This window comes from Cesiribacter sp. SM1 (genome assembly GCF_020178975.1).
GTDB lineage: Bacteria > Bacteroidota > Bacteroidia > Cytophagales > Cyclobacteriaceae > Cesiribacter.
This window is the reverse complement of record NZ_JAHXBU010000015.1, coordinates 1-44,239: the sequence shown is the minus strand read 5'-3', so window position 1 is coordinate 44,239 and position 44,239 is coordinate 1. Positions and strand designations below refer to the sequence as shown.

The following is a 44,239-nucleotide window of genomic DNA, read 5'->3' as shown; positions in this document are numbered from 1 at the left end:
AACTATCCTTTCTACTGCCACCCAGCTGGATAGCCAGAAAAACTCTGTGCCTATGCTTATCCTTTGTGGCAATAGGACCTAATCCTAGCAGAAATCGACATTCTTTTTCAGAAAAAAAAGCACGCCACAGGCTATACTAACCTGTGGCGTGCTTTATGAGATTTTGAATATAGAGGGAATAGTAAAACCCTGTGCTATTCACTTATACGGCAACTGCCCCTTTGATGTGTGGATGCGGATTATAATCCAGCAGTGTAAAATCTTCGAAACGGAAACCAAAGATATCCTTTACCTCCGGGTTGATCTGCATTTTTGGCAATGGCCTTGGATCTCTGCTTAACTGCAGGCGGGCCTGCTCCAGGTGATTTTTGTAGAGGTGCGCATCGCCAAGGGTATGAATGAACTCTCCCGGCTGCAATCCGCAAACCTGGGCCACCATCATGGTGAGCAATGCATAGGAAGCTATGTTGAAAGGCACTCCTAAAAACACATCTGCACTGCGCTGGTAAAGCTGGCAGGAAAGCCTACCCTCAGCTACGTAAAACTGGAAAAGCGCATGGCAGGGCGGCAGGGCCATTTGTTCAATATCTGCAACATTCCAGGCACTCACCATCAGCCTACGCGAATCGGGATTACGCCTGATCTGGCTGATGAGGTTGCTGATCTGGTCGATGTGGCGGCCATCGGCAGCAGGCCAGCTACGCCACTGGTAACCGTATACGGGCCCAAGTTCTCCCTGTTCATCGGCCCACTCATCCCAAATGCTTACCTTGTTTTCTTTCAGGTAGTGTATGTTGGTACTGCCCTGTAAAAACCACAGAAGTTCATGTATGATACTGCGCAGGTGCAACTTTTTGGTAGTAACCAGGGGAAAACCTTCTGCCAGGTCAAATCGCATCTGGTAACCAAATACACTGATGGTACCGGTGCCGGTTCGGTCTTCTTTAGCCACCCCTTTATCGAGGATGTGCTGCATGAGGGTGAGATATTGCTGCATGGGTCGGTTCTGCTGAAAAAACTTTGGTAATTTTAGACCCGTAAAATACCCCCGAACAGACACAAAGACAAGTATTCCGGTGGCTATAATATTTTCTCTATTCAATACATGCAAAAGCTGGCTAAACAAACCCTGCTAGTCATTGGGCTGCTAACACTAGTGCTAGGTTATTTTATTACCCAGCTACGCTTCGATTATAACTTTGAAAACTTTTTTCCCACCGGAGACCAGGACCTGGAGTTTTTCCTGGATTACCGTGAGCAGTTTGAGAACGACAATGATTTTCTGCTGATCGGCATTGAAAACAGGGAAGGCATATTCCGGCAGGACTTTCTACGGCAGATAGATTCTGTAACCACAGCACTGGACAGCCTGCCCCTGACCAGGCAGGTGCTTTCTGTCACAAACCTTAAAAATCCCATCATTGGTCCCTTTGGAGTGTTTCAGCCTCCGGCACTACGCATTAACGAGCCGCAGTACTATGCACTGGATAGCGCTGCCTTATGGGCAAACCCTGCAGTCATGGGTACCCTGCTGGCCCCTGCCACACCTGCGGTAGCCATCGTTATCAACCATAAGCAGCAAATCAGTAAAAAACAGGCCGATTCTCTTATGCTGCAGGTAAACCAGATACTGGCACCCCACCACTTTGATGAGGTACATATGGCTGGTAAAGTAAGGGCACAATCTGTATACGTGGAAAAGATGCAGCTTGAGTTTGCTGTTTTTGCTGCAGCCTCTATGGTACTGGTGGTGATTTTTCTTAGTCTGGCCTACCGTTCTCTCTGGGGTGTGGCGGTACCCATACTGGTTGTAGTTTTAACCGTGGTATGGATATTGGGTATCATGGGTGCCACTGGCAAGGATCTGGATGTGATGATGGTGCTCATGCCAACCATCATGTTTGTGGTGGGTATGTCTGATGTGGTGCACATACTTACTAAATACATAGAGGAGCTCCGAAACGGACATAAAAAGAAGGAGGCCATCCGTATTACCATGAAAGAAATAGGCCTTGCTACCTTTCTTACTTCTCTTACCACCTCCATTGGCTTTTTAACCCTCCTGACAACCAACATCAGGCCCATCAGGGATTTTGGACTCTATGTTGCCATCGGGGTGTTTATTGCTTTCATACTTGCATTTACTGTTTTGCCCTCTGTGCTGGTGCTGATGAAAACACCTGCAGTGGTAAGCAGAAGCCAAAACCGGCTGCTTTGGGTAAAAACACTGCGCAATCTGTTCAGGTGGACGCTCCATTACCGGTTTCGTGTATTAACTTTTTACGGAATTATACTGCTGCTGTCCCTGCTGGGCATCAGCAGGCTGGAGAGCAATACTTTTTTACTTGAAGACATCAGGGAAAATGACCCGTTAAAGCAGGATGTCTATTTTTTCGATGAACACTTTGGCGGTAATAAACCTTTTGAGGCAGCCATCATCGTAAAAGACAGTAGCCGGTCTGTGTATGATCCGGCTGTTTTACAGGAAATCAGCAGGCTGGAAGATTACCTGCAACAGGAGTATGGCGTGAAGGGACTGGTATCTCCACTTTTACTGGTAAAAGGGGTAAACAGGGCATTGAATGGTGGTGCAGTATCTTATTTCAGACTGCCAGAGAATAAACGGGATTATGCCAGAATTGAAGGGTATTTACGCAGGCTGGAGCAAAGCCAGGCAGCAGTTCCGCTGGTAGCACAAAACGGCAGGCTTGGCAGAATAAGTGGCCGTATGCCCGATTGGGGGAGTAATTTAAGTGAAGAAAAGAATAAAGCGCTCCAGGTTTTTCTCGCCAGGGAGTTAAACAGCTCCCTGATTGAACTTCGAATCACCGGCACTTCTTTACTGGTTGATAAAAATGCGGAATATATTACACGCAACATGCTGGAGGGCTTGAGCATTGCCTTTGGCATAATAGCACTCATTGTAGGGGTGCTTTACAGATCGTTGCGCATGGTTATCATAGCACTTATTCCCAACCTTATCCCCCTGCTGATGATTGCCGGCATCATGGGCTTTTTAGGCATATATTTAAAAGCATCAACCTCCATCATTTTTACCATTGCCTTTGGTATTGCTGTAGACGATACCATTCATTTTTTAAGCAAACTTAAAATAGAACTCAATAAGGGACGCAGCCTGGTGTATGCAGTAAAACATACCTACCTTTTTACCGGCAAGGCAATCATCATTACGTCAGTAATACTGGCCGGTGGTTTTCTTACTTTGATTCTCTCTTCTTTTGGCAGCACCTTTTACACGGGGCTGCTCGTAAGCCTTACCCTTATCTTTGCCGTTATTGCCGATTTAACGCTCCTGCCAGTGCTGGTGCTGCTGTTTTTGAAAAAGAAGGAGCAATAGTTTAATGTATAGTGAGCTGAAACTTAAAATACTCAACAGAGTTAAATTTAATGGAAAGCAACAAATTATATTATGACTTTTACACTGGTAATCATACTTGTTATTGTACTGGCAATAGTATTTGCAGCAAGTTATAAAAGAAAGAAGAATGTGGGAGACGACAGAGGAACCACCCAGGCATCACAAAAAAGACCGCCTGAAAAAGATCCAACAAAACGTTGATTTTAATAGATTAGTGTTACCTTTTCATTATTTTCGTGCATCAAGCTTACATATTCTTTTTTTGATGCGCTTAATACTTTAATATTGTGCAGGGTTTAACACACTCTTAACTCAATACTCCATCTATGACTCCTTCGGCTATAGTGCTAAATGTTTGTGCTGCAATCTTCTTAACCCTGGCATCAATATTTTTCTCCTATCTGCTCAATCGCTATAGAATAGTTCGTAAACAGCAGCTTAGAGTAAGCCAGGAAGCTAAACAGATCCCGATGTATAAAAATGAACCTTCTACTGTTTTGCAAACCAGCGCAAAGTACAGCTTAGCCGAGGCAAAGTAGTTGAATGTATAACCAGATCTTACTGATTGAAGCATAAAAAAATCCCCGTTAGCAAACGGGGATTTTTCATTTTCAGGTGTTTTTATAACCACTTGTTAATCGGTAGTGGCGGTTAACATCATCAATAAACTTGCTGTCGATGTGCTCTGGCCAGGGAGTGGCCGTTCCCGGCGCATGCTCAAACCTTGCTTCATCTACATTAAGCCTTGCCTCATCTCCAGCAAACTGCAGGGCGCCCGCAGGCAGGGCCATTCGGTCACCGCCAATACCCAGAAAACTGCCACTGCTTAAGGTATACAGCACAATTTCTCCGCTCTGCAAATCTATCACGGCATCCTGCAGGGAGCCGGTTTTATCATGATCAGGCTTTACCACTGATAAGTTTTTCAACTTGTTAAAAAACAGCCATCTATTATCCATAATGATATTTATTAAATTAGCATCTTATTAAGATTAATCGTCTTAAAAGGCCTTTGTTTATATCTATAGATTATTTTTAGGCTATTTAAGCTAACTTTGTACCCGCTGAAGAAAACCACCCATGGCAGAATACAATTTTCAGGAAATAGAAAAAAGCTGGCAACAACGCTGGCAGGATACAAAAATATACCAAACGGAGATCGACCACGACAAGCCTAAATTCTACTCGCTTGATATGTTTCCCTATCCTTCGGGAGCTGGTTTACACGTTGGACACCCACTGGGTTATATTGCATCCGATATTGTTTCGCGCTATAAGCGCATGAAGGGCTACAATGTGCTGCACCCGATGGGCTTTGATGCCTTCGGTCTGCCGGCAGAGCAATATGCCATACAAACAGGCCAGCACCCTGCTGTTACCACCGAACAAAACATTAACCGTTACAAGGAGCAGCTGCGCAACATAGGCTTCTCTTATGACTGGAGCCGAGAGTTTGCTACCTCCGATCCTGATTATTATAAATGGACCCAGTGGATTTTCAAGCAGCTCTTTCTGCACTATTACGATTATGAGCAGGAAAAGGCACGCCCCATAAGTGAGCTTACCAGGAGATTTGAAAAAGATGGCAATGCAGGTATAAATGCCTGCTGCGATGAAGAAACACCACAGTTCTCTGCCAATGCCTGGAAAACCATGGATGAGGCAGAGCGGGAGCAAATCTTGCTGCATTACCGCCTTGCCTATTTGTCAGACACCACCGTAAACTGGTGCCCTGCCCTGGGTACCGTTCTGGCCAACGAAGAGGTAAAAGACGGTGTATCTGAAAGAGGTGGGTTTCCTGTTGTTCGTAAAAAGATGAGGCAGTGGAGCCTGCGGATCACGGCCTACGCCGAACGCCTGCTCAACGACCTGGAATTTATTCAGTGGCCGGAAGCGGTAAAGGAAATGCAGCGCAACTGGATTGGCCGCTCCGAGGGTGCCGAGCTATACTTTGAGACTGATGATGAATTCAGGGAGAAAATAAAGGTTTTCACTACCCGGATCGATACCATCTTTGGTGTTACCTTTCTGGTACTGGCACCCGAGCATGAGCTGGTTGAGATCATCACTACGCCTGAACAGGAAGCCGCAGTTAAGGAATATGTAGAAACAGCAAAGAACCGTTCGGAACGTGACCGCATGAGTGATGTAAAAACCGTATCGGGTGTGTTTACAGGTGCTTATGCAATCAATCCTTTCAATGGTGAGCGTATTCCTATCTGGATTGCCGATTATGTGCTTGCCGGATACGGAACAGGCGCTGTAATGGCCGTTCCTGCACACGACACCCGCGACTGGGCATTTGCGAAACACTACAATCTGCCCCTAAGGCAGGTGGTTTCCGGTGGCGCCATAGAAAAAGAAGCCCATCCGGCTAAGGAAGGCACCATTATCAACAGCGATTTTCTGAACGACCTGCCGGTGGCAGAAGCCATGCGCACTGCTGTGCGCTGGCTGGAGCGAAAAGAAATAGGCAAAGGCCGCACCAACTACCGCATGCGCGATGCCATCTTCAGCCGTCAGCGCTACTGGGGAGAGCCCTTCCCGGTATACTACAAAGATGGGATTCCGCAACTGCTGGAAAATGATGAACTACCCCTGCGCCTGCCAGAGGTAGACGCCTACCTGCCTACCGAAAGTGGTGAGCCTCCGCTTGCAAGAGCACGTAACTGGAAAACCCGCAGCGGTCATCCGCTGGAAACGAATACCATGCCTGGCTGGGCTGGTTCCAGCTGGTACTTTTTCCGCTATATGGACCCCAAGAATCAGCAGGAGTTTGTAAGCAAGGAAGCACAGGAGTACTGGCAGGCGGTAGATCTATACATAGGCGGGGCCGAACATGCCACCGGTCACCTGCTGTATGCACGTTTCTGGACAAAGTTCCTCTACGATATCAACAAGGTATCGGTGATGGAGCCCTTCCGCAAAATGATCAACCAGGGTATGATCCAGGGCCGTTCCAGCTTTGTGTACCGCCTCAACAACAAGCCTAATACATTTGTGTCGTTCAACATCAAAGATAATTACGATGTTACGCCGCTGCATGTGGAAATTAGCCTGGTGGAGAATGATGTACTCGACCTGGAAGCTTTCCGCAAATGGAGGCCGGACCTGGCAAACGCAGAGTTTATACTGGAGGAATCCGGTCCACAAAAAGGGAAGTACATCTGCGGATCGGAGGTTGAGAAAATGTCAAAGAGATGGCATAATGTAGTGAACCCCGACGATGTTGTGAAGGAATACGGAGCTGATACACTCCGCTTGTACGAGATGTTCCTGGGGCCACTCGAGCAGTTCAAGCCCTGGAGCACACAGGGTATTGATGGTGTATACAAGTTCCTGCGCAAACTATGGAGGCTGTTCCATGATGAGGCTGGTAATTTTGCCGTTTCTGATGAGGCAGCAACCAAAGAAGAGCTGAAGGTGCTGCACACTGCCATCAAAAAGGCTACGGAAGATATTGACCGCTACTCTTTTAACACCAGTGTACCGGCCTTTATGATTTGCGTGAATGAGCTATCTGCACTTAAGTGTAATAAACGAGTGGTGCTGGAGAAGCTGGTTTTGATTGTTGCACCGTATGCGCCGCATATAGCCGAAGAGCTCTGGCACCTGCTGGGTAATCAAACATCGGTAGTGGTGGCAAGTTATCCTGATTTCAATGAAGAGTTTCTGCAGGAGGATAGCTTTGAATACCCGATTTCCATCAATGGTAAAATGCGGGCTAAGATGGTATTTGCCGTAGATACCCCGCAACAGGATATTGAACGCGAGGTACTTGCCTCAGAGCAGGTTCAGAAATGGACTGAAGGAAAAGCACCAAAGAAGATCATCATTGTGCCAAAGCGGATTATCAATATTGTGGTTTGACACACACTGCATATCCTAAAACATGAATCATCCCGAATTTTTAAGGAGCTAGCATTCCTAATAGAAGTGGCCTCTGGAGATTTCCAGAGGCCACTTCTATTAGCAGTACAGTCTTTGCGAACGCAGCGAAGCGGAGTGCGGAGGCCGCCCCGCGGCAATCTGGCTTCTATGCGCGTAGATGCCAGATTGCCGCAGCGGCGGACCGTTTCGTCGTGCCTCCCGGGCCTCGGTGGCTCGCAAAAACTAGTGCCTTTAAGCAAAAACAGCCTTGGAAAAGTATCCAAGGCTGTTTTTGCTTATTTTTTCCCAAATCAAAATTCGGGATGATTCATGTTTGTTTCCCACCATGGGGCAAACTTGTCTTATATATATCTGAAACTTATTTCTATTCCCGCTCCAGTTCCCTTCTTAGAGGCGTGATATCGGTGGCGGAGGTGGTTAAACTGTCTTCGGTTTTAGCAGGCATTACAGTTCTCATTGCTACAATTGCCATTGACCTTTCGCGCTTTTTACGCCCCATAGGTTCAATCAGGCCATAGCTGCTTTTCTTAACGCCCGCATACTCTTTAGGGATACTATCTTTTTCGAAGCGGGTAAATAGCTGGTACCGCACTTCATCATCCAGGATAAAGGTAGACTGATAGGCAGGGCAGATCATTCTTTCCTGACAGGATTGCAGAATCAGCACGATTGTAAGTAATGCAAACAGGCCCTTTATTACCTTCATCTTCATATTCTTTCTACTGCTGGGCTACATCACAAAGTTTTAAGAATTTTAAGCAAAATACCGGTTTATCTTCTGCAATTTAATACATGCACACCGTTAAGAAAGTGGTGGGCCTGGCCTATCTATAAGCTGGTAAGAGCGCTCTTTTAACTCCTCTTCCTTATAAATTTTGGCTTTGCTGCAAATGCTAAACTAAGTATTTGTATCCCAGAACTATTATTCTCTATACCTTAAAGTTATACTTCAAGCTTAGACTTTTTGCAGCAATCTTATTTGTTTTACTACATAAGGATAAATTTGTTCTACCCACGCTGCATACATACTTCCTGATGGATGCAGGCCATCTTCTGCCAAAAGGTTATGATCTGATCCTGCCCCTTTGCTGATATCTGTAATGTTGTACCAGGCTACATCCAGGCGCTGACAAATATGCTGGGAGAGCTTATTGTATTCTTCTATTTCCTTTGCAATAAGTGGTGGATTTTTTTCTGCGGCAAACGGAGTAACACCATAATCAGGAATGGAAAGTACGAATACACCTTCGGTACGTTTCCTGGCATAGAAAATTGCCTTTTGCACCAGGCTTGTAAATTCTTCTCTGAAAAGGTCCAGGTCGTATCCCCTGTATTGGTTGTTCACCCCTATCAGCAGGCTTACTAAGTGATAAGATGAAGCAGGATTTTCTTTTTCAATAGCTGCCAGCAGCTCACCGCTTGTCCAGCCTGTGGTGGCAATAATTTTAGGATATTCTACATCCGTACCCTGTGAGCGCAGCTTTTCAACAAGCTGAACAGGCCAGCGCTGTTTCTCTGGAACAGCTTCGCCAATGGTATAGGAATCGCCAAACGCTAAATATTGCAGCATAGGGAGTAGTTACAATAGAAAAATTAATCAGGGATAATGATATTTAAAACCAACTCCGAAAGCAGCATAATTTAAATGTTCGGCTATCGATGTTGAAATTTAAATCTCAAAAAAGTAAATATTCAAGCTTTTATACAAGTAATTCACAATATATTAACTGTAGATTCTGTGAGTATATTGTTCTGCCTGCTAGGAAATAGTTGAGAAAGCCGAAAACAAAAAAGCGGGCTCCTTAGAGTACCCGCTTTAAGATCATGAAAATCACCCCTGCCAGAAACATGAGGATGCTTATTTTATTGATGCCATGCATCATGCGAATGTTAAAATTATTTGGACGGTTTGGGTCTTTCTTACGAAAGAAGTATCCCATCACCTCGCCCAACGCGAAATAATCGCGCCAGCTTTGTTCGTTTTGTTTCTTCATAAAGCTATGCGTAATCTATGATTGCGGGCTCCAGCCAGCGTCCGTCTTCGCGGATCAGCCCTATTAACTCATCAACAGCTTTCTCAGAGGGAACGTTCCGCTTCACTACCTCCTGTCCGCGGTAGAGCGTTATCTTTCCTTTTCCGCTCCCAACGTAGCCATAATCGGCATCTGCCATCTCTCCGGGGCCATTTACAATACAACCCATGATGCCGATTTTCACCCCTTTCAGGTGGTCAGTCCGTTTACGAATCATGGCTGTGGTTTCCTGCAGATCAAATAGCGTACGGCCGCAGCTGGGGCAGCTGATATACTCTGTTTTGGTCATGCGGGTACGGGCTGCCTGCAAAATGCCAAAGCTTAAGCTGTTGAGGGTTTTAATTTCCTGCTGCTTTTCGCCAGGCGCATATTCTGTTCCCTTTACAAGGCTTAATATAATGCCATCGCCAAGGCCATCAATCAGCAAACCACCAACATCGGTAGCCGCATAAAGCTGCAGTTCATCAGAACTAAGCCCTCTGTAAGTACGGTGTACGATCACTGGTGCATCTACCCCTGCCTCTATAAGTTTAAAGAAGAAACGACGCAGGGCAGCCATAGCGTGCTCATTGTCTGTTTCAAGTAAAATTACAGCTGTTTTATCTTCCCTCAGGCGGGCCAGCAGTTTTTCTGTTGTTTCGGCTGCATTCAGCCGCACAAAGTTAAGCTCCGGATGCCCTACATGCTCCCCTTGCAGAAATTGAGTGGCACTAAAGAGCGGATAGCAGGTTTTTTGATCACTTTGCTTCTGCCATACTTCAAAATTCAGGATCTCCCTCAGGCCATTGGGCAGCATAAATGGAATGGCCTGGTTACCACTGTATACATAGTCTGCACCAAGGTCGTTCATCTTCCACTTATCAAGCTCCGGCAGGTAAAAATGGCCTATCGATTTCAGGTCCTTCATCTCAATACTGCCTAGCGCGCTAAGATCTGCTATTACACGGGGCACCTGGCCGCCGCCAATATTCCCGGCCTGCCGTGTTTCGCGTCGGTGGTAGCTAAACGGATCAATTGGAATTTGCTGAACCGGCTCAATAGCCCGGTGCCCACTCCGATTATTATAGCGATTGATCAGGGCAGCCGCCACGGGTGCTTCGGCTTCAGGCTCTTCGGTAAGCGAGACCCTTACCGTATCTCCCAGGCCATCCTCCAGCAGGGTTCCGATGCCAACGGCAGATTTTATACGACCATCTTCTCCTTCGCCAGCTTCTGTTACACCCAGGTGCAGCGGGTAAGGCTGCAGTCCCTCCTCTTCCAGCTTCTGAACCAGCAAACGGTAGGCCTGTACCATTACTTGTGTATTGCTGGCTTTCATGGAAAGTACAATATCATAATAGTTGAATTCCTCGCAAATGCGCAGAAATTCCAGTGCCGACTCCACCATGCCCAGCGGCGTATCGCCATAGCGGCTCATGATCCTGTCGGAAAGGCTGCCGTGGTTGGTGCCGATACGCATGGCAGTGCCATGCTCCTTGCAGATCTTAATCAGCGGAATAAACTTTTCGCGGATACGCTCCAGTTCAAGCCCATATTCTGCATCGGTATATTCTACTATATCGAACTTCTTTTTATCAACGTAATTGCCCGGGTTGATACGCACCTTTTCTACCAGGCGTGCAGCAAGCTCTGCAGCATTCGGGGTAAAGTGTATATCGGCAATAAGCGGAACAGTGTAGCCCCGCCTGCGCAGTTCTTTCCTGATCTCCCCCAGGTTCTGGGCTTCCTTAAGACTTGGCGCTGTGATACGTACATATTCACAACCGGCCTCTACCATACGAATGGTTTGCTCTACGCTCCCCCTGGTATCCATGGTATCGATGGTGGTCATGGACTGCACCCTGATTGGGTTAAGACCGCCCATGGGCAAATCGCCAATGTATACCTCACGACTAAGCCGGCGGCTGTAAGCGGTAAGGCTGTTGCAGTATTGTTTCAGTTGCTGAAATTGATTTTCTGCTGTATTCATATTGCTGGCAGCAGCTTTATAAGGTTAACTTCTTTAGAACAAAAGAGGGTTGCAGGGGGTTCGGCTGTTAGCCAATATCTCCCAGCTGTGGCCTGATGAGTATTTCTTCTACTACACTGCGGCCGCTAAGCAGCCAGGTTGCCCATAGCAGGTCTGCTATGTCTTCCGGCTTCATGAAACGTTCTTCCGGCATATCTACACCCTCCCAGCTGGCCGTTAGCGTAGCACCAGGCAGCACAGCGGTAACTCGTATGCCCTGCTCCTTTAGCTCCTCGCGTAAAACTTTGGAAAAGCCCAGCAGCGCATATTTACTGATACAGTAAGAACCTCCATTAGTATAGGCTGTGATACTTGCAGTAGAACACATATTAAATATATGCCCCTGTTTCCTGCTTAGCATCAGGGGCAATAGCCTGCGGGTAAGGTGGTATGCACTGTATACATTGGTTTCCATGGTACGTTCCAGCACCCCTTCTTCCTCTGTCTGCACCTGCCCCGGCACAAATATACCGGTATTATTGATCAGGATATCAACAGGCAGCGCAAGTGCTTTAACTGCATCTGCAAAGGCTACCGTATCTTCTTTTTTACTAAGGTCTGCTGCATGCACGTATATGCTGTTTTCAGCATGTTCAGCCGTTAATTCCGCTTTAAGGTGCTGCAGATCTTCAGAGCTGCGGCTGCAGGTAATAACTGAATAACCTTCCCGGTAGAAGCGTTCTGTCAGGGCGCGGCCAATGCCTTTGGTACCGCCGGTAATCACTACCAAACCTTTATCTCTTGTATGGCTCATTTTTTCGAAATATACGGGCTTTTCAAGTATTTTTAGTGGATAATTGTATTTTCGTACCCAAACTACCCATAGGCTGCATGAAATCGCTCGGGCGTTATGTTATATTTTTAGGTTCTATGTTCAACAACATGGAATCGTTCCGCACCTATATACGTCTGTTCATCGATGAATCTATCAGCGTAGGAGTTAACTCGGTTTTTATTGTTGCTATTGTCTCTACCTTTATCGGGGCGGTAACGGCGGTGCAAACAGCTTATAATATAGTAAGCCCGCTTATCGAAGACTATATCATTGGTAATATTGTTCGGGACATGACCATTCTGGAACTGGCTCCTACCATTACTGCCATTGTTTTTGCAGGTAAGGTTGGTTCTAAAATAGCCAGCCAGCTGGGCACCATGCGCATTACCGACCAGATTGATGCGCTTGAAGTAATGGGTGTAAACTCGGTAAGCTACCTGGTACTGCCAAAGATATTTGCCAGTATGATCATGTACCCACTGCTGGTGATCCTGGCTGCGTTTCTTTCGCTGTATGGCGGTTTTATGGCAGCTACCCTAAGCGGACTTTCTTCGGCACAGGACTATATCTATGGTATTCGCTTTGGTTTCAATGAGTTTACGGTTACTTTCATGCTCATTAAATCGGTGGTATTTGCCTTTCTGGTTGCTTCTATCTCTGCCTATAAAGGTTTTTATACCGAAGGTGGTGCACTGGAGGTAGGCGAAAGCAGCACCCGTGCCGTTACCAGCTCCTGTATTGCCATTCTACTGGCCGATTACCTGCTGGCAGAGCTGCTCCTCAACTAATACTACTTGCTTTCGTTTAGCGTTTTATACGCATTGATTATGATTGAATTCAGGAATATTAAAAAGAGCTTTGATGGCAAAGAAATTTTACTGGGTGTAAGCGGTGAGTTTAAAACTGGTAAAACCAATCTGATCATTGGCTCCAGCGGTACTGGTAAAAGTGTACTGCTTAAAATAATTGTGGGCCTGATAGAGCCCGACCAGGGCGACATACTTTATCATGGCCGTAACTTCAGCAAGGGCGATAAAGATCTCAGAACAGAAATACGACAGGACATTGGCATGCTTTTTCAGGGAGGGGCACTTTTTGATTCCATGACGGTGGAGCAGAATGTGATGTTTCCCTTAAACCTGAAGAGTGGGTTGAGCCCTAAGGAAAAGATTGACCGGGTAAACTGGTGCCTGGAACGTGTGGGCCTTGAAAATGCCAATAAAAAAATGCCATCTGAAATAAGCGGTGGTATGAAAAAAAGGGTGGGCATTGCCCGGGCTATTGTTGATGATGTAAAATACCTTTTTGTGGATGAACCCAACAGTGGTCTTGATCCCCAAACCTCTATTGTGATTGATGACCTTATTGCAGAAATTACCAAGGAGCTAAACATTACCACCGTGGTAGTAACCCACGACATGAACTCTGTGATGGGTATTGGCGACCACATTATTTACCTCTACAAAGGCAGAAAGCTGTGGGAAGGCAGCAAAGACCAGATCCTAAGCACCGATGTTCCCGAGCTCAATGAGTTTGTGTTTGCCAACAAGCTGGCAAAATCCTATAAAAAGAGTGAAGATAGTGCAGCTTAGCTACACAATTTAAAGCATATCACCATTTCAAAGCATAAAGCCACTGGCCGTAATCGGTCTGTGGCTTTATGCTTTTTGACCCAGCACAGCTTAAAACATGGCCCTAAGCATCATGCGGCCGGTATGCACAACTACAGTATTTTCAGAGCTGCGGCCATCATACACTATGTTGAGCATAAGGCCTCTCATCACACGCTGCTGCAGCTGCAGATTCCAGGTCCAGTTATTACCAGGCCGAAGCGCCTCCAGCAGTGCATAGCTCACCGGGGTATTGGTACTTCCTGCATAATCGATCTGCACCAGGCGCACTTGCCCGCGGATGGAGGTGGTAAGCTGGCGGCTCACCAGAAAACCCAGGGCCAGCTCCTGAACCTTTGCCTGCTCCTGTTCTTCCTGCCACAGCCTGTTCTCTTTCTGAATCAGCCTTCCGCTAAGGTCAAGCTCCAGCTGCTGCAGGGGCCGCCAGGTTAGCTTTGGTGCCAGGCCCCAGAAGTGTACATCATATTGCTGGGTCTTAAGAAAGTCAGATAAATCTTCCTGCTCGCCCACATTTGTCTGCAGTTCAATGTTCCAGGTGCGGGTAAAGCTACGGCGGGCTGTAAGGTGGTATTGTACGTGGTCGCCAATTTCATAACCGTTGCTCAGCAACTGCTTTCGGGTGTTCTGATGAAAACCACCTTCAATTCCCCATACCGGATTGCTGCGGTTATAGAAAACATTTACCTGCCACTGTTGCCTGCGGTGTAATAAACCGGCTTCGGAGAGACCTGCGGAGGCTGGTAAAAAGCGTTCCCAGTTAGATCCTTCAGTTAACTTCTGGTTCAGGCGCAGGCTTAAGGTAGCAGAAAACGGATGCAGCAACCTAAGCATCCCTTTTTTTTCACGCCAGGCCACAGGCCCGTTAAGGGAGAGCCTGTACTGTAATTCGGAACTATAGGCCTGGGTTAGTTCATTGCTGGGTATCAACAGGCGAATGTAAATCTTTTCGTCGGGCAGCACGGCTTCAAAAAACTCTTCCAGCTGGGGTTCCCCATCGCCGTTATTATCGCGCCACACATGTGTGCCCTGTCCTGCAGGCACTTTCACATATACATAATCCCGTTTAATTTCCCTGCCACTGCCTGCACTATAAATAAGTTGCTGCCTGAAGGCACCATCCCACAACAGGCTGTTCCACTGCAGCTGGCCGGTGAGGATACGTTCTTCAACGTTATCCGCCAGGCTGTCTAACAGTGCTTTGCTTTGCCTGTAGCTCATCTGAAAGCCTAATTGCTGTGGCAAATCAGGGCTGGTGTACCACTGCGCCCTGAACAGCTGCGCATCGTTTGCTTCCTCCATTTCACCCATCACAGGGGCTTTATCCTGCCGTATGCTGTACTCCAGCAAGTAGCGGCTGTTAAAAGATGCAGGATTACGCACATAAAAACGATGCTCCCGGAAGTACTGGGCAGAGGTATGTACTGAATCTGTCTGGGGTTGCTGGTAAACATTCTGCTCATGGCTGTAGGCGTAGCCTGGCACAAAATGCCTGAAGTTAAGATTCTGATCCAGCACCAGCCGCTGCCACTTAACGAGCAGTTCCTCCTGCTGATTTTCCATCAGAAACAGATCTGCAGTACCTGACCAGATTCCAAGGGTTTTAGCGCCCTCTATCTCCTGCTGCCATCCCTGCACCAGGCCCGGCATTTTTCTGTGGCGGTAGCGATAATGAAGTTTATTGCCGGCATCTTTTTCCATGCCACCCCACAGGCTGATGAGGTGATCATCTTTTCCATAAGGCAGCGGCTGCACCCCCCAGCCCTGCTGGGGCAACAGGCCCCAGTAACGATCGTATTCTACCGTTCTGAAGCGATCAATCGGTGTAAAGCTCTGGTTGGCCAGCTCATACTCCACCCCTGCTTTCCAACGCCAGGCCGGATCAAAGAAAACCGGCAGGCCGTCCAGTGCATAGCCACCTTTTACTGCCATCCCCTTATCATCCTGCTCCTCCATTTCGCTGAACAGGTTCTGATCAAACTCAGAGATAGCCAATTCGGTATAAATTTTTCCAAACTTTCCAATACGGTAGCTCCCTCCGCCTGTAACAAGCTGGCGTTTTTTTGGAGCCTGCAGCAGCCTTACCGGCTCAAACTGGCCCTGGGGTATGCCTCCTACAGGAGATACCCAGCGATATACCCTCCCCAAAGGGGTAATTTCCTGTAGTTCATAATTGCCACTGCCCTGCCCTACCTGCGTAAAGCCCAGCCGGTAATGGGCAGTAGCCGGATCGGTGCTGTATACATAAACTTGCCTGGTCTGCCCATCTGCATCTACAGTGTCTATCTGCTGGTAGAGCAGCAAATCTTCTGCATAGCCAACACTATCCGAGGCTTCAGCCCAGAGATTTTCAAAAGTATCGCCAGCCTCACTTAGCCGCAGCATGTCCTGCTCATTAAGATCAAAAAAGAGGGGCTGAAAGCGGTTATCCTTTTCCTGGTAAAAGCCACTGAAGAACTCAAACCTACCCTTTGCATGGGTATGGCTGGCACTCATTATGCCACGCCTGTATTGCTGGTCGGCATACTCGTACTCTACCCTGATGCGGGAGTAGCGGGTGATGATAGTGCCGGGCGTAAAGGAAATTTCGCCCAGGTTGTAATCAATGATATAATCGTACTGGTAGCCACGCTGCAGCAGCCTTCCATCCAGGAACACCCGCTCCGAATTGGCCAGCACCATGGCATAGCCCTGGCCGTTGGCACCCTGCAGCCGGTATGGTCCCAGCATGCCTTCCACAGGCTCCAGCTCTATTGCATTAAACTGCCCGCGTGCAGCTGCGGCAGATACACTGGTTTCTCCGGAGCCTTTGCTAAGCCAGGAAGAACGGGTACGGAAAGACAGCCCCTGTACATTGCGCTGGTAACGTAAAAAGCTGCCATTGGCATTGCGCATCTGCAAATCGCCTGCTATGAGAGAACTGCTGTCGGTATAAAGTTCTACAAATACCTTATCGAATTCCTGCAGGTTTTGGGTATTGCCATCAGGCTGAAACGGTATATTCTGATCTGAAATGGAAGCACGTAAACCAATTTTTTCCGTGAGCTTCCCCTCTAGCTGCAGGTTGAGTGCAGACTGCACAAACACATCCTGGGTATTGCCAAACGAAATGCCACGGCTAATGCTGCCGCTTTTCTGTATATCATCAGAGCTGAAGAGCTCTTCCTGCTGCCATACCTCCCCTTTATCCCGTGGACGCAGTTTAAAAGGTGCCAGCGAATCATACTCGGCCAGTGTTCTGTGCTGTACAGGCTGGTGCAGGCTGTATGGCAGTGTGGTATAACAGATCAGTACCGAGTCGGGAAAATCTGCAGCGGTAAATTGTATTGTTCCATCAGAGGGATTATACTGCCACTCCAGATCTGAGCCTTTCAGGCTGATGCTTTTGGGGAGCACACTTAGGCTATCTAGGGGAACAGGCTCTGCAGAAGGCTTAAGCCAGCGGCACACAGCTGCCTGTTCTGTTGTTTGCGCATGCACCAACAGAGGAAGCGCCAACAAGCAACACAAAAGCCTGACTATAAGCATTTAGTTAACCAAAGGCAGTTCTATGAAGAAGGTAGTCCCTGCTTCGAGGCGGTTATCTGAGCCATCCACAGCAGGCTGGCCGGTATTACTCTCAAACCAGATTCGGCCACCGGCATGCTCTATTCCTCTTTTAGCAATGGCCAGGCCTAATCCGGAACCGCTGTTTTTTGTACTAAAGTTAGGAACAAATACTTTATTACGTATAGTTTCTGCAATGCCTGTACCATTGTCCTTTATTTTGATCAAAACTTTTTGCCCGTTTTCCGGAAAAAGGCCAATATGCAGATGCGGCTGCCGCTCGGAAGGCACTGCCTGTATACCATTCAGGATCAGGTTATTGAAAGTACGCTGCATAAGCTGTTCATCACCCTGCACCAGCCAGGCACCCTCCGGAATATCCACATCCAGCTGGTAGTGCTGATCGCTGGTATAGAGGCGCACCACCCTGCTTAGCACTGCAGCCACATCGAAGTGCTCCTGCCTTGGTGCCGGCATTTTGGCAAAAGCCGAAAAGCTGGTGGCAATGTCGCTTAAGGTATCGATCTGGTCCAGTATTGACTGAAACGAACGGTTTACTTTTTCCTTTTCACCATCCTCGAGGGTAGGCTGCAGGCGGCGGTTCAGGTGTTGCAGACTAAGCCGCATGGGCGTAAGCGGATTTTTGATCTCATGAGCCACCTGCTTGGCCATTTCGCGCCAGGCGCTTTCTTTTTCAGAACGCGAGAGCGCCTCCTTGCTTGCCTGCAGGTTAAGCAGCATATGGTTGTACTCCCGCACCAGCAGGCCAATCTCATCTTCTGTAGGCCAGCTTAAGGGTTCGTTTTTACCGGTGAGGCTAATAAGCCGCAGGCGGTCTGCTATATACCTAAGGGGTGCTGTAAGCTCTTTCGAGAAAAAATACAACAGGAGCAGGAACACCAGGAAAAGGGTAGCAAAAATAGAAACTATGTTAGAGAAAATAGCCGACAGCTGCCGCTGCAGCATATAACCAGAATCGAAGAAGGGCACACTTACAATACCCAGCAGTTGTCCGTTGCTGTTGCTCCTGACTGCTACATAAGCAGAGCGGTACTGGAGCCTACCCACCGTTTCCGTTAAAATGGTTTGCCGGTGGCGCTGTTCAACAATTTCGGCCTGTGCATGTGGATTGATAAAGGGGGCCAGGTAATTCTTCTGATAAATGGCCGGCTGGCTGGTTGCCTGTAATACTCCGCGGGTATCAAAAAGATGAATGTCTGTTTCGGTATAACGGGCAATTCTATCCAGGTTGTTGCTAAGCATTTCCCTGTCAATGTAGCCCTGCTGAAAATCATGAAGCAATTCTGATATACCCCTGCTGATACTTTCTGCTGTATCAAAAAACTGCTGTTCGGTTTCCTGGCGATAGCTCTGGCTGATGAGGCTTAAGGTAGAAGCCGTGATGATGAGCAGAGGCAGGAAGATAGCAAAGTTCAGGTAAAGCTGAATTTTAGTAGTGAAATTCAAGTACCTGACAGACAATCGCTTAAACAGCAGATAACCCACTACATATACAGTAATGAGAAACAGCATAAACAGCAGCAGAAAAGAGAAGTTTGAATAAATAACACTAAGAGGCTGGGCCGGGCTGGAAACTACCACTACTTTGCTGCCTTCTCCCCTAAGTGCGTAATGATGGTAATCTTCTGTGAACACTCCCTCACGGTAAAGCTGCTCATGCGCTAACAGATCTTGTGGAAACAAATGAAGGTAATCGAACTCACCGGCATCGAAACGTAATTCTCCATCTACAAAAACGGCATAATTGCTCCGTTCAAAGATAGGTTCTGTAAGCTGCTGGCTTGAAAACAGTTCAGGATAAACCGTTCGCGGCTGGTAACGTTTTAGCCTTGACTCAAGCAGCACATAGCCAATTTCTGTCTGCTGGTAGTAAACTGGTACAAACTTTTTATAGCTGAAGTCTCCTACCCCTTCACCGGAAAAGCGATATAAACCCTCCAGGTCTGTAGGTTCTCCCTGCGCCATGGCCTGTTGCTGGAGAGAGAAATAAGAAGCGGTATACTGGTTACTAAGGGGGTATCCACCAAGGCCAAAGAGCCTGATGCTTGTATCATATTTATCGAAGTACCGGCTAAGGTATTGTCTCCTGATTTTTTGTTCAATCCCCTCCTTACTGAAAAGGGGGCTAAGAAAACGGTTTACAATGTAAGGGTCATTCTGTATGTTGATTGCCGCTTCGTGAAGCAGGTATTCCCCTACCAGGTCACGCTCGGTGAGTACCTGGGAGGCCAGGCGTTCCTTTTCTGCCAGCAGGCTGGTTTTTCGCTGGTTTTGCAAGGCCAGGGCGGCTGATAGGGCACAAACTATTGCTGCCCCAAAAAGGTAAATAAATAAGGAATAGTTAAGTTTTGGAGCGGGCGTTCTGCGGGTAAGCTGCCTGTACAGCAGATAGTATAATATCAGGGCTGGTAGTAGTAACAGACTGATAGCAGAAATCCAGACGAGCAGCATGCTCCATAAAACCAGCAGTGAAACGATCAGCACCAGGTCTTTTCGCTCAAGCGTTCTGCTTCTTAACCAGTTTAAGAATGGGTGTGTCAGCAGGAAAAACACAATGGATACAATAGCCACCACGCTCCATGCAAGCACTTTCAGCACCGTCACTTCTATGTTCTGCGTTATATCCAGCGAAAACTGGGCATGGTAAAACAGCAGCCCCATCAGGTAATAGTGCAGCAATAACACAGACAGTACCCACACAAATGCCCCAATCTTCAGCAGACGGGGACCCGCCACTGCCTCAAGCCTGGAGATAAGAAAATTACGCCTGGGCCACAGCATCAAAAACAAACCCAGTAAAAAGAGCACATTCAGCAGGTAATCGCCCAGGGAGGGGTTAATGCTGGAGGAAGCATAGTACTGCGGATTGAAAACCGTAAGCGGATATATACGATGCGGCAGGTCCAGTGCAAGCATCAGCATTCTGGTTCCCATAAAGGCCGCAGCAAACACAAGAAATCTTTGAGCGCTTAAGCCAATGCTAAAATAGGCCCTCAACCAGAACACCAGGGCTACCCCCAGAAAACCTATCAGCACAAGCCATGCAGCTACTTCCAGTAAACCTTCGTATCCACGGGGGTAGCCTGCAGCCAGCGAAAGCCAGAAGAGTGGTTCGTTACCGGAGCTAAGATACACCGGCTTGTGCCCCTTTTGTCTGGTGGCACTAAGGCTGAAAGCAGCAGAAGAGAATACAGCTGGATTATAGCGCTGGCCGCCATTGGCTTCAAACAGGCTGCTTTGCAGCGGCAGCAGCATAAATATATGGAAGGGCTGCTTATCAAATATTACTTCCTGCTGAAATGCCAGGAACTGCCCATCGGGCATGTTCAGAAATTGTACAGCTTGCCTGGATTTAAGAAGAGAATAAGAGGGTAAGAGGTGGTAATCTGACCAAAACCAGGGCTGCTCGTTGGTATAAATATAATAGGGATAGGTATACTTCTTGGGTAAATAAGTAAAAGGCTGTTCTGCATGATCCTGCAGAACACTTACCACCTCCTGAAGCCGCTGTTCTATTTTCCTGCTTTCTTCCTGCAGCGTATTGCTAACCTTCTCATGCGGCTCCGGAGCCAGGGCAACGGCGCCCCACCATAGCAGCAGGCCTCCCAGAAGAATGAGAAAAGGAACAAGCTGCCTTGAAAGGTGCAAGGGTCTGGGCATAGGTTTATTTTGGATTCGGCCGGCCTTCTGCATAAGACCTGTTATAGCTTACACCGCCAAAGGCATACAGATATAGTACCCTGGAAAACCTGAAACTTAGCGGAACCAGCAATACGGTTATCAGTGGTACACTCAGTAGATACACCAGGAGCGGAGGATCATTGAATCCAAAATATAACACAAAAGCAGTGCCAAGCATAATGGCAACGGTGAACATATAGCTAATGTACATGGCACCAAAAAAGAAACCAGGCTCACGCTCAAACATCAAACCGCAGTGAGGGCAAAGTTTGTTTGTTTTGCTGAAGCCCGGATGATAGGCATTGTGTATAAAGATATCGCCCCTGTGACAGCGAGGGCACTTAGCTTTAAGAATAGCTTCTGCGGTGGATATTTCGGGCATTTTTCCGGGCATTGTAATACCAGAGAAGGCCTACAGCCAAAACCAGTAAATAAGGGCTTACAAACAGGTAGATAATGCCTGTGTTTAGATTATCACTGGTTAACAGAAATGAACCATCGCTTACGTTACTTTCCAGCGTAGACCTACACATGGCGCACTGTGCGACGGCTGTTTCTGCCAGCAACAGCAACAAACCCATCAGGAGTACCCCTTTTTGTATAAGCTTTATCATTATTTGTTAAAACTGGTAATAAGGTCTGATCATAAAATAAACCACCACCCCGCTGATGCTTACGAATAACCACATGGGATATGCCCACTTAACTACTTTCTGGTGCAGGCTTATCTTATCCTTTAACGCAAAATAAGCAGCCATCAGTACAAAAGGCAATACCACTGCGGCAAATACTATATGCGTAAGCAGCACAAAAGTATATACATACAGGCTGTAGCCTACTGCAGCCTGCTCAGCAGCATCGCGTATGTAATCGCCATTTACATCACCAAATTTTGTGGAAGGAACACTGGCATGATAAATCACATAAAACACAAGGAACAAGGCTCCTAATCCCATAGCGCCAAGCATTAGCTGGCGGTGGAGCTTTATGTTGCGCCTGCGTACTACTACAAGGGCCGCAACAAGCAATACTGCCGTTGTGCTGTTGATGGTTGCAATTAGCGTAGGAAAGTGCTGAACCAGTTCAACCGGCAGGTTAAGTTTGAATGGAGAAAATAAAAGAAAAGCAACTACCAGAGGTACTGCTACAGATACTGCTATAATGCCACGCAGCAGGTTCTTTTCATTTTTTGGATAAATCAGCTCTGCCATTGTTACTAAAACTCTGTTTTTAAAATTCTGATTTCCTGTATCAGCCTGTCAACCTCCTGGCGGTCATCTCCATCATAGTATCCCCTGATGCGGCGCTGACCATCTACGAGTACAAACTTATTACTATGGATAAAATCTTCACTTCCGCCATCGCCTTCCTGCACAGGCAGTAAAAATCCACAGCGGGCAACCTCATAAAGCGGGGCTTTATCTCCAGTCAGGAAACGCCAGTTCTTTTCATCAACGCCTACCCTGCTGGCATACTCCTTTAACACCTGAGGCTGGTCATGCTCCGGATCTACAGTGAAAGAAAGCAGCTGCAGTTGTGCATCATCCCTGAAGGCTTCCTGTACCCTTAGCATTTCTGCCGACATTTCTTTACACATGCTGGGACAGTTGGTAAAAATAAAATCTACAACAGTTATTTTATCTGTTAACCACTCTTCACTGGTGGGGCGGTTATCCTGATCAGAAAAAGTAAAAGGCGGAATCAGGTGCTGACCTTCAGGAAATACGCAGATGTCTGAAGACATTTCTGCAGCATTACTGTAGTATACAGGTATTTCGTAACGGTTTTCGCCGAAACGATGCAGGAACAGAACAATTGCTACCGGTATCAGCAGCAATATGAAGAGGAAAACAGTTTTACGCATTGAAATTTTTATTCAGCCCTTACTCCTCTAAACAAGAGGAGCATCAGAATAATTTATTCAAAAGAAAAAAAGCCGGCAAAGCCGGCTTTAATATTTACATTCTTCCTTGTAAGACCTGGCCGCCTTCTGTGAGCAGGGCGATGATAAGCCAGACAATAAAGATGGTAGGTAAAATTACGCTCCAGGCAAGAGATTTTGTTTCATACTTCATGTGCATGAACTCTGCCACTATGTAAAATGCTTTTACAACGGTAAGGCCAATAAAGATGGCAATCCTTAGCATGTTTGCCTCCATGGTGAAGGCAATGATGAATTCAACTGCTGTAACTGCACCCAGTATAAGGGCTGTTTTCCATATCTTTTTGATATGTTCTTTATTGGCAGGCTGAGGAGTTACCTCTGCATCGTGATGGTCGTTAATTTGAGCCATGGATTATTGATTTATGGATCAGATCAAATAGAAGAACGTGAAAACGAATACCCATACAAGGTCAACAAAGTGCCAGTAAAGGCCAATCTTCTCAACCATTTCGTAATGGCCGCGGCGATCGTAAGTACCTACTGCCGTATTGAAGAAAATCAGGATCAGGAGCACCACACCACTAAGTACGTGCGTACCATGAAAACCGGTGATGAAAAAGAACAAATCTGCGAAGAGCTGCGGACCATATTCATTAACGTGCAGGTTAGCTCCGTAGAACTTGGTACCATCGGCCAGCGAAATACCTGTATCAGAACCGGCAATAAAGTGACTCCACTCCCATGCCTGGCAACCTAAGAAAGTAATACCACCAATAATTGTCCAAAGCAGGTACTTTTGAACAGCACGACGATCCATTCTGTGTCCGGCCTCAACTGCCAAAACCATGGTTACACTACTCATGATCAGAATGAAAGTCATGATACCCACAAACACAAGTGGTAAATGAACACCATGCAGGAAAGGAACAGCATTGAATACCATATCGGGTACCGGCCATGCTTCCTGAGAAGGAACATAGGTTCCAAGACCTCCTACCGCTGTTTCATTTGCCAGATTGCTGTAGCGGATCATGCCATAAGCTACAAGCAGCGCTGAAAAAGTAAACGCATCGGAGAGCAGAAAGAACCACATCATCAGTTTGCCGTAGCTGGCATTCATGGGTGACTGGCCGCCATCCCAAAGGCCCCGCTTTGGTCTATTCATGCTAACGGTTTCGGTTGCCATAGAATCAGGTAAAGAAGTTATGATCAGTTAAGGTTTAAGCGTTCAGCGTTAAAAAGAGGAACAAATATAGCCAAAGTCCATCTAAAAAATGCCAGAAGGTTGCGCACATTTCAATGGAGGCCATATTTCTGCCATGCACCTGGTAGCGGTAAATCCGGAACAAAACGATGCCTACAAAAATTAGCCCCGCAATAATATGCAGACCGTGCATAAAAGGCAATACATACAGGAAGCTTTGAATAGCACTACCGCCAACAAAGTAGATATCCTGTGCTACAAGCTGGCCAAAGCTCATCCACTGCCCTACCAGAAAAGCAGTACCCAACACCAGGGTTAAGCCTAGCAGTAGGCGGCCAGCAGCCAGATTATCCTGCCGAACAGCTCTTTTAGCCAGGTGCATGGTAATGCTGCTAATCAGCAGGATAACAGTTGTGATGGTAAACAGCTGTGGTAACTCATTGTTCAGGATATCACCTTCTGAACGGGCTACCAGAAAAGCGCTTGTCCAGCCGGCAAACATCATGAAGATGGCTACAATGAACAACCAGACAACGAACTTCTTCGGATGCATGGTAAGGGTCTGTTGTGGCCCTTCTACATGCGCTAGATTGATATTTTGCATATTCTTTTCCACTATACTTTATCCAACAAAAACGCAATCTGCACAACCGGCAGGTATATGAACGAGCCAAACATCAGCCTAAGCGCAGATTTATGGCTGCAGTCTTTCATGAGTGTAAATGTTTGAAACAGGAAGAGCACTCCACAAATGGTTGCTACCAGCGCTGAATTAATGCCGGTGATGCCAAGTTTGGTGGGCAGCAGGCCTAGCGGTAACAGAAACAATGTATATGACATGATCTGTATAGCCGTGCGAAGATCTTTCTGACCACCTTGTGGCAGCAGTTTGAATCCAGCTTTTTTATAATCCTCATCGGCTACCCAGGCAATAGCCCAGAAGTGTGGAAACTGCCACACAAACTGTATACTGAACAGGATCAGTGCCTCTGCAGATATTGCACCCGTAGCGGCAGTCCATCCTAACATGGGTGGCAGTGCACCAGGAATAGCACCGATGAAAACAGCTATGGGCCCTACCCTTTTCATGGGTGTATACACAAAGCTGTAAAGCAGAAACGACAAAGCCGATAAGGCTGTGGTCAGTAAATTTGTATAGAGGGTTAGAAGAACAAGACCAAGCACTCCGGCAAAACCCGCAATCAACAAAGCCTCCTGTATAGACACACGGCCTGTTGGTAAGGGCCGGTTCATGGTTCTGTTCATGAGGCGGTCATAATCGCGCTCCAGCACCTGGTTGATGGTGGTGGCAGCTCCTGATACCAAAAAGCCGCCAATAGTAAGCATAATCAGCTGGTGCCACTGTACGGGCCCCTGCATTGCCAGTAAATAACCAAAGGCAGAAGAAAAAGCTACCAGAAAGGAAAGTCTGAACTTAAGCAGTTCAGCAAGCACTTTAAGATACTCTCCGACAACAGCCTGTGATTTACTAGTGTTAGCTGCTAACATGTTTGAAGTTTATGATTTACCTGTTCTGTAGTACTGCTACGAACAATTAATAACATATAAAATTGCAATCCGAATAAGAGCGTGCCCAGCAGCAAATGTACAGGCTGCAAATAGGCAGGAAACCCAAAATAAGCCAGCACAATGCCTACAACAGCTTCAGCCAGCACTACTACCAGCAAAACAGTTGCCCAGCGGCTAAGTTCCCTGTTTCTGGCCCTGGAGCAGATATATACTAAATAAATGTGCACCAGCAGCAGCACCCAGGAAAAAGATCGATGTATGTAAAACACCACATTCAGCTGATCTACCCAAAGCACCCTGTTTTGAAAACCCATACCCGCTGCTATGGTATCGATAGCCTCCCGTACCTGAGTTCCCAGTACAACCTGTAACACGGTAAGTACAATGGCACCCCATAAAGCTGCAGTGGCACCCTTCACCTGGCTAAAGCGCCTGTTATGTTGTTCCTTTGCCCTGAAAGCAGCCAGCTCCAGCAGTGCTACTAACAACAAAGCCGGCAGCATGTGGATGGTCACCATCCAGGGTAAGAGGTTTGTAGATACCACCAGAGAGCCAAGCCAGCCCTGAAATAATACCAGCACCAGTGCCACACCACTTAATATGGTGATGCTTCTTTTGTAATTCCAGAATTTTAAAGAACGGTAAAAGGTGGCAATGATCAGCAATCCAATCATTACTCCTACCAGCCTGTTTATATATTCGATCCAGGTATTAACAGCATTGAATTCCGACTCCTGAAGGATAGCCTCTTCTGTTCTTAGCTCGCTGGCAGTATTTGCCATACCAATCCGTTCCAGAAAAAGGGCTAAACGTTCATTTTTAGCCAAACGCTTCTCCATGTACACCTGCTGATAACCCGCAGGTAATTGAGATTCGTCTGTGGGCGGTACCCAGTTTCCAAAACACTTTGGCCAATCGGGACACCCCATGCCGGAACCGCTGCTCCGTACAATACCTCCTACTAAAATCAAAAGGTAAACGGCTATAATGGTGATTATAGCCAGTTTACCATATGATTTTGCGTGAGAATTATTTTGTTGTGTCAGTTTCAGACTCATCAATGATTATCGCATCATCATCCTTCTCCCTGTCAACCAGTTCATTTTCATGCGGAAGGTTAGAGCCCGGCGTCATGCTGTAAGGTATATTCTGCGGAATATAATCTTCGATTGCACCTGGTTTGCTATAGTCGTATGGCCAGCGGTATACCGTTGGGATCTCACCCGGCCAGTTGCCGTGGCCTGGCTCAACCGGAGTTGTCCACTCCAGGGTATTAGAGCGCCAGGGGTTAGCAGTAGCCCTGCGGCCAAACCACATGCTGTAAAAGAAGTTGAAGGCGAAGATCAGCTGTGAGCTGAAAGTGATAAGCGCAGCAACTGTTACAAATGCATGCAGGTCGGTAAAACCACTGAATGCTTCAAAGTTAGTCCAGGTATAGTAATGACGCGGGAAACCAGCGATTCCTATATAGTGAAGTGGGAAGAACACCATGTAAACACCCACGAATGTTAGCCAGAAGTGCAGATAACCCAGTTTGTTATCCATCATACGGCCGAACATTTTAGGGAACCAGTGGTACACACCCGCCATCATACCAAAGAATGAGGCAGCACCCATTACAAGGTGGAAGTGTGCTACTACAAAGTAGGTATCGTGCAGGTAAACGTCAATCGCAGAGTTACCCAGGAAGATACCCGTGATACCACCAGATATAAAGAGCGATACCAGACCGATAGAGAAGAGCATTGCCGGTGTAAAGACAATATTACCCCTCCAGAGTGTTGTCAGGTAGTTGAACACCTTAACACCCGATGGTACCGCAATGATCAGTGTCAGGAACATGAACACAGATCCCAGGAACGGGCTCATACCAGACACGAACATATGGTGGGCCCACACTACGAACGACAGTACTGAAATACCAAGCAGTGAACCAATCATTGCACGGTAACCAAAGATAGGCTTGCGTGAGTTGGTTGCTATAATTTCAGAAGTGATACCCAGTGCAGGTAAAAGAACGATGTACACCTCTGGGTGACCCAGGAACCAGAACAAGTGCTGATAAAGCAGTGGGCTACCGCCTACGTGAGGAAGTGCTTCGCCATTCAGATAAATTTCAGACAGGTAGAAACTGGTACCAAAGCTACGGTCAAAGATCAGCAAAAGGGCAGCGGCAAACAGTACCGGGAAAGCCAGAAGACCTAATACAGCTGTCAGGAAGAACGCCCAGATTGTTAACGGAAGCTTAGCAAAAGATAAGCCCCTTGTACGCATGTTGATTACTGTAGCTATATAGTTTACACCACCCAGTAGCTGTGATATAATGAACAGAGACATGGAGGTAAGCCACAGGGTCATTCCCAGAGCGGCACCTGGTATACTCTCTTCTAATGCACTAAGCGGGGGATACACTGTCCAGCCTACACCTGCAGGACCAGTTTCTACAAACAAGCTGCAGAACATGATAACACTTGACAGGAAAAAGAACCAGTAAGAGAGCATGTTCATGAAACCTGATGCCATATCGCGTGCACCAATCTGCAGCGGGATCAGGAAGTTTGAGAAAGTACCACTCAAGCCTGCAGTAAGCACGAAGAATACCATGATGGTACCGTGCATGGTTACAAGGGCCAGATAAAAGTTAGGATCAATTTTACCACTGCTGTTAATCCAGTCACCCAGCAGAGGGCGCAGCCACTCCTGGCTCATTTCAGGAAAGCCCAGCTGCAGACGGAAGAACATAGACAGCAAACCACCAACAAAAGCCCACAGCAGACCTGTTACCAGGAACTGCTTGGCGATCATTTTATGGTCTGTTGTAAAAATGTATTTTGTAATAAAGCTTTCATGATGCGCATGTTCTTCATGCAGGTCTGCATGAGCATCATGGGAACTATGGGATTGTATGGTTGCCATTCTTTAGCTTTAGTAAATTATTGTTGAGTAGTGGTGGTAGCCGCTTCTACCCGCTCTGTTTCTGTGCCTGCAGCATCTACTGCCTCCTGTGTGCGAATATTAGTATCGATTTCACCTTCTGATGGCTCCTGGTCGCCAGGTTCTAACCAGGGCTCCTGCTCTCTTTTCCACTTTTCATAATCAGCAGGTTCATCTACAACTACAATTTTTCTCATAGAGAAGTGACCACGGCCACAAATCTGCTGACAGGCTAACTCATAATTGAAGTCAGGATCGTTCAGCTCTTCACGCATCTCCGCTGTAGTTTTCGTTGGTATAAACCACATACGGGTAGGCATACCTGGCACTGCATCCATCTTCTGGCGGAAGTGTGGCAAGCTTACTGAGTGGATCACATCACGGGCACGGATCTTTATTTCCACAGGAACACCTTTAGGCAGGTGGATTTCCAGTGGTATAAAGTCATCCTTGGTGGCAGGGTCTTCAACAATCAGACCCATTGGGTTTTCAGGAGATATAAAGCGATAGTCATACTCACCAAGCTTTCTGTCAGCACCGGGATAACGTACCTCCCATGCAAACTGGTAACCCATGATTTCTATTACTTCTGCCTCTTCGGGAGCAGCCTCTGTCATCTGATTCCAAACCTTGAAACCACCGAATACCAGCGATACCAGTACAATGGCAGGAATGATGGTCCAGGCAATTTCAAGCTTTGTGTTATCAGGATAAAAGAGGGCTTTTCTGTCCTCCCTGTACTGATAACGGAAAGCAAAGTAGAACAGGGCAATATTGGTAAGCATGAAGGCTGCAACAGACACCCACATGGTTGCCCAGAAAAGTGATTCATAGTCATCAGCATGAGCGGCTGCAACTGGCTGCTGGTAATTATCGAATGCATCGAATGAATACCAGAAAAACAAACCACTACATCCGATCAGAAAGACCAGGAAGAGAACGGCATTTACTTTATTACTAGCCGATACACGAATCTTATCTGTACCACGTGCAACGCTTACAAGCGTGTACACACGATATAGAAGCATCAGGATCGCTAACAGGATGATTACGCCAATGGCTATCAGTACTCCAAACATTACTGTCCGAATTAATTTACGTTAAAAATTAAATATGATGGTGCATGCTCTCTTGCAGCATTGGGTGATGTTTAGGAATGAGATTCATCTTTGTAAGAGCACTCATCACCACAAAACCAAAAGCCGAAGCGTAAATAAGAATCAGACCGACTTCCATCAGGCCAAATCCGCCAAAATCTTTCATCACAGCCGGTGTTACCATCAGATAGAAGTCCAGCCAGTGGCCAAACAGTACAACAGTACAAACTATCTTCAGGAATATTGAATGTCTTTTTGCATCTCTTGTCATCAGAACAAGGAATGGAAATAAGAAATTCAGGAAAAGGTTAATAAAAAAGATAGGCGAATAATAGTCACTGGTAAGTCTTTCAATGTAGTAGATCGACTCTTCAGGAATGTTTGCATAGTAGATCAGCAGGAACTGTGAAAACCACAGGTAAGTCCAGAAAATGCTGAAGGCAAACAAAAACTTACCTAAATCGTGCAGGTGGTTAGCATTCACAATTTTTAGATAACCAGCCTCGCGCAGCAGTACTACAATAAGTGTTATAGCTGCAATGGCACTTACCCACCAGCTGGCAAATACATACCAGCCAAACAGTGTACTGAACCAGTGCGGGTCAAGAGACATCACCCAGTCCCAGGCAGCCATTGAAGATGAAACCGCGAAAAGCACCAGGAATATAGCCGAGTATTTACGAAGTGTATACCAGTAAGAGGTACCTCCATGAATATCCTCACGCATAGATTCGCGGCGAATCAGGTAAAAGAAGATGATCCAGATGGCAAAGAATACCACCATACGTGCCAGGTAGAAAAAAGTATTCAGATACCCTTTTTTACCTGCAATGATCGGATCATAATCAGGGCTTGTTTCATCATAGAGCGCCTCATGCGTCCAGTGAAACAAATCATGATTGGCGATAAGCCAGGTAACCAGCATCAGTACAGCAGCAACGGGCAACCAGCTGGCCATGGCCAGCGGTATACGCTTAAAGCCTGCAGACCATCCGGCCTGTGCAGCATACTGTATGGCTACCCAGAATAGGCCTGCGATAGCAAGACCAGTAAAGAACAGATTATTGATCCAGAAATTTGAATATAGCCTGGTAAGCCAGGTTGGACCAGCGTGGCTGGTGGCAGCATCAGCTGCAGCATTGCCGGATCCACGTGGATGAGCTTCATCACCATGAGCGGCATCATGCTCCACTACGCCAGATTCCGGCGACATTTCTGTAGGCCCCTGTGTTGTAAAAGGGGTCTCACTGGCTTCTTTTAAGTTATAAAGAGGGTTGGCTGCATCAGTACTGGTTTCATGGTGTTCACCAACACCCATTACGCCCATTATGATACCACCTGCCAGCAGCACTACGCCTATGATCAGCACAATACCCAATACTTTCTTCAGACCCGAAGAAAATTTGTAACGTTCGTCTATATGGATAGGATGTTCCATCAATAAGGTTGATTATCGTTATTGTCCTTGTTGTTGAAGGGTTTGAACGTAGCGAACTATTTTCCAACGATCCTCTACACTAATTTGCTTATCGTGTGGCCACATACGGCCTCTTCCATGGGTAATAACATAGAAGAGGTGGCCTTCAGATGCCTGTGCTACCTGACCGCCGGCTAAATTAGCCACACCCTTATAAACCAACCCTACAGGTCCATCGCCTCTACCTTCGGCCCCATGGCAGGGATAACAGAAGTTAGTATACAGTATTTTACCGTTATCAACTATCTGCTGCGTTTCAGGCAGTGGGTTCTTCAATGTAGTAGCTGCCTGCTGCAGGTAGTAATCACCGCCAATGGTATCTTTTGGCAAACGGAAAGGCAAAATCCCCTGTCCGTTTCTGGCAACTGTACCTTCGGCAGGTAAGCGCATATTCATACGGTTAGGGTTGTATGGGTTTGAGTTGAAGAACTCTCCCCTATCATCAGCTTTAGTGCTTAACCATTTACCCTGTGACTCGTCTGTTACCTGGCTTAGTGGCTCGTATGGTACCGAGTGATACATCTGCGGTGCGAACTCCAGACCAGGATTATCTTCCCCGGCACTGCAGGCTGATAACCCGGCCAGCAGGGCAGCACAGCCAAGAATATTTATGTGCAATCTATTCAGCATAGGTACTAAAGTTCAAAAGATTTGTCATTGATTTCCGCAGCCCTGCTTGCAGCAAGAACATCTCTGATTTCTGCAGGCGACAGCCTGTTACTTTTCAGGTTGATGGCCATTACATGCAGGTTATCTGTACTGCGAGTATCAAAAATACGTGGCTTGCCATAAGGCTTTAGGTTACTGACTACCATAAAGCAGGCTACCATGCCCAAAGCTCCAATTAATACTGTAAGCTCAAATGTAACTGGAATAAAGGCAGGCAGTGATACAAAGTCTTTACCACCGATAATCATAGGCCAGTCAAACCCCAGCATATAGATCTGCATGGTAAGTGCCAGGGTTGTGCCCAGCAAACCAAACAAAAAGGCAGCTATGGGAAGGCGGCTTCTTTTGTAGCCCAGTGCTTCATCTATTCCGTGAATAGGAAAAGGTGAATACACTTCTTCTATGATCACGCCACTTGAACGTACATGTTTTATGGCATCCATCAACAAATCTTCGTCGTCGTAGAGGCCCAGTATATAGTTATCTGTATGTGCTACAGCCATCTTATTTATCGGTTAATCTGTTCAGTTGAAGAAGAAGACTTCAGTACACTTTTCACCTCTGCCATGTTGATCACCGGGAAGAACTTAGCAAACAGGAAGAAGAGCGTAAAGAAAAGGCCGAAGGTAAAGACATATACCCCAACATCATAAATGGTTGGAGAAAACATAGCCCAGCTCGATGGTAGGTAGTCGCGGTGCAGCGAAGTAACAATAATCACAAATCGCTCAAACCACATACCTATGTTTACAATAATGCTAAGGATGAATGTAGCTACAATGCTGGTACGTATTTTTCTGAACCAGAAAAGTTGCGGAGAAATTACGTTACAGGTCATCATGGTCCAGTATGCCCAGGCATAAGGGCCTGTAGCTCTGTTAAGGAAAGCATACTGCTCGTACTCTACCCCACTATACCAGGCTACAAACAACTCTGTGATATAGGCTACACCCACAATCGAACCAGTGATGATGATAATGATGTTCATCAGCTCTATGTGCGACATGGTGATGTAATCTTCCAGCTTGTACACCTTGCGGGTAATGAGCATCAGGGTAAGTACCATGGCAAAACCAGAGAAGATCGCACCTGCTACGAAGTAAGGCGGGAAGATCGTGGTGTGCCAGCCCGGTATTACCGATGTTGCAAAGTCGAAGGATACAATGGTGTGCACAGAAAGTACGAGTGGTGTTGCAAGACCTGCAAGGATCAGAGAAACAGACTCGTAACGCTGCCATGTTTTGGCACCACCTGTCCAGCCAAAGCTAAGAGCACCATAAATGGCACGTGCAATAGGTCCTTTGGCACGGTCGCGGATGGTAGCAAAGTCAGGAATTAGACCAATGTACCAGAACACCAGCGATACTGTAAAGTAAGTCGAGATCGCAAATACGTCCCACAGCAGCGGAGAGTTGAAGTTCACCCAAAGGGAACCCCAGGTATTTGGCAGCGGGAACACCCAGTAAATTGACAGCCACGGACGACCCGTGTGCAGGATCGGGAACTGAAGTGCACAGATAACGGCGAAGATTGTCATCGCCTCTGCTGCACGGTTGATTGATGTACGCCATTTCTGACGGAACAACAAAAGAACTGCAGAAATAAGGGTACCTGCGTGACCGATACCTACCCACCAAACGAAGTTTGTGATGTCCCAGGCCCAGCCAATTGTTTTGTTGTTTCCCCACATGCCGATACCATCCCACACAGTACGGAATACTGCGTAGGTACCAATGGCCAGCAGGGTTAACGATACCGCCATAGCAAGAAGCCAGCGCGGATTGGTAGGTGGCGCTTCTACATGCCGGCTAATATCGTAGGTAACATCTTTGATGGTTTTACCACCGGTTACCAACGGTTCCCGGACGGGTGCAGATATTTGCATAGGTTATCTCTTTATAATTTATGCAGTTGTTTGTTCCAGGTCTTTATTGCGGATCTTGGTGAGGTAGTACACGTTCGGACGGGTACCAATCTCTTTCAGAACGTTGTAGGCACGGCCCTCAACTTCAGTGGCAAGCAGCTGACGCACACGGCTATCCGGATCATTGATATCGCCAAAGGTGATGGCATCTGTAGGACAGGCGCTGGCACATGCAGTAACAATTTCGCCATCAACCGGACGACGTCCCTCACGCTTGGCATTAAGTTTACCAGCCTGAATACGCTGTACGCAGAAGGTACATTTCTCCATCACACCACGTGCACGAACTGTTACGTCAGGGTTCAGCACCATTTTACCCAGGTCATTACTCATAGGTGTGTTGAATGCAAACTCCTCGTTATCGTGGTATTTGAACCAGTTGAACCGACGTACTTTATAAGGACAGTTGTTAGCACAGTAACGTGTACCTATGCAGCGGTTGTAAGCCATCTGGTTAATGCCTTCTGTGCTGTGCGTTGTAGCAGCAACAGGACAAACCGTTTCGCAGGGAGCATTGTTACAGTGCTGGCAAAGCATTGGCTGGAAAGTAACTTCCGGATTTTCAGAAGCTTTCTCCATTTCATTCAGGTTATCTACGGCATCAGAGCTGTAGTAACGGTCAATACGCAGCCATAGCATATCCCTGCGGTTGAGCACTTCTGCTTTACCAACTACCGGAATATTGTTCTCTACGTTACAGGCAACAGTACAGGCACTACAACCGGTACAGCTGTTCATATCGATCACCATGGTCCAGTGGTGGTTTGGATACACGTGGCCATCCCAGAGGCTGACAGCGTTAGGATCCAGCGGACCATGAGAAGATGCAATCTTTGGCTCAAAGCGACCTGCTTTAGAATCTGCCTGGTATTCAGCCAGGGTGGTATCCTGTATTACAGTTTCGCGGCCCATGAAGGTCTGGTGTGTCTGGGTTTGTGCCAGATGGTAAGTTTCGTCGACAAGCTCTACACTTACCCCTTCCAGCCTGTTGTAGTGTACTACGCCGGTATTATCTATTCTTAAGAACGGATAAGCGTTAACACCAACATTATCTGCAACCAAACCTGCTACCTTACGGCCATACCCCAGTGAAATACCTACAGTACCGTTGGCCTGACCTGGTTGAATAAGTACAGGTATCTTAATCGGTTCTGCATTCCCTATGGTGATGTTAGCAAATTTTGTTTTGCCCTGACCTAATTCATTCTCCATCCCCCATTCGGTTGCCAGGGAGATTGGTATAGTCAGATAGTTATCCCAGGTAACCTTTGTAATAGGATCGGGAAGTTCCTGCAGCCATGGGTTATTAGCCTGGCGGCCTGTGCCAATTCCTACTTTTTGATAAATTACCAGCTCTACATTAGCGGGATTAGTTTTATAGGTACCTGCAATAGCCCTTGCATCTGCATCGGCATTGCCAGTGTAGCTTATTTGCGGCGCCGGCTCCAGGCCTGTAGCAGTTCCTACAATTGGTGTACTGATTGTAGTGTTTCTGTTTACAGCGGCTGCAGTGGTTGCAACGCTGTCTGGAGTTGTCATTGCCTTAGATGGGCCGCCTTCTATTACTTCATCGGCACCACCAGGTGTTATCTGAACATCGAAACGTTCGCCGGGAACGTAAATACCTGTGAAAAGCAGGGTATCCCAGAATGTCTGGAAATCACTTATCTGGTTTTGCTGAGCAAACTGATTGCTTCTCCAGCGGTTGCGCAGGTACTCAACGTATGGTGTAGCTGTGCCTGTTGCCCACATCAGGAAGCTTTCCTGTGCCTGACGGGTAACAAAAATAGGACGGATAGTAGGCTGTGCAAAGCTATACTGGTTCTGCTTTGGCTCATAGTCATTCCAGGACTCCAGGTAGTGATGATCCGGAGCAACGAAATTACAGAGAACAGCGGTTTCGTCGAGCTTATAAGAAGTAGAGATCTTAAAGTTAACCTTGCCGGATAATGCCTGTGCAAGCGTTAAGCCACCGGCATAGTCATAAACAGGGTTACAGTCGTAGAATATAACTGCATCAACCTGTCCGTTGGCAGCCTCCTGTACGAAGCGAGCCATGTTGCGGTCGTTCCCCTGCTTGTAATAGGCAGGATTATCAATATCTATAGTTTTACCATAGTTGCCCAGTGCCTGGTTAATGGCATTCACCATGCGCTGCACGGCAATATCGTTAGAACCAGAAACAACTATGCTGCGACCACGGGCTTTCAGCAGATCGTTAGCGGCTTTCTGCAGGTGTTTAATCTCGCCTGCCTGCCTGCTGGTATTTACCGAAGTAGCATTACTTCCTGCTATCAGATTATAAAGCGCTGCTATTGCCATACCTTCTTCAGAAGGACGAATAGGCGTTCTGTAATCAGCATTCGCTCCGGTAATCGTCATCATCGATTCAAACTGATAATGGCGAGACATAGTTTTATTGTCTTCGCTCAGTTTGCGAGTTTTGCTATACTGCTTGTTATTTTCTACAGTAGACAACCAGGTACCCAGGAAGTCGGCGTTGAAACCAACGATAACTTCTGCCTGATTGAAGTTGTAGGAAGGAACCGCTGCCTGGCCAAAGTTTTCTCTGTGGGCTTCGATCAGCGCAAAGCTGGAAGCAGGGTCATAAACAATGTGCTCACCACCATAGGTGCTGATCAGATCATTGATAACGGCTTTGGTGCTGGGGCTAAGGATGGTGTTACTTACTACCCTTAGGTTTTTTGCCTGACGTAAGCGGCCAATGGTGGTTTTATCCAGCACTTCCCAGCTTACCTTTTCAACATTACCGCCTTCTTTTACGGCAACAGGACCTTGTAATCTTGTATTATCATATAGAGCAAGTACAGAAGCCTGTATTTGGGCATCGGTACCACCCTGGCTGATCTTAGAGTACTGGTTGCCTTCTATTTTGATAGGACGGCCTTCCCTTGTTTTCACTACAATGCTGCAGTAGTCTCCTCCCTGTGCATAGGTAGATGCATAGTAGTTAGGGATGGTAGGATCTACTTCAACAGGCTTGTTGAGATAGGGTATTGCATATTTTACAGGAGCCTCGCAAGCAGCCAGAGACACCGCTGCAATACCAAAGCCCATCATTTTTAAGAAGTCACGTCTGGAAGGTCCACCTTCGCCGTGGTTAGAATTTATTGGCAGGAACTCCGGAAACTCACGCTCATTTGCACGAACGAAGCTTTCTTGATTTTGAAGCTGCTCCAGACCTTTCCAGTATCTTTTATTGTTGTCGCTCATCTTATCTATATAAGATCAATAAGATATTGATTTTGATTTTAGTAGTGGCAGCGTGAACATTCAAGGCCGCCGATGTCTTCAACAGTCATATTACCTGTAGCTGTGCTCACTTCATGAAGCTTCACAAGCTTATCGTAATATTCATTACCTTCTGTTCTTACCTCTGTCTCGCGGTGGCAGTTAATACACCAGCCCATGGTAAGTTTGCTGTACTGGTACACCACATCCATCTCCTGAATAGGACCGTGGCAGGTCTGGCACTCCAACCCACCTACACTGGTGTGCTGAGAGTGGTTAAAATAAGCCAGGTCTGGCAGGTTGTGAATCCGTACCCATTCTATAGGAGCATTGTTGTCTTGTGCTGCGTACAATTTCATGATCTCAGGAGAGTCAGTTTTAATTGTATTGTGGCAGTTCATACAGATATTCACTGATGGAATGTTGGCAGATTTTGCCTTGTATGCTCCGGTATGGCAGTAGTTACAGCCAATCTGGTAGGTGCCTGCGTGCAGCTTATGTGAGAAGGCAATTGGCTGGGTTGGCATATAGCCCTGCTGTACACCTATGCTGTAGAGTCCGTCAATTACATTTTTAAAGACAACAGCAGTAAAGATAAAGATGAGCAGGAACAGGAATGGTTTGCTGCTCACTACACCCTTCAGGCTAATGCGGCTGTTAACTATCTCCTTATCTGTAGCATCCAGATCTGAGCGCTGAGTAAGGTAACGGCGCAGTACTGCGAGCACAAGTGCAAGCACGATCAGCACCAGCACCAGCACTACACCCAATACTACTAATATAACGGTGATATATGCTGGGGTTGCACCGGCGCCCTCCCCTTCTCCCAAAGACTTACTTTCTGTATCCGGAGAAGCAACACCCTGATCGTTACCAGGGGCAACGTTAGATTGTGCTTTTACATAAGCCAGTATAGACAAGATTTGCTCATCCTTAAAGTTGAAGGCTGGCATCTGTGTCTTATTAAAGTCATTATACAGGCTAACTGCATAAGGATCGCCACTCTGGATTACCTTTTGTGAGTTACGTATAAATGCTTTCAGCCACTCCACATCACGCCGCTGATGAACGTTCTGCAGTGCCGGCCCTACTACCACTTCGCCAATAGCATGGCATTGCTGGCAGTTGTTCTTAAACAGGGTTTCACCGGCGGCTATAGCCTCCTCCGTCTCCGGAATTGCCCCATCTCCGGCAGGGGTAGCAACCGGAGCTTTGTTTATCTCCTCTGCTGCATCCTGTTCCTGTACTTGTGGATCTGCTCCTGAGCCCTGTGCCTGAGCTAAAACTGGTGCGCTGCCTATGCTTAGCAGGCCAGCCAACATCAAAACCGCAATTGACCGTAGAAATCCCGGTTTCGAGACGCTTTCTTCCAGCATATCTAGATGATTTTCCGACATGTTGTATCTCTAAAATTCGGCACAAATCTACGACCGGTACACCTTTTAAACAACAAGGATATACTTTCTTTTCTCTTACTTATTAATTTGATAGAACATTATAACTTGCTGATATTCTGATGCTTATCAAACAACACCTCATTAACCCATTATTTAGAATCAATTTAAATAACAGGGAGTGTACTGAGGCCACCACACAATTTGTCTCCTTCAAACGTGTGCAGTTTTTTCAGCGCGGTATACCCGTTAATTTTATAAAAGACAAGAGCAACCTTTTTTTATATTAGTAGTTTAAAAGGGTATCTGTTCTTAAATAATACTTAAGATTTTTTATAAATCGGAAAACCTAAAAGATAGGCCCACCGTAAGTAAGACGGTATTAAAGTATAAAGCTTTAAAATTTTTTAATAAATCTTTAATTGATAAGAGACGAAAAGAAATGTTCAATAATTTGTTCTCATGTTTCAATTAAATAACTTTGTGGCGAGCGAAAAGTACAAATTTTTATAAGCGAAGTCACGAGAAACTATTTGATATAGTGTTCCTATAATTATGATCAATTCTTGCGATTAGCAGAATGAGCTACAAGAATGATCAGTGAATCTTTCAGCCATTTTTTAAAACTTAAATCTATGCGTAAGCGAGTTCTGATTGTAGAGGATGACTATTTTGTGCGCACCCTCCTGAATTTTTTACTCAAGGATCAATTTGATGTTGTATCTGTTGAGAACGGCCATAAAGGACTCATTTGGATGGATAAGGGCAATTTACCCGATCTTATTCTGTCCGACATCGATATGCCCCAGTTAGATGGATTTGACCTGCTTATGCACTTGAGAAGCAGTGGTTACTATCGGGATATTCCTGTGATCATGCTTACAGGATTCGATGATGAGGCTACAAAAATCAGATGCCTTTCTGCCGGAGCCTTTGGATGTCTTACCAAGCCATTCAATCCCCCGGATTTACTGAAAGCGATCAATGAAGTTCTTTCAAACCAAAAACTTTCAGTGGCAGATGCGTAGAAAATTAGATGTTCCCGCTACTCCTGTCTATTCCAATACTATTATATATATAGGCCAGGATATAAATAATGTATTGGTTCAGCAACTGCAAAACGAGGGCTTTCAATGCCTGTTGTACAAAGATGCTTTCAAAGCTTATGTTAAGTTGCTGGCTGATGTTTACGCCAACTCCCCCCTACCCTATGCTATCCTTTGTCAGGAAGATATGAAGGGAGAGGAAGCATATACGTTTATTGCTAACCTGGAGCGTTGCCCCAACCTGTGCAAAGTACCAAGCGTTTTATTGCTAGAAAACGCAAGTGTGGCCAACAAACTAAAGGCTAAGGTTGCAGGTGCCGATGATTTTTATGCCGGTAAGGTAGACACGGAAGATTTGATTGCCAGGCTTAAATTTCTACACCTCACCTGTGATGAAAGGCTGGATACCAATCACTCCTTTGCTGATTTTCCACACCTGCGCATTTCTCTTATCAAAAGAGTTTTCGATATTATAGTGTCTTTCTCTCTTTTGATGGTGTTGAGCCCTTTGCTGTTACTGATCGCACTGATCATCAAACTAGAGTCTTCCGGACCAGTATTCTATATCTCGAAACGAGTGGGTACCGGCTACAGGATCTTTAATTTTTATAAATTCCGCTCCATGCGCGTGGGCGCAGACCAGGAGATAAACAAATTGCTGGCTTTAAACCAGTATAACTCTGCCTCTGGTGTTTCTTTCCTGAAATTCGACAATGACCCACGTGTTACACGTTTCGGAAAGTTTCTCCGTAACACTAGCCTTGATGAACTTCCGCAGCTTATCAATGTGCTGATCGGAGATATGTCGATAGTAGGTAACCGCCCGCTGCCACTGTACGAAGCAGAAAAAATTACGCGTGACCTGTGGTCTAAACGCTTTCTTGCTCCGGCAGGTATCACTGGTCTCTGGCAGGTAACTAAAAGAGGTAAAAAAGAAATGTCGGCTGAAGAACGCATTGCACTTGATATGCAGTATGCCGATGAATGCTCCCTTTGGTTTGACATTAAAATCATGGCGCAAACTGTGCCAGCGCTGCTACAAAAAGAATCGGTTTAAAAATGATAGTTTTAAAAATACTGGAATACTCCCTCTTAGCCTACCTCCTGATCTTTGGTCTGTACATTTTTATCCCGGCACTGGCAGGCCGCCTGCGCCGTTTCCCCAGCCTATATTCTAGCGAAGACCGTTTCAGGATCTGTGTGCTGATACCGGCCTATAAAGAAGATGGTGTTATTTACCATACTGCCCTTGAGGCCCTAAACCAGACCTACACCAAAAACCGTTACGAAGTAGTAGTGGTGGCAGACTCTCTGCAACCCGATACCCTGGAAAGGCTGCGTACCCTTCCCATACGTGTAATAGAGGTTTCTTTTGATAAGAGCACCAAAGCTAAAGCACTTAACACAGCCTTTTCTCAAATATGCGATCCATTTGATATTGCAGTGATCCTGGATGCTGATAACGTAATGGAAAAGGACTTTTTAAGAAAAATTGCTGCCGAGTTTGAGCAGGGCCATGTAGCTGTACAGGGCTGCCGTACCGCTAAAAACCTCAACACCTCTTTTGCAGTACTCGATGCAGCCAGTGAGCGGGTTAACAATCACCTTTTCCGCCGTGGTTTTAACGCCATCGGACTTTCGGCACCTATCATTGGCTCAGGCATGGCCTTCGATTACCAGCTGGTAAGAGAGGCACTGGCCTCTAACAAAGCCATTGGCGGTTTCGATAAAATTTTACAACTGGATATTTTACGCAGGCGTAAGTTCATCAAATACCAGCCTCATGCTTTTGTGTATGATGAAAAAGTAGATAATGCCGATAAGTTTCAGAACCAGCGCCGCAGATGGGTAAGCAGCCAGTTTAAGTATCTGCGTGAATCTTTTGCTGTTGGCTTCAAACAACTGTTCAGTGGAAACCTCGACTATTTTAACCAGTCGGTTATGGGTAACCTTATGCTGCCCCGCATTCTGCTCCTGGGCCTGGCAGGGATAAGCTTTGCTGCCGTAGCTATATTTCCACAATTCTCAACAGCTGGATTTGCTATATGGACGGCATGCTTTATGCTCTATGTGTTTGCAATGTTGCTCGGATTAGGAAATTTTCTGGTAGACAGTCGCTTTTTAAGAGCCCTGGCAACTGTGCCAAAGGTTTTCTTTATCATGTTCCTGATCCTGTTTAAACTCAAGAACGCAGACAGCCGCTTTATTCACACACCACACAATCATACCCAAATACAGCATTAACCTGATGAAACCCTTAGTATCCATTGTAATCCTAAGCTATAATCAGTTAAAGGTAAGTTGTGAATTCCTGGACTCCTGCAGGCTGCTCACCTATGATAATTATGAAATTATTATGGTGGATAATGCGTCTGCAGAAGACCCTACCCACTTCATAAGAGAAAACTACCCGCACGTTCACTTTATCAGAAGCGAACGCAACCTGGGTTTTGCAGGCGGCAACAACATAGGTATTGCAGCAGCTAAGGGTGATTATGTCTTTATAGTAAATAATGATACGGAAGTAACCCCTGACCTGCTCGACAAACTGCTTGAGCCATTCAGCACCGATCCGGCCATTGGTGTAGTAAGTCCCAAGATCAAGTTCTTCTCTAACCCTGAGCTTATACAATACGCAGGCTACTCAGCCATGAATCCTTTTACCGGCCAGGCCGTTGCGCTGGGCAACAAGCAGCAGGACCTGGGGCAGTTTAACACATCAGGCTACACCAATTTTGCGCATGGCGCTGCCATGATGGTAAAAAAAGAAGTAATTGAAAAGGTTGGCCCGATGCCAGACATCTTTTTCCTCTACTACGAAGAGCTGGATTGGGCTGAACAGATCAAAAGAGCAGGATATCAAGTCTACTATCAGGCCGAGGCCGAGATATTTCATAAGGAATCTGTTTCAGTTGGCAAGGAAAGTCCGCTGAAGGCTTATTACCACACGCGCAACAGAATACTGTTTATGCGCCGCAATACCACTTCATTTCAGTTTAGCATGTTCTTTCTGTTTCTGGTGGCCTGTGTGATTCCAAAGGGTGTATCCAAGTACATCCTGAAAAGACAGCCTGAACATCTCAGGAACTTTATAAAGGGTATCTGGTGGAACGTTGGCTATAAGCCTGCACCAGCCCAAAAGATTGCTACTGCTGGGATGAGTACTGCTTTGAAATAAAAGAGTTCCTTGAAGGAATACTGCACTCTAAGCCTAACCTAAAGTGACGGGTAATTCAGGCAAACCATTAGCACCCGCTTATCCCTATCTGCCTGTTAATATCGAACTTATTCTTCCTGTTCCTGGCAACTACTCTGCCTGCTTCTGCAGATTTGTACTTATTAGTGAATGCTACAGGATCAATAACGTGCACTAAACCTGGTGGAGGTAATATACTCTAAGAACACTTCTGTCGTTCATAGCTGAACACTGTCAAATCTGCGCAAACAGAAACTCTTCAAGAAGAGCCTCTTAGAATTGCGCCAGGTACAGTAGTATCATTAACCGGAGTAGCACACCACCCACCCCCTGGTCGGGGGCTGATTTTTGCCTTCTACGAAACTTCAGTAGAAAAAGTTTCACTATTTCGTAAGAAAACGCATTTATCTCTTAAAAGCGTTTCATAATTCCACACCTCATTTATGTTATAACAGCAATTTCAAACGATTGCGCCATTCTGATCAATAATAGTGAAAATTAACAAAAGGCATTACATACACATTGTGGAACAAATCCACATGTAAGAACTTGCATTAAATATTAACTTTTTCAGTTCCCACGTCGCCATATATTTATATAATTATTAGATAAGTACAATTCATTATTATGCTGGAAATGCCGTTTTTGGGTATTAGCGCTATTTTTTTCTACTTTTAAAGTACATACAGTCAGATAATCAACCATGTACTTTTCACATACACCTTTACACCCAAAACCTACCAGCAAAATGAAGAAACTGGCGCAATTCACAACCAAACTTATCTGCATACTGGCAGCATTAGGATGGAGCATGAGTGCGTATGGTCAGGGCGACAACAAAGCGCGTCCATTAGGCTCTACAAGCTCCCCCTATGGCTATTATGAATATTTGCCTGTGGATTACAACTCAAATTCTAACAACTATCCTGTACTTATATATTTACATGGTCTTGGTGAAAAAGGAAATGGCACTACTCAGCTGGGAGATGCAATCAAACATGGCCCGCAAAGAGAAGTTACCAATGGCAGAGACTTTCCCTTTATCATAGTATCGCCACAGACTGATGTATGGTGGAGTGTAGATAAACTGAACTCCTACATTGAATGGCTAAAAAAGAAATATCGTGTTAACGCAGATAAAATATATCTGACCGGCAACAGCATGGGGGGTATCAGCACCTTCGATTATGTAAATAAGTATCCAAACCAGCTGGCAGCAATTGTACCCATTTGTGGTGAGAACAAACGGCTTTCAAATTCCTGTAATATCACTGGGGTAAAGCTCTGGGCTTTCCATGGCGATGCAGATCCAACCATCAATGTTAGAAAGTCAATTGATGCTGTGAATGCTTATAATGCCTGCAATCCAAACCCACTGGGCAAATTAACGATATATCCTGGAGTAAACCACAACTCCTGGACCCGTACCTACGATGGCAGCGCTGGCCATGACATCTACAAATGGATGCTACAGTACAGCCGTGGAAGCAGCAGAACATCTAACCAGGCACCCACAGTAAGTGCAGGATCGGACAAGACAATCACGCTGCCAACCAACAGCATTACCCTTAGCGGCACCGCTTCCGATGCTGACGGCAGCATTGCATCCACCACCTGGACTAAAGTAAGCGGACCTTCTGCCAGCATGAGCGGCGCTTCCACCCTTTCG

General features: G+C 46.3%; 36 protein-coding genes. 10 read left to right on the top strand and 26 right to left on the bottom strand.

All coding sequences use genetic code 11. The features are described 5' to 3' along the window. Nucleotides 1–202 precede the first annotated feature (202 nt). On the bottom strand, nt 203–997 hold the full coding sequence (locus KWJ01_RS03505; RefSeq protein WP_224995024.1) for a thymidylate synthase: 795 nt from the start codon (nt 995–997) through the stop codon (nt 203–205). A gap of 108 nt (nt 998–1,105) precedes the next feature. Between KWJ01_RS03505 and KWJ01_RS03500 the strand changes: the two genes are divergently transcribed. Then, nucleotides 1,106–3,358 (top strand): RND family transporter, encoded by a 2,253-nt coding sequence (locus tag KWJ01_RS03500; protein WP_224995022.1) that lies wholly within the window; start codon nt 1,106–1,108, stop codon nt 3,356–3,358. Between the two features lie 72 nt (nt 3,359–3,430). Continuing rightward, complete coding sequence (locus KWJ01_RS03495; RefSeq protein WP_224995020.1) at nt 3,431–3,580, top strand: FeoB-associated Cys-rich membrane protein; 150 nt, start codon at nt 3,431–3,433, stop codon at nt 3,578–3,580. Nucleotides 3,581–3,990: 410 nt separating this feature from the next. Here the strand turns inward: KWJ01_RS03495 and KWJ01_RS03490 are convergent, their stop codons facing one another. After that, nucleotides 3,991–4,338 (bottom strand): PRC-barrel domain-containing protein, encoded by a 348-nt coding sequence (locus KWJ01_RS03490; protein WP_224995019.1) that lies wholly within the window; start codon nt 4,336–4,338, stop codon nt 3,991–3,993. Between the two features lie 121 nt (nt 4,339–4,459). Between KWJ01_RS03490 and leuS the strand changes: the two genes are divergently transcribed. Continuing rightward, nucleotides 4,460–7,249, top strand: a complete 2,790-nt coding sequence (gene leuS, locus KWJ01_RS03485) for a leucine--tRNA ligase (RefSeq protein WP_224995018.1) — start codon at nt 4,460–4,462, stop codon at nt 7,247–7,249. Nucleotides 7,250–7,634: 385 nt separating this feature from the next. On the opposite strand, the gene KWJ01_RS03480 is transcribed toward leuS, so the two are convergent. The 5 genes from KWJ01_RS03480 to KWJ01_RS03460 form a co-directional block, all read right to left on the bottom strand. Next, on the bottom strand, nt 7,635–7,976 hold the full coding sequence (locus KWJ01_RS03480; RefSeq protein ID WP_224995017.1) for a hypothetical protein: 342 nt from the start codon (nt 7,974–7,976) through the stop codon (nt 7,635–7,637). Between the two features lie 249 nt (nt 7,977–8,225). Further along, nucleotides 8,226–8,840, bottom strand: a complete 615-nt coding sequence (locus tag KWJ01_RS03475) for an SGNH/GDSL hydrolase family protein (RefSeq protein ID WP_224995016.1) — start codon at nt 8,838–8,840, stop codon at nt 8,226–8,228. Between the two features lie 232 nt (nt 8,841–9,072). After that, nucleotides 9,073–9,264 (bottom strand): DUF6728 family protein, encoded by a 192-nt coding sequence (locus tag KWJ01_RS03470; RefSeq protein WP_224995015.1) that lies wholly within the window; start codon nt 9,262–9,264, stop codon nt 9,073–9,075. Nucleotides 9,265–9,268: 4 nt separating this feature from the next. Further along, nucleotides 9,269–11,272: a (E)-4-hydroxy-3-methylbut-2-enyl-diphosphate synthase gene (ispG, locus tag KWJ01_RS03465; RefSeq protein ID WP_224995014.1), complete on the bottom strand. Its 2,004-nt coding sequence runs from the start codon at nt 11,270–11,272 to the stop codon at nt 9,269–9,271. A 67-nt stretch (nt 11,273–11,339) separates the two neighbouring features. Then, on the bottom strand, nt 11,340–12,065 hold the full coding sequence (locus KWJ01_RS03460) for an SDR family oxidoreductase (protein WP_224995012.1): 726 nt from the start codon (nt 12,063–12,065) through the stop codon (nt 11,340–11,342). A gap of 77 nt (nt 12,066–12,142) precedes the next feature. Here KWJ01_RS03460 and KWJ01_RS03455 point away from each other — a divergent pair, with 77 nt between their 5' ends. Both KWJ01_RS03455 and KWJ01_RS03450 read left to right on the top strand, forming a co-directional pair. After that, nucleotides 12,143–12,874 (top strand): ABC transporter permease, encoded by a 732-nt coding sequence (locus KWJ01_RS03455; protein WP_224995011.1) that lies wholly within the window; start codon nt 12,143–12,145, stop codon nt 12,872–12,874. A 39-nt stretch (nt 12,875–12,913) separates the two neighbouring features. After that, nucleotides 12,914–13,678 carry an ABC transporter ATP-binding protein gene (locus tag KWJ01_RS03450; RefSeq protein WP_224995010.1) on the top strand — a complete coding sequence of 255 codons (765 nt, stop codon included), beginning with the start codon at nt 12,914–12,916 and terminating at the stop codon, nt 13,676–13,678. 90 nt (nt 13,679–13,768) lie between these two features. Here KWJ01_RS03450 and KWJ01_RS03445 read toward each other — a convergent pair whose 3' ends face one another. The 19 genes from KWJ01_RS03445 to KWJ01_RS03355 form a co-directional block, all read right to left on the bottom strand. Then, nucleotides 13,769–17,215 (bottom strand): hypothetical protein, encoded by a 3,447-nt coding sequence (locus KWJ01_RS03445; RefSeq protein WP_224995009.1) that lies wholly within the window; start codon nt 17,213–17,215, stop codon nt 13,769–13,771. Between the two features lie 27 nt (nt 17,216–17,242). Continuing rightward, nucleotides 17,243–20,941, bottom strand: coding sequence for an ATP-binding protein (locus tag KWJ01_RS03440; RefSeq protein ID WP_224995007.1), 3,699 nt, complete (start codon nt 20,939–20,941; stop codon nt 17,243–17,245). Between the two features lie 4 nt (nt 20,942–20,945). Continuing rightward, entirely contained in the window at nt 20,946–21,344 is a 399-nt protein-coding gene (locus tag KWJ01_RS03435) for a DUF983 domain-containing protein (protein WP_224995006.1), read from the bottom strand. Beyond that, nucleotides 21,310–21,576 (bottom strand): hypothetical protein, encoded by a 267-nt coding sequence (locus tag KWJ01_RS03430; RefSeq protein WP_224995005.1) that lies wholly within the window; start codon nt 21,574–21,576, stop codon nt 21,310–21,312. Before KWJ01_RS03430 ends, KWJ01_RS03435 begins: the two co-directional genes overlap by 35 nt. A 6-nt stretch (nt 21,577–21,582) precedes the next feature. Beyond that, nucleotides 21,583–22,173: a DUF420 domain-containing protein gene (locus tag KWJ01_RS03425; RefSeq protein ID WP_224995004.1), complete on the bottom strand. Its 591-nt coding sequence runs from the start codon at nt 22,171–22,173 to the stop codon at nt 21,583–21,585. A 5-nt stretch (nt 22,174–22,178) separates the two neighbouring features. Beyond that, nucleotides 22,179–22,826, bottom strand: coding sequence for an SCO family protein (locus KWJ01_RS03420; RefSeq protein WP_224995003.1), 648 nt, complete (start codon nt 22,824–22,826; stop codon nt 22,179–22,181). A gap of 94 nt (nt 22,827–22,920) precedes the next feature. Continuing rightward, nucleotides 22,921–23,256, bottom strand: coding sequence for a cytochrome C oxidase subunit IV family protein (locus KWJ01_RS03415; protein ID WP_224995002.1), 336 nt, complete (start codon nt 23,254–23,256; stop codon nt 22,921–22,923). A gap of 18 nt (nt 23,257–23,274) precedes the next feature. Continuing rightward, nucleotides 23,275–24,033 (bottom strand): cytochrome c oxidase subunit 3, encoded by a 759-nt coding sequence (locus KWJ01_RS03410; RefSeq protein WP_224995001.1) that lies wholly within the window; start codon nt 24,031–24,033, stop codon nt 23,275–23,277. A 34-nt stretch (nt 24,034–24,067) separates the two neighbouring features. After that, a complete protein-coding gene (locus KWJ01_RS03405; protein WP_224995000.1) occupies nt 24,068–24,655 on the bottom strand; it encodes a cytochrome c oxidase subunit 3 in 588 nt (195 codons plus the stop codon). Between the two features lie 11 nt (nt 24,656–24,666). Next, nucleotides 24,667–25,560 (bottom strand): heme o synthase, encoded by an 894-nt coding sequence (cyoE, locus tag KWJ01_RS03400; RefSeq protein ID WP_224994998.1) that lies wholly within the window; start codon nt 25,558–25,560, stop codon nt 24,667–24,669. Further along, a complete protein-coding gene (locus KWJ01_RS03395; protein ID WP_224994996.1) occupies nt 25,554–26,639 on the bottom strand; it encodes a heme A synthase in 1,086 nt (361 codons plus the stop codon). The genes cyoE and KWJ01_RS03395 overlap by 7 nt, the downstream gene beginning before the upstream one ends. Next, nucleotides 26,611–28,497: a cbb3-type cytochrome c oxidase subunit I gene (locus KWJ01_RS03390; protein ID WP_224994995.1), complete on the bottom strand. Its 1,887-nt coding sequence runs from the start codon at nt 28,495–28,497 to the stop codon at nt 26,611–26,613. The genes KWJ01_RS03395 and KWJ01_RS03390 overlap by 29 nt, the downstream gene beginning before the upstream one ends. Nucleotides 28,498–28,514: 17 nt before the next feature. Beyond that, nucleotides 28,515–29,594 (bottom strand): cytochrome c oxidase subunit II, encoded by a 1,080-nt coding sequence (locus KWJ01_RS03385; protein WP_224994993.1) that lies wholly within the window; start codon nt 29,592–29,594, stop codon nt 28,515–28,517. 28 nt (nt 29,595–29,622) lie between these two features. Further along, nucleotides 29,623–31,050 (bottom strand): quinol:cytochrome C oxidoreductase, encoded by a 1,428-nt coding sequence (locus KWJ01_RS03380; RefSeq protein WP_224994990.1) that lies wholly within the window; start codon nt 31,048–31,050, stop codon nt 29,623–29,625. An 18-nt stretch (nt 31,051–31,068) separates the two neighbouring features. Continuing rightward, nucleotides 31,069–31,719 carry a cytochrome c gene (locus KWJ01_RS03375; RefSeq protein WP_224994989.1) on the bottom strand — a complete coding sequence of 217 codons (651 nt, stop codon included), beginning with the start codon at nt 31,717–31,719 and terminating at the stop codon, nt 31,069–31,071. A 5-nt stretch (nt 31,720–31,724) separates the two neighbouring features. Next, entirely contained in the window at nt 31,725–32,261 is a 537-nt protein-coding gene (locus KWJ01_RS03370; RefSeq protein ID WP_224994987.1) for a DUF3341 domain-containing protein, read from the bottom strand. 5 nt (nt 32,262–32,266) lie between these two features. Further along, nucleotides 32,267–33,643 carry an NrfD/PsrC family molybdoenzyme membrane anchor subunit gene (nrfD, locus tag KWJ01_RS03365; RefSeq protein ID WP_224994982.1) on the bottom strand — a complete coding sequence of 459 codons (1,377 nt, stop codon included), beginning with the start codon at nt 33,641–33,643 and terminating at the stop codon, nt 32,267–32,269. A gap of 18 nt (nt 33,644–33,661) precedes the next feature. After that, nucleotides 33,662–36,916 (bottom strand): TAT-variant-translocated molybdopterin oxidoreductase, encoded by a 3,255-nt coding sequence (locus KWJ01_RS03360; protein ID WP_224994980.1) that lies wholly within the window; start codon nt 36,914–36,916, stop codon nt 33,662–33,664. 38 nt (nt 36,917–36,954) lie between these two features. Further along, on the bottom strand, nt 36,955–38,331 hold the full coding sequence (locus KWJ01_RS03355) for a c-type cytochrome (RefSeq protein ID WP_224994979.1): 1,377 nt from the start codon (nt 38,329–38,331) through the stop codon (nt 36,955–36,957). A 632-nt stretch (nt 38,332–38,963) separates the two neighbouring features. On the opposite strand from KWJ01_RS03355, the gene KWJ01_RS03350 reads away from it, so the two are divergent. The 5 genes from KWJ01_RS03350 to KWJ01_RS03330 form a co-directional block, all read left to right on the top strand. Then, nucleotides 38,964–39,356, top strand: a complete 393-nt coding sequence (locus tag KWJ01_RS03350; RefSeq protein ID WP_224994978.1) for a response regulator — start codon at nt 38,964–38,966, stop codon at nt 39,354–39,356. Continuing rightward, on the top strand, nt 39,349–40,431 hold the full coding sequence (locus tag KWJ01_RS03345; protein ID WP_224994977.1) for a sugar transferase: 1,083 nt from the start codon (nt 39,349–39,351) through the stop codon (nt 40,429–40,431). Before KWJ01_RS03350 ends, KWJ01_RS03345 begins: the two co-directional genes overlap by 8 nt. 2 nt (nt 40,432–40,433) lie before the next feature. After that, entirely contained in the window at nt 40,434–41,618 is a 1,185-nt protein-coding gene (locus tag KWJ01_RS03340) for a glycosyltransferase family 2 protein (RefSeq protein WP_224994976.1), read from the top strand. A gap of 4 nt (nt 41,619–41,622) precedes the next feature. Next, nucleotides 41,623–42,552, top strand: coding sequence for a glycosyltransferase family 2 protein (locus tag KWJ01_RS03335; RefSeq protein ID WP_224994975.1), 930 nt, complete (start codon nt 41,623–41,625; stop codon nt 42,550–42,552). Between the two features lie 766 nt (nt 42,553–43,318). After that, on the top strand, nt 43,319–44,239 hold a 921-nt coding region (locus tag KWJ01_RS03330), incomplete at its 3' end, for a dienelactone hydrolase family protein (protein WP_224994974.1).

Coding starts and splice junctions, on each gene's coding strand:
- KWJ01_RS03370 (WP_224994987.1), bottom strand. CDS start 32,261: ATGGCTGTAGCACATACAGATAACTATATACTGGGCCTCTACGACGAC.
- KWJ01_RS03355 (WP_224994979.1), bottom strand. CDS start 38,331: ATGTCGGAAAATCATCTAGATATGCTGGAAGAAAGCGTCTCGAAACCG.
- KWJ01_RS03385 (WP_224994993.1), bottom strand. CDS start 29,594: ATGTTTGGAGTACTGATAGCCATTGGCGTAATCATCCTGTTAGCGATC.
- KWJ01_RS03490 (WP_224995019.1), bottom strand. CDS start 4,338: ATGGATAATAGATGGCTGTTTTTTAACAAGTTGAAAAACTTATCAGTG.
- KWJ01_RS03340 (WP_224994976.1), top strand. CDS start 40,434: ATGATAGTTTTAAAAATACTGGAATACTCCCTCTTAGCCTACCTCCTG.
- nrfD (WP_224994982.1), bottom strand. CDS start 33,643: ATGCAAATATCTGCACCCGTCCGGGAACCGTTGGTAACCGGTGGTAAA.
- KWJ01_RS03410 (WP_224995001.1), bottom strand. CDS start 24,033: ATGGCAACCGAAACCGTTAGCATGAATAGACCAAAGCGGGGCCTTTGG.
- KWJ01_RS03450 (WP_224995010.1), top strand. CDS start 12,914: ATGATTGAATTCAGGAATATTAAAAAGAGCTTTGATGGCAAAGAAATT.
- KWJ01_RS03440 (WP_224995007.1), bottom strand. CDS start 20,941: ATGCCCAGACCCTTGCACCTTTCAAGGCAGCTTGTTCCTTTTCTCATT.
- KWJ01_RS03405 (WP_224995000.1), bottom strand. CDS start 24,655: ATGCAAAATATCAATCTAGCGCATGTAGAAGGGCCACAACAGACCCTT.
- KWJ01_RS03395 (WP_224994996.1), bottom strand. CDS start 26,639: ATGAGTCTGAAACTGACACAACAAAATAATTCTCACGCAAAATCATAT.
- KWJ01_RS03415 (WP_224995002.1), bottom strand. CDS start 23,256: ATGGCTCAAATTAACGACCATCACGATGCAGAGGTAACTCCTCAGCCT.
- KWJ01_RS03455 (WP_224995011.1), top strand. CDS start 12,143: ATGAAATCGCTCGGGCGTTATGTTATATTTTTAGGTTCTATGTTCAAC.
- KWJ01_RS03420 (WP_224995003.1), bottom strand. CDS start 22,826: ATGCGTAAAACTGTTTTCCTCTTCATATTGCTGCTGATACCGGTAGCA.
- KWJ01_RS03430 (WP_224995005.1), bottom strand. CDS start 21,576: ATGATAAAGCTTATACAAAAAGGGGTACTCCTGATGGGTTTGTTGCTG.
- KWJ01_RS03460 (WP_224995012.1), bottom strand. CDS start 12,065: ATGAGCCATACAAGAGATAAAGGTTTGGTAGTGATTACCGGCGGTACC.
- KWJ01_RS03500 (WP_224995022.1), top strand. CDS start 1,106: ATGCAAAAGCTGGCTAAACAAACCCTGCTAGTCATTGGGCTGCTAACA.
- KWJ01_RS03425 (WP_224995004.1), bottom strand. CDS start 22,173: ATGGCAGAGCTGATTTATCCAAAAAATGAAAAGAACCTGCTGCGTGGC.
- KWJ01_RS03495 (WP_224995020.1), top strand. CDS start 3,431: ATGACTTTTACACTGGTAATCATACTTGTTATTGTACTGGCAATAGTA.
- KWJ01_RS03475 (WP_224995016.1), bottom strand. CDS start 8,840: ATGCTGCAATATTTAGCGTTTGGCGATTCCTATACCATTGGCGAAGCT.
- ispG (WP_224995014.1), bottom strand. CDS start 11,272: ATGAATACAGCAGAAAATCAATTTCAGCAACTGAAACAATACTGCAAC.
- KWJ01_RS03480 (WP_224995017.1), bottom strand. CDS start 7,976: ATGAAGGTAATAAAGGGCCTGTTTGCATTACTTACAATCGTGCTGATT.
- cyoE (WP_224994998.1), bottom strand. CDS start 25,560: ATGTTAGCAGCTAACACTAGTAAATCACAGGCTGTTGTCGGAGAGTAT.
- KWJ01_RS03380 (WP_224994990.1), bottom strand. CDS start 31,050: ATGGAACATCCTATCCATATAGACGAACGTTACAAATTTTCTTCGGGT.
- KWJ01_RS03375 (WP_224994989.1), bottom strand. CDS start 31,719: ATGCTGAATAGATTGCACATAAATATTCTTGGCTGTGCTGCCCTGCTG.
- KWJ01_RS03345 (WP_224994977.1), top strand. CDS start 39,349: ATGCGTAGAAAATTAGATGTTCCCGCTACTCCTGTCTATTCCAATACT.
- KWJ01_RS03350 (WP_224994978.1), top strand. CDS start 38,964: ATGCGTAAGCGAGTTCTGATTGTAGAGGATGACTATTTTGTGCGCACC.
- KWJ01_RS03470 (WP_224995015.1), bottom strand. CDS start 9,264: ATGAAGAAACAAAACGAACAAAGCTGGCGCGATTATTTCGCGTTGGGC.
- KWJ01_RS03360 (WP_224994980.1), bottom strand. CDS start 36,916: ATGAGCGACAACAATAAAAGATACTGGAAAGGTCTGGAGCAGCTTCAA.
- KWJ01_RS03335 (WP_224994975.1), top strand. CDS start 41,623: ATGAAACCCTTAGTATCCATTGTAATCCTAAGCTATAATCAGTTAAAG.
- KWJ01_RS03435 (WP_224995006.1), bottom strand. CDS start 21,344: ATGCCCGAAATATCCACCGCAGAAGCTATTCTTAAAGCTAAGTGCCCT.
- leuS (WP_224995018.1), top strand. CDS start 4,460: ATGGCAGAATACAATTTTCAGGAAATAGAAAAAAGCTGGCAACAACGC.
- KWJ01_RS03390 (WP_224994995.1), bottom strand. CDS start 28,497: ATGGCAACCATACAATCCCATAGTTCCCATGATGCTCATGCAGACCTG.
- KWJ01_RS03505 (WP_224995024.1), bottom strand. CDS start 997: ATGCAGCAATATCTCACCCTCATGCAGCACATCCTCGATAAAGGGGTG.